Raw genomic sequence first — 57,671 nt, forward strand, 5'->3', positions numbered from 1 at the left:
TGAACACGCTGTCGCGCTCCGAAATGGATGCACGTCGCCGCGCACTCGAAGGTGCGTTGGTTCGTGATGCGGAAGATCGTGTTCGCGCAGCTGAAGAAGCTAAGCGTCGCGCCGAAGAAGATGCACGCCGTGCTAAGGAACGTGAAGAATCCGCTCGCCGTCAGGCAGAGGAAGAAGCGCGCCTGAAGAGCGAAGCAGAAGCTAAAGCACGCGCTGCAGCTGAAGCTGCAAAGCGTGCTCCACAGGCTGCGGGTCGTCCAGAACCGCGTGGCGATTCCCGCCCCCCACAGGGTGGTCGTCCGCAGCAATCTGGCCGTCCTCCGCAGGGTGGTCGTCCTGCGCAGGGCGCACGTCCGGCTTCACCTGCCATTGCAGACGTTATTCCAACGGCAAACAAGCCGCTCCCGCAGAGCCAGCAGCGCAAGCCTGGCTCCACGGGCGATGACGATGATCGTCGTGGTCCATCGACTGCGCGTCGTGGTGCACCGGCAAAGCCGGATGCTCGCGCACCGAAAGTTGTCAAGACCGAAGAAGATCGTCGTCGTGGCAAGCTGACCATCTCCAGCAATCTGGAAGATGAAGGTCGTTCGCGTTCGCTTTCGGCGATGCGTCGCCGTCAGGAAAAATTCAAGCGTTCGCAAATGCAGGAAACCCGCGAGAAGATTTCTCGTGAGGTGACGATCCCTGAAACCATCACGATTCAGGAACTCGCACAGCGTATGACCGAGCGTTCGGTCGATATCATCAAGTACCTGATGAAGCAGGGACAGATGATGAAGCCGGGCGACGTGATCGATTCCGATTTGGCACAACTGATTGCTGAGGAATTCGGTCACACTGTTAAACGCGTTGCTGAATCAGACGTTGAAGATGGTATCTTCGACATTGCTGATGATCAGGGTGCATTTGTTTCGCGTCCTCCTGTTGTCACTATCATGGGTCACGTCGATCACGGTAAGACATCGCTTCTCGATGCAATCCGTAAGGCGAATGTTGTTTCTGGCGAAGCCGGTGGCATCACCCAGCATATCGGTGCTTATCAGGTCGAACAGAACGGCCAGAAGATCACCTTCATCGATACGCCAGGCCACGCAGCCTTTACTGCAATGCGTGCGCGTGGTGCACAGGCAACTGACATTGCCATTCTGGTGGTTGCAGCGGACGACAGCGTCATGCCGCAGACCATTGAATCGATCAATCATGCCAAGGCCGCAGGCGTGCCGATCATTGTTGCAATCAACAAGATCGACAAACCAGAAGCGGATGCTCAGAAGGTTCGCACACAGCTGTTGCAGCATGACGTCTTCGTAGAATCGCTTGGCGGTGAAGTGCTTGATGTTGAAGTTTCGGCTAAGCAGAAGCTGAACCTCGACAAGCTGCTTGAAGCCGTGCTGTTGCAGGCTGAAATCCTTGATCTCAAGGCTGATCCGACACGTACTGCTGAAGGTGTTGTCATCGAGGCTCAGCTTGATCGTGGCCGTGGTCCAGTTGCAACCGTTCTGATCCAGAAGGGCACATTGCGTCCGGGCGATATTATCGCTGCCGGTAACGAATGGGGCCGTGTGCGCGCTCTGGTTAATGACCATGGCGAACACGTCAAGGAAGCAGGACCAGCAATGCCGGTTGAGGTCCTTGGTCTTCAAGGTACGCCACAGGCCGGTGATCGCTTCGCCGTGGTTGCCAATGAATCCAAGGCACGTGAAATTGCCGAATATCGCCAGCGTCTTGCTCGCGATAAGGCAGTTGCCCGTCAGACTGGTCAGCGCGGCTCGCTTGAGCAGATGATGAGCCAGTTGCAGGTCAACGGCACCAAAGAATTCCCGCTTGTCATCAAGGGTGACGTGCAGGGTTCGGTGGAAGCAATCATCACGGCTCTCGAAAAGCTCGGTACCGAAGAAGTTCGAGCACGCATCGTTCATTCGGGCGCAGGTGGTATTACGGAAAGCGACGTGGCACTTGCCGAAGCTTCCAATGCTGCAATCATCGGCTTCAACGTTCGTGCCAACAAGCAGGCGCGCGATGCATCCGATCAGCAGGGCACCGAAATTCGCTACTACAACATCATCTACGATCTGATCGAAGATGTTAAAGCTGCGATGTCGGGTCTTCTGTCACCAGAACGCCGTGAAACCTTCATTGGTAATGCTGAGATTCTTGAAGTCTTCAACATCACCAAGGTTGGTAAGGTTGCCGGTTGCCGCGTTATCGACGGTAAGGTCGAACGTGGTGCAGGTGTACGCCTCATCCGTGACAACGTGGTTATCCACGAAGGCAAGCTCAAGACACTTAAGCGCTTCAAGGACGAAGTGTCGGAAGTGCCGATGGGTCAGGAATGTGGTATGGCTTTCGAAAACTACGACGATATGCGCGCTGGCGATACGATCGAAGCGTTCCGCGTCGAACATATTACGCGTACGCTCTAATATCTTGAAACCGGGCCGCCCTTTTTGGGGCGGTCCGGCTTTTTCATTGCCCGGTTTCGAGGGTCTGACTCCCATCTGAATTGTGGTAAATTGCGTCTTTGGGCGCCTTTCAATTTTTGACGACACTGTCGGGCAGCTTGAGAGCCAGCTTGTCGATGTCTTGTCACCTATCGAGGATAAAACGATGGCACGTTCTCCAGATCCGAAAGGCTCAGGCGGTCTTTCACAGCGCCAGCTCCGTGTGGGCGAGCAGGTGCGTCACGCTTTGGCACAGGTCCTTCAGCGCGGTGAAATCCGCGACGATCTGATCGAGCGCACGGTTATTTCCGTGTCGGAAGTGCGCATGTCGCCCGATCTGAAAATCGCGACCTGCTTCGTTACACCTCTTGGTAGCACCGATGTGCAGGCGGTCATCAAGGCACTGGCATCAAATGCAAAATTCATCCGTGGTCGCGTGGCACCGAGCCTCAGCCAGATGAAATATATGCCGGAATTCCGTTTCCGGCCCGATACAAGCTATGACAATTTTTCCAAGATCGATGCCCTTCTGCGTTCACCGGAAGTGGCGCGTGATCTCGGTCCTGACACTGATGAAGACAATAATATAGCTGGTGAAGCAGATGACGCTTCCCGCAATGGAGACGCATAAAGCATGGCAAGACGGGGCAAGAAAAAAGGCCGTCCGGTTTCTGGCTGGGTTATTTTTGATAAGCCAAAAGGCATGGGATCGACAGAAGCTGTCTCGAAAATCAAGTGGCTGTTCAATGCTGAAAAAGCAGGTCACGCTGGCACACTTGATCCGCTTGCGTCCGGCATGCTGCCAATTGCGCTGGGTGAAGCCACCAAGACTGTGCCTTATGTTATGGATGGCACCAAGGTTTACCGTTTCACGGTGACCTGGGGTGAAGAACGCTCGACCGACGATCTGGAAGGCGTTGCCACAAAGAACTCCGACAACCGCCCATCGCGCGCAGATGTCGAAGCTCTGTTGCCAAACTACACAGGCGTTATCTCCCAGATTCCGCCGCAGTTTTCCGCCATCAAGATCGGCGGCGAACGCGCCTATGATCTGGCACGCGAAGGCGAAACAGTTGTCATTCCAGCGCGCGAAGTCGAAATCGACCGTCTGGAAATCATTGAGTTCCCGGATGAAAGCCGCACCGAGTTCGAAGTGGAGTGCTCCAAAGGCACCTATGTGCGCTCACTTGCGCGCGATATGGGCCGCGATCTTGGCTGCTTTGGCCATATCTCGGATCTGCGTCGCATTGAAGTCGCACCCTTCACTGATGAGGATATGGTAACGCTTGCCGCGCTTGAAGAAGCATGGCCACCGCTGCCACCGAAGAAGGAAGAAGTTGAAGAAGACGCAGAGGCTGACTTCGTCGAACAGCCAGCGCCGCGCCGTGACTTTTCAGCAATCGACGCGCTCGTAATCGATACGGGTGCGGCGCTTGATTGCCTGCCACAAGTTCAGTTGACGGATGATCAGGCGCAACGCGTGCGTCTTGGTAATCCTGTGATCATTCGTGGTCGTGATGCACCATTGGAAGCGGATGAGGCTTGCGTAACATCGCATGGCAAGTTGCTAGCAATCGGCTATATCGAACATGGTCAGTTCAAGCCAAAGCGGGTGTTTACATCGCACTAACCAATTGGGGCATATTTGACGCTGGTATTATTGCCATTTTTGCACTATATGCCCCTCTAGCGATCAAGCAAAACATGTGTGAGATCGTTTAAATGGCCCGCGCTGGACGACATCCCGGCCTGGGCGTCTCTTTTTCCTCTCATCAAGAAAGGGTGTACGATGTCGATTACTGCTGAACGCAAGCAAGCACTTATCAAGGAATTCGCTACCAAGGAAGGCGATACCGGCTCCCCTGAAGTACAGGTTGCCGTTCTTTCCGAGCGCATTTCTAACCTTACCGATCATTTCAAGGGCCACAAGAATGATAATCATTCGCGTCGCGGCCTTCTGAAGCTGGTTTCGCAGCGTCGTCGTCTTCTTGACTATGTCAAGGGCATCGACCAGTCACGTTACCAGGCGCTGATTTCCCGTCTGGGCCTGCGCCGCTAACGGAAAAAAATCGGGCGACGTCTCAAACGTCGCCCGTTTTAAATTTAGGCATTCTAAGGAAGAGCGGATAGCCGCGTTCCAAAAGAGAATGCGATTTTACAGGGCAAATGCCCATATGGCATGAAACGGCGCACCGGGTGCATTCCGTCATGCCAATCAAAGCATTTCCAGCAAAAGTGCGAAGCGGTTTTGCGTGAGGTAATGCTTAAGACAAATCGTGAGACGCGGTTCCAACGTTTCAATTTTAAGTGGAACCGCTCTAAGGGCCATAAGGCTCATGACCTGGACCAGTCATGGGGCAGGATTGCAGGTAGTTCGTGCCAGAGAATATTCGGAAATGAATGTTCTGACACGTAACGAACTTCCCGTTGTCTTGCCCGTGGCGTATCCGCAAACCCGGAGGATGCCTTCAGACGCTTTTGCGCGGCATCATCCAAACAAGGACAAGATATGTTCAATACTCATAAAGTTGAAATCGAATGGGGCGGCCGTCCGCTGACACTCGAAACCGGCAAAATCGCACGTCAGGCTGACGGTGCAGTTCTCGCAACTTACGGCGAAACCGTCGTTCTCGCGACTGTCGTTTCTGCCAAGAGCGCAAAGCCGGGCCAGGATTTCTTCCCTTTGACCGTCAACTATCAGGAAAAGACCTACGCTGCCGGTAAGATCCCAGGTGGCTTCTTCAAGCGTGAAGGTCGTCCAAGCGAAAACGAAACACTTGTTTCGCGTCTGATCGATCGTCCGATTCGTCCGCTTTTCGTTGAAGGCTACAAGAACGAAACACAGGTTGTTCTGACCGTTATCCAGCACGATCTGGAAAACAATCCAGACGTTCTGTCGATGGTAGCAGCATCGGCTGCGCTAACTATTTCGGGCGTTCCATTCATGGGCCCAATCGGTGGCGCGCGCGTTGGTTACATCAACGGCGAATACGTCCTGAACCCGAATATCGACGAAATGCCAGAATCGAAGCTCGATCTGGTTGTTGCTGGTACTTCTGAAGCCGTTTTGATGGTTGAATCGGAAGCACAGGAACTGTCTGAAGAAGTTATGCTCGGCGCCGTTGTTTTCGGCCAGAAGGGCTTCCAGCCAGTTATCGACGCGATCATCAAGCTCGCTGAAGTTGCTGCTAAGGAACCACGCGATTACCAGCCAGAAGATCTGTCGGAAATCGAAGCCAAGGTTCTTGCAGTTGTCGAAAAAGACCTGCGCGACGCTTATAAGAATACTGAAAAGCAGGCTCGCTATAACGCTGTTGACGCTGTAAAGGCCGCAGCGAAGGCGCATTTCTTCCCTGAAGGTGTTGAAGAGACAGAATTCTCGGCTGAAAAGTTTGCGACTGTTTTCAAGGAATTGCAGGCGAAGATCGTTCGCTGGAACATTCTCGACACCGGCAGCCGCATTGACGGTCGCGATCTGTCGACTGTTCGCGCAATTGTTTCGGAAGTTGGTCTTCTGCCACGTACCCACGGTTCGGCTCTGTTTACCCGTGGCGAAACACAGGCAATCGTTGTTGCGACACTCGGCACCGGCGAAGACGAGCAGATGATCGATTCTTTGACCGGTACGTACAAAGAACCGTTCATGCTGCATTACAACTTCCCGCCATACTCGGTTGGTGAAACCGGTCGTATGGGTTCGCCAGGTCGTCGTGAAGTTGGTCATGGTAAGCTCGCTTGGCGCGCAATCCACCCAATGCTGCCAGCTGCTGAACAGTTCCCTTACACGATCCGTACTGTTTCCGAGATCACCGAATCCAATGGTTCGTCGTCGATGGCAACCGTTTGCGGCACCTCGCTGGCTCTGATGGATGCGGGCGTTCCGATCATCCGTCCAGTAGCTGGTATTGCTATGGGTTTGATCAAGGAAGGCGATCGTTTCGCCGTTCTGTCCGACATTCTCGGTGATGAAGATCATCTCGGCGATATGGATTTCAAGGTTGCGGGTACTGAAAATGGTATCACAGCGCTTCAGATGGACATCAAGATCGACGGTATCACCGAAGAGATCATGAAGGTTGCTCTGGAACAGGCTAAGGGTGGTCGCGTTCATATTCTGGGCGAAATGGCGAAAGCTCTTTCGACTTCGCGTGATGAACTGGGCGAATTTGCTCCGCGCATCGAAGTGATGAACATTCCTACCGACAAGATCCGTGATGTTATCGGTTCGGGCGGCAAGGTCATCCGCGAAATCGTGGAAAAGACCGGCGCGAAGATCAACATCGAAGACGATGGTACGGTCAAGATTGCTTCGTCCAACGGCAAGGAAATCGAAGCCGCCAAGAAGTGGATTCACTCGATTGTTGCTGAGCCAGAAGTTGGCGAAATCTACGAAGGTACAGTCGTTAAGGCTGCTGACTTCGGCGCTTTCGTGAACTTCTTCGGTCCACGCGATGGTCTAGTCCACATTTCGCAGCTCGCTTCTGACCGCGTTGCCAAGACCACCGATGTGGTCAAGGAAGGCCAGAAAGTCTGGGTCAAGCTCATGGGCTTTGACGAGCGTGGCAAGGTTCGCCTGTCGATGAAGGTTGTCGATCAGGAAACCGGCAAGGAAATCGTTGCAGAAAAGAAGGCAGAAGCCGACGCTGAGTAAGCGTTGTATTCTATTGAATTCGAAAAAGCGCGCTCTTGAGGCGCGCTTTTTTGTTGCACGTGAATCAATTCAAGACCATGGATAAGCCATGATGACACCAGCACAAAAAACACTGTTTCTGCCGTTCGATCAGGGCATTCTGGACCCTCCTGCACAGGGGGAGACTTATCTCGGCTTTGGGCTTTCTGCGGATCGCTCGCTTGAGGATGAATGGAAGTCGGCACTGACTTTCTTGCAGCCTTGGCGTCCTGATTGGATTGCGCTGAAAAAGGAAGGCTTTCAGGTTGAGGCGAGGCTTGCCACTGACGCTCGTTATTCCGGCGGGCTACTTCTGCTCGGAAAACATCGCGGACGCAATGAGGCGTGGTTTTCGGAGCTTCTGGCGCGTGTTGTGCCGGGCGGATGGATCGTTGTGAGTGGCGACAAAAAGCTTGGTGTTGACAGTTTCCGCAAATGGGTCGGCAATATCGCTGCAATCAGCGACCGTCTGTCGAAAAACCATGCAGTGTCTTTCTGGCTGCAACGCCCTGCCGATCTGGATGATGACTTTATCAACGCATTGAAGCCGGTGGCGACTGATATTGACGATGTGTTCCGCACCGAAGCCGGCATGTTCTCACATGGCGCTATCGACAAGGGATCGGCGATGCTGGTTCCGCACATGGAAAAGATCGTGTTTGGGAATGTTGCCGATCTTGGTGCTGGCTGGGGCTATCTCGCGGCACAAAGCTTGAAGCATGTTGACCGTATCAAGAGCATCGATCTTTTTGAGGCTGACTTCGAAGCACTGGAGGCCGCACGCGGCAATCTGGAACGTCTGGGTGCATCCGTGCCTTTGAGCTTTAATTGGTTTGATGTCACCAGTGAAAAAATGACGGGTATCTATGATACCGTCATCATGAACCCGCCGTTTCACGAAGGTCGGGCGACTGACATGACACTGGGGCAAACATTCATCGCAGCCGCTGCTTCACGGCTCAAAATCGGCGGTCGATTGTTGATGGTGGCAAATCGGCAATTGCCATATGAAGCCACGCTTAAGAGCTTGTTCAAAAATGTGAACGTGCTTGAAGATGCCAGGGGCTTCAAAATATTTGATGCCAAGAAGTGAAACAAAAAAAGCCGCCTCGAAGGGCGGCTTTTTTAACTAGCGTATAAGGCTTATTCCCCGCGCGCGTCAGCCGAACTTTTCAGTTCGTCGAGGTTTGGCATCGAAACAATGTTGTAGCCCGAATCCACGTAATGGATTTCGCCGGTTACACCGCTCGAAAGATCAGACAGCAGGTAAACAGCCGATTTGCCAACATCATCAATGTCGACTGTGCGGCGCAGCGGCGAATTGCGGCGCTGATAGCTGAAAATAGCACGAGCATCACCAATGCCAGCGCCAGCCAGCGTGCGAACCGGACCAGCCGAGATCGCATTGACGCGGATACCCTGTGGGCCGTAATCCGCAGCCAGATAACGAACCATTGCTTCAAGGGCAGCCTTTGCAACGCCCATGACATTGTAGTTCGGGATCGTGCGCGTTGAGCCGCCATAGGTCAGCGTCAGGATTGAGCCGCCGTCCTTCATAAGCTTTTCAGCGCGTTGTGCCATTTCCGTGAAGGAGTAGGCGGAAATCACCATAGTGCGGCTAAAATTATCGCGCGTGGTGACGTCTGCGTAACGGCCCTTCAACTCTGTCTTGTCCGAGAAGCCGATGGCGTGAACGATGAAATCGAGCTTTCCCCATTTCTTCTCGATTTCAGCGAAAACGGCATCAACCGAAGCAATGTCTTCAACATCGCAAGGCAGCACCATATCCGAGCCAACCTGTTCGGCCAGAGGCTTCACGCGCTTGCCGAGCGCATCGCCCTGATAGGTAAATGCGAGTTCGGCACCCTGTGCTGCGAGCTGTTTTGAAATTCCCCATGCGAGCGAGTGATTATTCGCGACCCCCATGATGAGGCCGCGTTTTCCTTGCATCAAGCCTTCCATATTTTCCCTCTCTCTCAGCTCTGGTAACGCTGGAAAACCAGCGTTGCATTGGTTCCGCCAAATCCAAACGAATTGGAAAGCACGGTGTTGAGCTGAGCATTATCAATACGCTTGCGGACGATAGGCATGTCCGCGAAGGCAGGATCAAGTTCTTCGATATGCGCGCTTTCGCAGATGAAGTTATTCTGCATCATCAAAAGCGAGTAAATTGCTTCCTGAACGCCAGTTGCGCCGAGAGAATGGCCAGTCAATGACTTGGTGGCAGCAATTGGTGGGCAGGCATCGCCTGAGCCAAACACCTGACGGATTGCTTCGATTTCCGGAGCGTCGCCTGCTGGTGTCGAGGTTGCATGCGGATTGATGTAATCAATCTTGCCCGTAACGGTCGAGAGCGCCATTTTCATACAGCGAATGGCACCTTCACCCGATGGAGCGACCATGTCATAACCATCTGATGTTGCGCCATAGCCAACGATTTCGCCGTAAATCTTGGCACCACGCGCAAGCGCAGTTTCCATATCTTCCAGCACCAGAACGCCCGCACCACCTGCAATGACAAAGCCATCGCGGTTTTTGTCATAAGCGCGGGAAGCGGTCGAAGGTGTGTCGTTATATTTCGACGACATGGCGCCCATGGCATCGAACAGCACCGAAAGTGTCCAGTCGAGGTCTTCACAGCCACCCGCGAATACGCGGTCCTGTTTGCCATACTGGATCATTTCATAGGCATTGCCGATGCAATGATTCGATGTCGCACAAGCCGACGAGATCGAATAATTGACCCCCTTGATCTTGAAGAATGTCGCAAGCGTTGCCGAAGCCGTCGAACTCATGGCTTTTGGCACAGCAAAAGGACCAACGCGCTTTGGGCCTTTTTCGCGGGTTATATCAGCCGAATCGACAATCGTACGTGTCGAAGGACCGCCTGAACCCATGATTATGCCGGTACGATCATTGGAGACTTCCTCCTCCGAAAGACCTGCATCGGCAATTGCCTGATCCATGGCGACGTGATTCCATGCCGTACCACGGCCGTGAAAACGCATGGCGCGGCGGTCAACGAGCGCCTCGACATCAATCTTTGGAATGCCGTGAACCTGGCAACGGAAACCGAGTTCGCCGTATTCCTCAGCGCGTGTAATACCGGATTTGGCATCGCGCAGCGAGGCTGTGACCTCTTCGGTGTTATTTCCAATTGAGGATACAATCCCCATACCCGTTACGACCACACGCCGCATCGCGTTCTCCTTTACACCTGTTCCGTGCGACCAACCCGAAAAGTTGACCGTTGTTCCCGGTTACATAGGTGCGATCTTCGCATATTTTGAGCGCGGCTGCATGAAAACTCTATATTTTTTTGCAATTGCGCCCGTGAATGATGGTTGAATTAAGCGCCGTCGCCGTCCTTGGACAAGCCGACGCGAAGGTCGCTTGCTTTATAGATGGTTTCGCCATCAGCCTTGAGCCAGCCATCGGCTGTGCCAAGAACAAGGCGACCGCGCATGACGCGCTTGAAGTCGATACCGTATTGCAGAAGCTTGGTGTGCGGGCGGATCATGCCCTTGAACTTCACTTCGCCGGTTGAAAGCGCCATGCCGCGACCCGGCTCGCCGAGCCAGCCGAGGAAGAAGCCCGTCAGCTGCCACATGCCGTCGAGGCCAAGGCAGCCCGGCATGATCGGATTGCCCTGAAAATGGCATGGGAAATACCAGTCATCGGGACTGACATCGTATTCAGCACGGATATAGCCCTTGTCGAACTCACCGCCGGTTTCGGAAATCTCGGTGATGCGGTGCACCATCAGCATTGGTGGCAGGGGGAGCTGTGCATTGCCGGGACCGAACAATTCGCCGCGCGCGCAGCTTAAGAGCTCTTCATACCCGTAGCTCGATTTCTGTTCTGCCATTACGCCTCCCTTGAGGATCATTCTGATTTGACCGCTTTGAGTATCTTAAGCGGTCAGGTTGTCGTTTTTCCGGGACACCTCTAACATAGAGTGCCTCCGTCAGTAAAATAGTGTGCGTGGTTTTCCAAAAAAAGCCGGGATTACCATGCCTATTGATACTTAATTCGCAACGGCATATATCAATGTCAGTATGCAATGGGCAACAGCCCGTTTAATCTTTGACGAAATTGCTACAAGCTTGTGACGGATCCAAGGGTGAAAATGCAGAATTATCATGCCAGCCACTCGATGGTTTCAATGGAAGAGCGCCTTCGCAGCGCGGGTTTGCGCCCGACGCGCCAGCGTATTTCGCTTGCCAGCCTGATCTATGCTCAGGGTGACCGCCACCTTTCCGCTGAAGACCTTCATGAAGAAGCGGTACTCGCAGATGTGCCGGTTTCGCTTGCGACCGTCTACAACACACTGCACCAGTTTACCGAAGCTGGTATGCTACGCATCATTGCGGTTGAAGGATCGAAAACCTATTTCGATACCAATATTTCGGATCACCAGCATTTCTTCCTTGAAGGAGAAAATGTGGTTTTCGATATTCCGCACGGCGAGCGTGGTCAGCCAACGGTTTCCAACATGCCGGAAGCACCGGAAGGCATGGAAATCGTCAATGTAGACATTATCGTGCGCCTGCGCCGCAAGACGCGATAAATTTCGCATTATCGAATTTTAAAAGCGGGGCAAGCGATCACCCCGCTTTTCTTATTAGGCTTTCAGTTCCATCTGGATATTTGCGAATGGTAGATCGTTATCGTCTTTCGGACGAGAGCTGATCTGATGAAAACCAAGCTGCTTATAGAAAGCACACGCCCTGACATTATCGGCGTAAACCTCAAGTGAGAGCTTGCCTTTCATGGCCAGAGCATGGGCGATTAATTGACGTCCAATGCCATGGCCCTGATTAAGCGGGTCGACAAACAGCCCGCCGATAAAGCTATCCAATAGGCCGATAAAACCCACTGGCCTGCCATCAATGACAGCAACAAAGGTTTCGGACTTTTCCAAATAGATGTCTTCGATCAACATTTGTTGTTTGCGCAGTAAATCTTGACCCAGAAATGCATGCGCTTCAATTGATGCACGGTACCAAATAGAAGACAAAGTTGGTTTGTCCGTCGCTTCATAAGCGCGGATATCAAGGATCAGAGTTTTCATGATGTTTCCAGAGTTTTGATATGCACAAATAAACCACCCAAACAGGTAGGGTTCAAATCCGTTAAGACGGAAGCGATGAACGTCTGCGCATAAAACTCCTTCTTCGTTGTCTGACAAAACTAATGCTATCGACAGATATGCGTCAAGGTGCAATCATTTATCGATCAGTCAAACACTTCACCCGGATAGACACCCCATAGATCGGATTGTCTGATCCAGCCTCGCGTGCCCTGAACGTCCATATGGCACCAGCTTCCATTGCATTGGCGAACCGTACCGATGACGTTCGGTTCTATTTCTGCCGAAACGGCTGATGTCTCCACCGGATCGCGGTGCATGATGATCATGGAACCATCATTGTTCTTTTGCCATGGTGCCGTTACTGCGGTCCGCTTGCCCGATAGTAGTGACTGATAGACCCAGCCTTCGGTGCCATCTGCATCGCGGATGCGGCGCCAGTTGTCATATTCCTGAATGATTTCGACAGGCAGACCGGATTTCATGAAAAGCCATGAAACCGGATAATCGCGTCCTGGCCCGATGCGAAGATTAACACGTGCGGGCTTAAGGCTGACAAAGCGTGGCACAGGCAGTCCGCTAGCGCCAAGTGCGGTGCCTGATGACGCCTGAGCATTGGTGGCGTGGTAATGCGATGCACCCAGAGGTGCAATGACCATCAGCAATGCGATGCTGCAAAGCGCTGCGATAAAAAAGCGTTGCGAAAGTACTCGATACAATTGTGACCTCTCGCCGTCCTGTCATGTCGAGGCAGTTTCAGGACAGGGGGAGGAACGTCTGAAACTGTTGAATGAATAAATTGTGCGGTTTGTCCGCGTTTGATGCCGCTTTTACGATTCTGTTTTTCTTTGTCTTTGCTGCGCCGCCTTGCTAGAGATGAGCAGCCGAAGCAAAATCGCATATTGCACCTTCTTGGTTAAGGAGGTCTCAACATGTTAAAGGCAAGGCAGTGTTCCTGTGAAGTTTGTGAGCGTGCACAGGTAAAGCTGCTCAAAAAAATGGGGTGGAGATGTCGAACAAGAAAAAACCGCTGGTTGTTCTGACCCGGAAACTGCCTGACCCGGTGGAAACCCGAATGCGGGAATTGTTCGACGCCCGTCTGAATATAGACGATCACCGCATGTCGCAGCCCGAAATCATCGCGGCGATGAAAGAGGCCGATGTTCTTGTGCCTTGCATCACCGATGTGATCGACGCGGCAGCGATTGAACAGGCTGGTCCCAATCTCAAACTTATCGCCAATTTTGGCAACGGCGTTGATAATATTGACGTGGCCGCGGCTGCAAAGCGCGGCATTGCCGTCACCAACACCCCCAATGTGCTGACCGAAGATACCGCCGATATGACGCTGGCGCTTTTATTGATGGTGCCGCGCCGTCTGGTTGAAGGTGCCAATGTGTTGGGCGAACGCGATGGCGAATGGCCAGGCTGGTCGCCGACTTGGATGCTCGGACGCCGCATCTGGGGCAAGCGCTTAGGCATTGTCGGTATGGGCCGCATTGGTACGGCTGTTGCACGCCGCGCCAAGGCTTTCGGTCTTTCGATCCATTACCACAATCGCAAGCGGGTGAACGCGCAGGTCGAAGAAGAGTTGGAAGCCACCTATTGGGACAGTCTCGACCAGATGCTGGCGCGCATGGATATTATTTCGGTCAATTGTCCGTCGACACCGGCGACTTTCCATCTGCTTTCTGCACGACGGATCGCCTTGATGCAGCCGACCGCTTATCTGGTGAATACGGCGCGTGGTCAGATTATTGATGAGAACGCGCTGGTCGATCTGATCGAGCAGGGCAAGATTGCCGGTGCAGGTCTTGATGTGTTCGAGCATGAGCCTGCGGTTAATCCCCGCCTGCTCTCACTGGCCGAAAAAGGCAAGGTCGTGCTGCTGCCGCATATGGGATCGGCCACCATCGAAGGCCGTGTCGATATGGGTGACAAAGTAATCATCAATATCAGGGCATTTGTTGACGGGCATCGCCCGCCGGATCGCGTGCTGCCGAACAGAACCTGAATTATTTACTGGCGGTGAGGGGATCAGTGGCCGTATCGCCAGCAATGAACTTGAGAACCGAGCGTGCGTAAAGACGCGGGTTTTCTGCCGGAACACCATGACCCGAATCGGGCAGGATGAGCAGTTTCGCACCCGGAATATGATGCGCCATAAATTCAGTATGCTCACGCGTAATGGCCGTATCGCGATCACCGATTACGATGGCGGTTCGCACATTGATGTTCGAGAGATCCTCTGCTGAGTAATTCGGCTCATTCGCCCAGAGGGCATGAATTTCCTTGTCGATGCTTTTATAGTGGCGCAGTTCAGGAATAGGCTTTCCCTCTGCGCGCGCAAGCGCATAGCCGGTCGAGCCTTCCGGCGAGGCATTGGCAGCTTGTGCAAACAGGCTTTTCAACCGTTCGGGATAGCGCATGGCAATGTCGAGACCAATAATACCGCCATCGCTCCAGCCGACCAGATCGACCTTGTCGATGTTGAGATAATCGAGCAACGCCACATAATCATCAGCCATCAATGCATAGGTGATCGGCTCATCGGTGCGGGTTGAGCAACCCTGTCCGCGACTGTCAGCCAGAATCACCGTGTGATCGCGCCCCAGAATCGGCAATTGCGCATCCCAGACATGCTGGTCGGACAGGCCGCCATGAATAAGCAGAATCGGCGGTCCCTTGCCGACAACGCGATAATACATCTCAATGCCGTTGACGCTTGCAAAGCTCGCTGGTGCAGCGGTGATGGTCATGCGGGCGATTCTTTCAAAGGAGACGGCAGAAGGGAAAAAGGCCGTGAGGCCGAGTACCAGCCCTGCAATCCATAATGTCCCTTTGCTCTTCATCGTCTCACGCTTATGGCCTTCTGATGAGCGTCGGCAGATCATAAAGATACGCGATGCGTTTAATTGCGTCCTTCAGCGGTTCAAGCGTTACGGTCATCGTGTGGCCGCTGGCATGAAGGAGCATCTCCGGCGATTGGCAGATCGCAACATGGCCTTTCCAGAAAACGAGATCACCCCGTTTGAGATTGGAATAATCGGCATTAGGCTCGATGATGTCACCGAGCGAATTTTCCTGCATGTCCGAATCGCGCAGAACTGATCTGCCAGCAACCCACATCGACAATTGCACCAGACCAGAGCAATCGATGCCAAAGCCTGATGTGCCGCCCCAAAGATACGGCGTGTGCAGAAGTGTTTCTGCAACCGCCACAAAATCATTGGCATGTTCGCCCAATGGCGCCAGATGCTTTGCGATCAGTGCCTCTCCACTCTCAAGCAAGGCATATTCAGTGCCGCGCTTTTCCGACGAGCCAACGATTCGCACGCGGGAACCAAGTGACAGCGCCTGAGAATGCGGAAAACGAAGATCATTGCCGGGATAGACGAAAGTACGTGGAACAATCACCATATGCGTCGACTCGCCGACAGGCTTTGCCAGTGAAGCCGCCGAGACGTAGCCGGTATAGCCGTCGCGTTCTGCCTGAACCCAGCACCAGCCGTCCTGCTCTTCAAAGACGCTCACCATATCGCCGAAGATAATCTGCGTCTGCGGCCCGCTGTCGGGGCGTGGCTCGGCACGCAGATCGACCACAGAATCAGAAACCTGCATCAGTGTGCCTGCGGTAAAGCGCCCAGCGTCCACCTGACCATTCAGCCGTGCATCGGCGAGATCAGGGCGGTAGGCGTTGAGACGATGATCAAGCATGCTCACAATGGTAACTCCCGGGCGTTGGCAATCACGAGATCACCCAGTCTTTCGACATAAAGCGCACCCGTGACTGTTCTCTTTACTAGCACATTTCTGCGATCTTTTTCATCACGATGCCGGGAGACAAGATCAAGCGTTCCCATCGTATCAAGCGCACGCGTAATCACTGGCTTGGTGACGTTGAGCTTGGCTGCAAGCCCTCGCACCGTATGCGGAGGCGGCTCCAGATAAATCGTCAGAAGAATGGCGGCCTGCCGCGTGGTGAGGTCAGGCATTTCATCCTGAACCTGCGCCAGTGAAAGCGTTCTTAGCAACGTTAATGCCTGCAAAGGCTTTAGTTCAACGGGCATATTTTACGCAACGCTCAATATCGTTTCGGTTCCGTATCATTCAACGTCGTTTTTGCTTTGCAGGCAAGCGATTTCACTTTGCGGGATATTTTTGCTTAAGAAGCGCATAGATCGCACGAATGGCCTGCGCTTCGCCACCGACAGGCGAGGCGGGCTTTTCCACCGGCACCCAGCCGAAAATATCGAAATGCGCCCAGCCTTTTGCCTTTTCGACAAAGCGGCTCAGGAACAAGGCAGCGGTAACCGAACCGGCAAAACCATCGGTGGTGACATTGTTGATGTCCGCCACGCGCGACGATAGTTTCTGCACATAAGGCGCCCAGAGCGGCATGCGCCAAAGTGGATCAGCCGTCTCAATAGCCTTTTGCGCAATGGTCGCGGCAAGCGCATCATCATGCGTATAAAAAGGCGGCAGATCAGGGCCAAGCGCCACACGCGCAGCCCCCGTCAGCGTTGCCATATCGATGATGAGTTCCGGCTCTTCTTCATCCGCCAACGCTAGTGCATCGGCCAGAACCAGACGGCCTTCGGCGTCAGTATTGCCGATTTCAACGGTTAGGCCCTTGCGGCTTTGCAGCACATCGCTTGGACGAAATGCATTGCCTGCAATAGAATTCTCAACTGCGGGGATTAGCACGCGCAGGCGAACGGGCAGTTTTGCATCCATAATGATCGAGGCGAGGCCCAGCACATTGGCGGCTCCGCCCATATCTTTTTTCATGGTAAGCATGCCGCTCGCAGGTTTGATGTCGAGACCGCCGGTATCAAAACACACGCCTTTGCCAACGAGCGTAATCTTTGGGTCGCTGTCCTTGCCCCATGTGAGGTCGATGAGACGCGGCGCAATACTGCCTGCGCGACCGACCGCATGGATCATCGGGAAATTCTGTTGAAGCAGAGCATCGCCTTCAACTGTGCTGACCTTGGCACCATTTTTGCTCGCGAGATCGCGTGCGGCCTGTTCCAGCGCATCCGGTCCCATATCATTGGTCGGCGTGTTGATGAGATCGCGCGCCAATGTCACCGCATCGGCAATACGGTTGATTTCAGCCGCATCGACAGCTTCCGGCACTGCAAGACGGATGAGCTTATCGCTGCCTTTGCGATAACGCGTAAAATTATAGCCACCCATCAGAAATGCGAGGGTTACGAGTTCTGCATGATTCGGCGTGCCTTCAATATGCCAGTCGCCTTCTGGAAGACCGCGTGCAAGCTTTCCGGCGAGCAGCTGTGACTGGCCACCCTGTTCGTCTTCGCCAGTGCCAAACAATGCACCGGCAATCGCGCCGTCTTTGCCCGGCAGTACGAGAATACGCCCGGCTTCCCCGTTAAAATCATGGGCCTTGGCCCAGCTTACGGCGTCTCGTGTTAGACTTAGCTGATCGATAGCATTTTTGCTGATGAACCAGATAGGGCGGCTGTCTGCTGATTTTGCGGTAACGATCTCAACGGTCATGATAGTCCTCGGCGATTAAAATTCTGGCTCATCAATAAACAAATAGCCACCCTGCGTGAACCGGGTGGCCATTCAATTCTGCATGAAGAAAAGCAATTATTAGCGCTGGTTGATCAGATGCACTTGCGCTGCCTGATAATCGAAAGCGGAAGCAGGCTTTCCGGCAAAAAGCGCCATGCCACTGATAACGGCAATAATCGCAAGCGCACCGATGAGCGTGCATTCGATCATCGCCGCACCCGATCTGTTCCTGAAAAAGCGCGTCATCAAAGCCGGCATGTTATTTACCCTGAGCTGAAGTCTCGTTGGGGTTTCTTTTAGTGCCTGCCAATTGTGATGAGTTTAAGAAACAAGGAAAATAAATGGTTAATGTGGCTTCGGCGTAACTTCGAGCTGGTTTGGGTTAACGGATGGCAAATGCACGGCTGGGGCCTTATATGAACTGAACTGCGTTATTTACCTGGAAGATAATCTATGCCCGAATTGCCAGAGGTCGAAACAGTTCGCCGCGGTCTCGAACCTTTTATGGAGGGGTCAACCATTGAGCGGGTCGAGCAGAACCGCCCCGATCTGCGCTTTCCATTTCCTGAACGCTTTGTCGAGCGTGTTTCGGGTCAACGCATCAAAGCGCTTGGGCGCCGCGCAAAATATCTGACCATGCATCTTGATAAGGGACTGACGATCATCAGCCATCTTGGCATGTCGGGTTCGTTTCGCATTGAAGCGGATGAGGCGGAAGGCATTCCCGGTGACTTTCACCACGAGCGCTCGAAAATCGTAAAGCATGACCATGTTGTCTTTCACATGTTGCGCGAAGACGGTTCGAAGGCGCGCATCATCTATAATGACCCCCGGCGCTTTGGTTTCATGCTCTTTGCTGAAAGTGGTGCGCTCGACGAGCATCCATTCCTAAAAGGGCTGGGCATTGAACCCACCGGAAACCGGCTTTCCGGCGAATTGCTGGGCGCACTTTTTGAAGGTCGAAAGACGCCATTGAAAGCAGCGCTGCTTGATCAGAGGCTGATCGCAGGGCTTGGCAATATTTATGTTTGTGAGGCGTTGTGGCGCTCTCGCCTGTCGCCGATGCGCGCAGCCGGTTCTATTGCCAAGGACAAGCTGGTGCTGGATCGGCTGGCAGCGGATATTCGCAACGTGATTGCCGAGGCCATTGTCGCAGGCGGATCGAGCCTGAAAGACTATATTCAGGCCGATGGCGCGCTTGGCTATTTCCAGCACTCATTCTCTGTCTATGGACGCGAGGCGCAGCCCTGCCGCGCTCCCGACTGTTTTGGCGCGGTAGAGCGTGCGGTGCAGGCAGGCCGCTCCACCTTTTTCTGCGCATCCTGCCAAAACTGATATTCGGCTGATCTTGCCAAACGCAATACGTCGGTCCACCTTGGGCGCAAATTATGAATGGACGGAGGAGATGTTTTTCCATGGCTTATGAAACGATCGTTGTCGAGACGCGCGGTGGCGTCGGTCTTGTCCGTCTTAACCGGCCACAGGCGCTCAATGCGCTCAACAGCACGGTTTTGAAAGAACTGACAGAAGCCTTGGCTCACTTCGACAGCGACGGCAAGATTGGTGCGATTGTCCTCACCGGTTCGGAAAAAGCTTTTGCCGCTGGTGCCGACATTAAGGAAATGCAGCCGATCAACTTTGTCGATGCCTATTTGCAGGACATGTTCGCGGATTGGCGCAAGGTCGATCACGTGCGCAAGCCGATCATTGCGGCGGTTTCTGGTTACGCGTTGGGCGGCGGCTGTGAGCTTGCCATGATGTGCGATTTTATCATTGCAACAACCAATGCCAAATTCGGCCAGCCGGAAATCACACTGGGCGTTATGCCCGGCATGGGTGGCTCGCAGCGCCTCACCCGCTATGTCGGCAAGTCCAAGGCCATGGATATGTGCCTGACAGGCCGCATGATGGATGCTGAGGAAGCCGAACGCTGTGGCCTTGTTTCGCGGCTTGTGGCTCCCGAAGAACTGATCGAGGAAGCTCTGAAGGCTGCCGAGCGTATTGCGTCCTTCTCGCAGCCTTCCGTGCAGATGGTCAAGGAATCGGTCAATCGTTCTTATGAGACAACACTTGATGAAGGACTGCGTTTTGAACGCCGTCTGTTTCATTCGCTTTTTGCGACCGAAGACCAGAAAGAAGGCATGTCGGCTTTCATCGACAAGCGCACGCCATCTTTCAAGAATCGTTGATGCGATGATGACGAGAAAGGGCAGTTAAAGCGATCTGGCTGCTTCAAGTGTCCAAATTTAAAGCCCGAAGGCCGCATATCCGGCCTTTTGGCAAACCTGCATATCAGAATCTTCGTTGACGCGAAGGCAAAGCTGATCTATAAGCCCGCCACGGATCGGCGGCCCTAGGCATTATGGCTGCCCTAGAGGTTTTGTGCCCGACGGTAATATCCAATGGGCTGCTGACAGAAAAAGAGAGGCATTTATGGCCAATACTCCTTCGGCCAAGAAGGCAGTGCGCAAGATCGCTGCCCGCACCGAAATCAACAAGTCGCGTCGTTCGCGCGTTCGCACATTCCTCCGCAAGGTTGAAGATGCGCTCCTGAGCGGCGACAAGGAAGCAGCATCGACTGCGTTCAAGGCTGCTGAGCCTGAACTGATGCGCGCAGCTTCCAAGGGCGTTGTTCACAAGAATACCGCTGCTCGTAAGGTTTCGCGCCTTGCCGCACGCGTTAAGGCTCTGAACGCCTAATATAGCTTGAAATTAAAATCAGTTTTTAGAAACCCGGCTCATTGTTAGCCGGGTTTTCTTTTTTGGAACGTTTTTAAAGAACGTGCTGATACGCATAAGCAATTATTATCTTTTAATAATTATGCAATTAATCAGTAAAATTGCGTAGCTAAACTAAAAGGCGATAGCTCAATTTCCTCTTCTTTTTCAAAAGCTTGTAAGGTATTATCCACACTTATCCACAGCCCTGCCGAGGGACTCGGAAGAGGGTTTGAGTCAAGCAAATTATTAAAAAATATTTTCTCAGGGGAACATATCGTGGTCGTCTAAAAAATCGCTGATCGAAACGCATTGAATCCAAAGGTGTTATTTCTTTAACGCCCGATTCTCTGGTCTCGCTTGCAGGTCATGCAAGCCTTAAATGAAGAAAAAACTGCAATTCTTAGACTTGCTCTTTGCCACAAGGCTTCGTTAAAGTCAGGGCTCAAGAGGGGTGGGCCACGGCTCGGAGTTAGCATTAAAATTTGTCATATATTGGCGTGGAATGTTTTTCCGCGAATGCTTAGTTCTGTGTCTAAGGTCCTGTTCCTGTTATGTTTGTCCCTTTTGGGTATTGCTTACCATTCATTAACCGGAATGCTGTTTTAGGCGCATCTTCGTCAATTGAATGGTTGTCGCAAGACCAGTTCCGGGCAATCAGCCTTGAGCAAGAATTTTGTGAGTCGACGCGTAACTGAAAAGGAGCGTCCGGGTGTTGGTCCATGCAGGCGTTTGAAGCGTGGACTGTTTGTTTGAGTTTGTGTTTGGCCCTCTCAGTGAGGGTCTGAGTAAAGTGTGTACCTGCGAGGCGACCGGATCATAAGATTTGGCGGACCTATGCGGGAAATAACGACAAGCGCCGCAAAATGGCGCGTATGAATGTGAAGGCAGGCGAGACGATGGCAATGATGACTGGTAAGTCGACGGCAACGATGGGTGATGATGCGCATGCGAACCGTATCCTTGGATCTTCTGCTACTGGAAAAGAAAATAGCCTCGTGGTGAGCGCTGAGAACAATGCTGGCGATGAAGTTTTTGATCGCTTGACCGTAAAGCTCAAAGCCCGTGTCGGCAGTGAGATTTATTCAAGCTGGTTTGGTCGTTTGAAGCTCGAAGACATGTCTAAAAGCGTTGCCCGTCTGTCGGTTCCGACTGCCTTCCTTCGCTCATGGATTAACAATCATTATTCGGAACTGCTGACCGAACTTTGGCAGGAAGAAAATCCGCAAATTCTTAAAGTGGAGGTGGTTGTACGCGGAATGAGCCGTGTGGTTCGTGCGCAAGCGCCAGCTGAAACCAACGAAGCCATTGATGCAAAGTCGCCCGCTGCAATGCGTGAAAAAGTAGCTTTCCCAGTTGGCCAACCAAGTGCAGACCGGCGCGGCTCGACTGTGGTGGCAGAATCGGCTGCGGCTTCTGGCTCCATTCTGGGATCTCCGCTTGACCCGCGTTACACGTTTGATTCTTTTATTGATGGTGCATCCAACCGTGTGGCGCTTGCTGCCGCCCGCACCATTGCAGAAGCCGGTTCGAGTGCTGTTCGCTTCAACCCGCTGTTCATTCATGCATCGGTTGGCCTTGGTAAGACTCACCTTCTTCAGGCGATTGCAGCCGCAGCTTTGCATCGTCAGGAAAAGGCCCGCGTCGTTTATCTGACTGCTGAATATTTCATGTGGCGCTTTGCAACCGCAATTCGTGACAACAACGCGCTTTCCTTCAAAGAACAGTTACGCGACATCGACCTGCTGGTCATTGACGACATGCAGTTCCTGCAGGGCAAGTCGATCCAGCACGAGTTCTGCCATTTGCTCAACACGTTGCTCGACAGTGCCAAGCAGGTTGTTGTGGCAGCTGATCGCCCACCGTCGGAGTTGGAATCACTGGATGTTCGCGTTCGCTCGCGTCTTCAGGGTGGCGTAGCACTGGAAGTTGCAGCCCCTGATTATGAAATGCGCGTTGAAATGCTGCGCCGTCGACTGACTGCCGCACAGGTTGAAGATCCAAGCCTCAACATTCAGGATGAAATCCTCACCCATGTTGCTCGCACGGTCACCGGATCGGGTCGTGAACTAGAAGGCGCTTTCAACCAGCTTCTGTTCCGTCAGTCATTTGAGCCTAATCTTTCCATCGATCGCGTCGATGAACTGCTCGGCCATCTCACCCGCGTGGGTGAACCAAAGCGCATCCGCATTGAAGAAATTCAACGCATCGTTGCCCGTCATTACAACGTGTCGAAGCAGGACCTGCTTTCCAACCGTCGCACGCGCACCATTGTTAAGCCGCGTCAGGTTGCAATGTATCTTGCCAAGATGCTGACCCCGCGCTCGCTGCCGGAAATCGGTCGCCGTTTTGGCGGTCGCGATCATACAACCGTGCTTCATGCTGTGCGCAAGATCGAAGATCTGGTCGGTGCTGACGGCAAGCTGGCCCAGGAACTTGAGCTTCTCAAGCGCCTCATTAACGATCAGGCCGCCTGATTTCGCGGACATCCCCGCTGTTCACAGTGGTTATCAACAAAAAGCCCGCGTTATGTCGGTTTGAGACATGGCGGGCTTGCTTTTCGTCTCAAAAATCTGCCACTTTAGCAAACCTTCTGGCGCTTATGCGCCTTGTTGACGAGGCTTCTGCACATAATGCGGTTGCCCTGTCCTAGAGAGCGAGTGCATCCGAATATGCGTGTTACCCTAGAGCGATCCAATCTTCTCAAGTCACTCAACCACGTCCACCGTGTCGTGGAGCGTCGCAACACGATTCCTATCCTGTCCAATGTGCTTTTGCAGGCTGAAGGCGCAAGCCTCGCGCTCAAAGCAACGGACCTTGATCTTGAAGTCAATGAAGCGACCGCAGCCATGGTCGAGCAGGCTGGAGCCACGACGGTTCCGGCACATCTTCTTTATGACATCGTGCGCAAATTGCCCGATGGTGCGGAAGTCATGTTGTCGACCAATCCCGATGGCGGCTCCATGTCGGTGGTTTCCGGCAAGTCGTCTTTCCGCCTGCAATGCCTGCCACAGTCGGACTTCCCGGAACTGACGGCCGGTAGCTTCACACATTCTTTCCGCATCGATGCGCAGGCCTTGAAGCGCCTGATAGATCGCACGCAGTTTGCGATCTCGACGGAAGAAACGCGCTATTACCTCAACGGTATCTATTTCCACGCCATTGAAAGTGATGGAGCGCTGAAACTGCGCGCCGTTGCAACCGATGGTCATCGTCTGGCACGCGCTGAACTCGAAGCGCCTTCCGGCACCGAAGGCATGCCCGGTATCATTATTCCGCGCAAGACAGTTGCTGAACTACAGAAGCTTGTCGATGTGCCTGAAACAGTCGTCTCTGTTGAACTGTCAGATGCAAAGATCAGATTCACAGTCGGTTCGGTTGTCCTGACCTCCAAGCTGATCGACGGCACATTCCCGGATTATCAACGGGTGATTCCTTCGGGCAACGACAAGAAATTGACGATCAGCCGTCAGGATTTTGCCGCTTCTGTTGATCGCGTTTCGACCATTTCCAGCGAACGTGGCCGCGCGGTCAAGCTCTCAATCGCCGATGGTCAGCTGACACTCACGGTCAACAATCCCGATTCGGGCAGCGCGACCGATGAACTTGCCGCTGATTACGATGCAGACCCAATCGATATTGGCTTTAATTCGAAATATCTGCTCGACATTACCAGCCAGCTTTCAGGATCAGACGCAGTCTTTATGCTGGCCGATGCCGGTTCGCCAACGCTTGTGCGTGATACGGGCGATGAAGATGTTCTCTATGTTCTGATGCCGATGCGCGTCTAGGATTTGAAAATAGGCCGTGAGCATTTCTGAAACCAATGTAAGCCGCCCGGATCGAGTCTCGGTCCGGCGGCTTAAACTTTTAGACTTCCGCAATTATGCGGAGCTCACACTCCCGCTTGGCTCCGGCCATGTGGTGCTGACGGGCGAAAATGGTTCAGGCAAAACCAATCTGATTGAAGCTTTGTCGTTTTTGTCTCCGGGCAGGGGATTGCGCCGCGCATCCTATGATGATGTTGCACGCGCAAGCGGCAATGACGGTTTTGCTATTCACGCAACCCTTGATTGCATGATTTATAGCGATGTCGAAATCGGAACGGGTACTGCAGGCGGCGGCGAAGCGGGGCGCAAGGTCCGCATCAATGGCAACGCCGCGTCGGGCGACGAACTGCTCGATTATGCCCGTATTCTCTGGGTTGTCCCGTCAATGGACGGGCTTTTTACCGGTGGTGCATCGGATCGGCGCCGGTTTCTCGATCGCATGGTGCTGGCGATTGATACGGGCCACGGCAAGCGTGTTCTTGATTATGAAAAGGCCATGCGCGCGCGCAATCGACTGTTAAGCGACGGAAACACCGACAATCAGTGGCTTGATGCGATTGAAAGTCAGATGGCCGAGCTTGGCATTGCGATTGCAGCGGCGCGTGCGGAAGCAATGCGGTTGATCGCAGCCATGATTGAACGATTGCCCGCCGAAGGACCGTTTCCAAAAGCAGATTGCTTTCTGGAAGGGGTGCTTGAACAGCGGATCGGCGTGGAAGCAGCGCTCGATCTTGAGGAGGATTTTCGCCGCACGATGCGCGACGGGCGTGTGCGTGATCGTGCAGCGGGCCGCACATTGGATGGTCCGCATCGCACCGATCTTATTGTTCAGCACCGGCCCAAATCTATGCCTGCCGCTCTTTGCTCGACCGGCGAGCAGAAAGCCTTGCTGATTGGCCTCATTCTGGCCCATGCAAGATTGACAGGCGAGTTGTCTGGCATGGCTCCGATCCTGTTGCTCGATGAAATAGCCGCCCATCTCGATACAGGGCGCCGTGCGGCACTGTTCGGCATTCTCGACGATCTTGGCGGACAGGCCTTTATGACCGGCACAGATCGATCGCTTTTCGAGGCACTGGAAGGCGATGCTCAGTTTTTCAATGTGGCGGCAGGCGAACTGACGAAAATCTGAAAATAGTCGCTGACAGCGCATCTGAGCGGGCTTATGGTCTGCCATCATGAACGCATCATCAAAGCCTTTTTCATCCGAAGAATTAGAGCGCTATGCGCGCCACATCGTGCTGCCGGAAATCGGCGGACCGGGCCAACAGAAGTTGAAAGCCGCGCGCGTGTTGGTCGTTGGCGCTGGTGGTCTTGGCGCACCTGTGCTGCAATATCTGGCGGCAGCGGGTATCGGTACGCTTGGTCTTGTCGATGACGATACGGTTTCGCTGTCAAACCTGCAAAGACAGGTGATCCACGATACGGATAGTGTGGGGCGGGCGAAGGTGGAGAGTGCGAAGGTGTCTCTCACGCGTATCAATCCGCATGTGCGTGTTGAAACCCACGCATTGCGGCTGAATAGCGAAAACGCGGAAGGCTTGATCAGTGAATACGACGTGGTCGTTGACGGCTCTGACAATTTCGCCACGCGTTATGCGCTGGCTGATGCCTGCGCCATCGCGAAGCGCCCGCTGGTTTCGGGTGCAATGGGTCGCTTTGATGGTACGCTCACAGTGCTTATGCCTTATGGGACCAATGAAGATGGCATGCCCAACCCGTCTTATCGCGATCTTTTCCCCGATATGCCGCCGCCAGGCGCTGTGCCCACATGCGCCGAAGCTGGTGTTCTTGGTGTGCTGCCCGGCGTGATTGGCAGTTTGCAGGCTATGGAAGTTATCAAGCTGGTGACCGGCATAGGCGAGCCGCTGATTGGTCGGCTTCTGCTTTACAACGCGCTCAATGTGCGTTTTGAAACAATCCGCTATAAGGCACGCAAACCCAAATGACGTTGCTGCGCATTATCGCTACTGGACCCAATTTTAATCGCTGGGAGGAGCTTCTCACGCTCATCCGTGACAGTTTCGCCTATATGGACGGGATCATCGACCCGCCATCTTCCGCCCATCGCCTCACTGTGGATGCGCTGCGAGAAAAGGCCAAAGAGGAAATAGGATTTGCAGCGCTTAATGGTGATGTTCTGGTCGGATGTGTCTTCATAAAAGAGAAAGCAGATCACTTCTATCTTGGCAAACTTGCCGTTGCACCTGCCTTTGAAGGTCAAGGGATCGGTCGTAAGCTGATGGAAAAGGCCGAGGAGGAGGCTGTGGCGTGCGGCAAGCCTGTCATGGAGCTTCAGACGCGCATTGAACTGACCCGCAACCATAAGGTGTTTGAAAAGCTGGGCTATCATATAACAGCCGAAACCGCACATCCCGGCTACGACAGGACAACATCAATCACCATGCGCAAAGAAATTGCACATGGTGATTAGCTTTTCAGATTGCTAATATTGTGTCGCACGATCCACGATGTTTTCCAACGTCCCATCCCGCTCGAAAGCTTCGATCTGACGGATGATCTGCGGAACGATTGCGCTTGCTGATGAGCTTGCTGCCGCATGCGGGGTGATCGTCACCTTGGGATGCGTCCAGAGCGGGCTATCCGATGGCAAAGGTTCTTGGTTGAAGACGTCGAGCGTCACAGCCGATAGCAGGCCGCGATCAAGCGCTGCCAGAATATCGGCTTCGTTCTGCAAGCCACCACGACCGGCATTGATCAGCACAGGCGCGCCAAGCGGTCCGTCGCTTTTCAGTTGCGCAAACATGGTCATGGACAGGATACCCTTGGTGTCGGGTGTCAAAGGCAGCAGGCAGACAAAAATATCGGCAGTCTTAAGGAAGCGCGTAAAGCCGTCCTTACCGCTGAAGGTTTGAACACCGTCGATTTCCTGCGGACGCCGGCTCCAGCCGGTCACATTAAAGCCGAGGGTTTTCAGCTTCTCCGCGGCATCGCGGCCCAGAACGCCAAGCCCCATAATACCGACAGTGACTTCGTGAGCGGCTGGCTGGCGCGGGTCTTCATGCCAGACATGGTTTTTCTGCTGTTTGCGATAGCTTGCACCGAGACGATGATGGTCAAGCACCTGCCAGACCACATATTCGGTCATACGCATGGTGAGATCATCGGAAATGACCCGCACCAGCGGTACATCGGGAATATGGGGATCGTGGAAAACATGATCTACGCCAGCGCCGAGCGAAAAGATGACCTTGAGATTGGGAAGATTGGCCAGCGAGCCGGGCTTCTGCTTCCAGACAAGCGCATATTCTATGGAGGGATCGGTCTCAGTGCGTTCTGTCACAACGCTGCGTTCAGGCGCATGCGCCTTGAAACTCTCCGTCCAGATTGCCGGGTCCCAATTGGTAATCGACAGCAGGATTTTACCGGTGCTACTCATTGTCTTACTCCTCCCAAGTGGAGTGAACTTGACGTTTGCTTCCTGCCTGACACATTCACTTCTCCAAACGTTAAATTCGAAAACTCCACTTAATTCTTAAAGTTTCTAGTGGCCTTTTTATTCCGTCATTTGCTCTGTGACTGGAATGTACCGAGGCAAATGCCAGAATAAGACCACTAGAGCGTTTCCATATGAAAAGCGGCCGCCATCAACGCTTTGGTGTAGTCGGTTTTTGGATTGGCAAAGACGTCCTTTGACGTTCCATATTCGACTACCTTGCCATTGCGCATCACCAGCACATCATTGGCCAATGCCCGCACCACTTTCAGATCGTGGCTGATAAAAAGATAAGCGAGATCATGCTTCTTCTGCAATGCCCGCAAAAGATCGACCACCTGCGCCTGCACGCTCATATCGAGCGCTGAAGTCGGCTCGTCCAGCATCACGAATTTCGGATTGAGCACCATGGCGCGTGCAATGGCGATGCGCTGGCGCTGACCGCCTGAAAATTCGTGCGGATAGCGAAAGCGTGTTTCAGGGTCGAGGTTTACCTCTTTAAGTGCTGCCACGACACGTTCATCGCGCTCATCCGCAGAAAGCTTCGGTTCATGCACCAGAAGCCCTTCGGCAATAATGTCGGCAATGGTCATGCGTGGGCTCAAAGAGCCAAACGGATCCTGAAAAACGATCTGCATTTCGCGGCGCAGCGGGCGCATATCGCTGAAGCTGAATTTTGCAATGTCGCGTCCATCAAAGCGGATTTCGCCTTTCGATGAAATCATGCGGGAAAGTGCAAGACCAAGCGTTGTTTTGCCGGAACCTGATTCGCCCACCACACCCAGCGTCTGACCAGCACGCAGCGTCACATCGATACCATCGACGGCTTTCACATGATCGACCGTCTTGCGCAAGAACCCCTTCTTGATCGGGAACCAGACGCGGACATCCTTGCCTTCCATCACCGTTTTGGCGCTCAGATCGGCCAACGGCGGTTCGCCCTTTGGTTCGGCTGCAAGCAGGTGCTTGGTATATTCATGCTGCGGATTATCAAAGATCTCGCTGGTAGGACCAGCTTCGACAATTTTGCCTTTGCTCATCACGCAAACCCGGTCGGCAATCTTGCGTACAATGCCAAGATCATGGGTGATGAAGAGCATCGACATGCCCTGCGCTGTTTTAAGATCAGCCAGAAGCTGCAAAATCTGCGCCTGTACGGTCACATCAAGCGCTGTTGTCGGCTCATCGGCAATCAGCAGTTTTGGCTTATTGGCGAGCGCCATGGCGATCATCACGCGCTGGCGTTGACCACCGGAAAGCTGGTGTGGAAAAGCGTTGAGCCGCTTCTCCGGCTCGCGAATACCAACCTCGTGCAGAAGTTCCAGCGTACGCGCGCGCGCCGCCTGATCGCTCATGCCCTGATGCATTTTCAGGATTTCGGCAATCTGCCGTTCCACTGTATGCAACGGATTGAGCGAGGTCATCGGCTCCTGAAAGATCATGGTGACGTCATTGCCGCGCACACGCCGCAATTCCGGCTCCGATGCGCTCATCAGATCCTTGCCATTAAGCAGGATTTGACCCGATGGGTGGCTCGCTGCCGGATAGGGCAGAAGCTTGAGAATGGACAGAGCCGAGACAGACTTGCCGGACCCTGATTCTCCCACAAGCGCTACGGTTTCGCCTTCGGCTATATCGAAGGAAACGCGATCGACAGAAATGCGCTCTTCGCCATTTTGGCGGAAGGCGACGGAAAGGTCGCGGACGGAAAGCAGAGGCGATTTTATTAACCCACTCATAGAAATGCCTTTCGCGGATCGAAGGCATCTCGGGTTGCTTCACCGATGAAGATCAGCAGTGACAGCATGATCGAGATAACCGCAAAGCCTGTAATACCAAGCCATGGCGCCTGAAGATTGTTTTTACCCTGTGCGAGCAATTCGCCGAGTGAGGCGGAACCGGGTGGCAAGCCAAAGCCAAGAAAATCAAGCGCTGTGAGCGTTGTGATGGAGCCATTGAGGATGAATGGCAGGAAGGTCAGTGTTGCGACCATGGCATTTGGCAAAAGGTGCCGCCACATGATGGTGCCATTCTTTACGCCAAGTGCGCGGGCAGCATTCACATATTCAAAGTTTCGGGCGCGCAGAAACTCGGCGCGAACAACGCCGACAAAAGCCACCCATGAAAACAACAGCATTATGCCCAATAGCACCCAGAATCCCGGCGGTAATATCGCGGCTATTATAAGCAAAAGATAAAGCACGGGGATCGAGGACCAGATTTCAATCACGCGCTGGAAGATAAGATCGACCCAGCCGCCGAAATAGCCCTGCACAGCACCGGCAGTCACGCCAATAACGGCGGAGAAAAAGGTCAGGATCAGACCGAACAGCACAGAAATGCGAAAACCGTAAAGCGCACGCGCAAAGACGTCACGCGCCTGATCGTCGGTTCCAAGCCAGTTGAAATTTCCAACAATGCAATTTGGATCATTCACGCCAAGTGGATAACGCTGGCAGCGCTGCTCTTCCGTATAAAGCCAGAATGGCTTGGAGGGCGCAGCTTCAGGAATGTCGCTATTGACGGTGTTGTAGGAATAGCGGACCGGCGGCCAGAGCGCCCAGCCATTGGCATTGATTTCTTCCTGAATAATCGGATCGCGATAATCGGTAACGGCATAAAAGCCGCCGAATTTCTCTTCCGGGTAATCGACAAAAACCGGTGTCAGCAATTCGCCTTTGTAGGACACAAGAATAGGGCGATCATTGGCGATAAATTCGGAGCAAAGCGCTGCGACCAGCAGAAACAGAAAAATCCATAGCGACCAGTAACCGCGCCTGTTGGCTTTGAAATTCTGCCAGCGACGACGGTTAAGTGGCGAAAGAAACGGACGCTTCACAGGCATTGCCGCGGGGGTGAGGGTGGTATCACTCATCACACATCCCTCCGGTCAAAATCGATACGTGGATCGATCCATGTGTACATCAGATCGGACAGAAGACCGACGAGCAGGCCAATCAGTGAGAAAATAAACAATGTCGCAAACACCACCGGATAATCGCGATTGATGATCGACTGGTAGCCAAGCAGGCCCAGGCCATCGAGCGAGAAGATGGTTTCGATCAATAGTGAGCCAGTGAAGAAGGCCGATATGAATGCGCCCGGGAAACCGGCGATGACGATCAGCATGGCATTGCGGAACACATGGCCATAAAGCACCTGATTCTCGGTCAGTCCTTTGGCTCGGGCTGTCGTCACATACTGCTTGCGGATTTCTTCCAGAAACGAATTCTTGGTCAGAAGCGTTGTAGTGGCAAAAGCTGAAAGCACCAGCGCTGTAACGGGCAAAATCATATGCCACAGATAATCGCCGATCTTTCCCCAGAATGACATCTGCGCAAAATCAGGCGATGTGAGGCCGCGCAACGGGAACCAGTCGAAGAACGAACCACCTGCAAAAAGCACAATCAGCAGAATGGCAAAAAGGAAGCTCGGAATGGCATAGCCAACGATAATGATCGCGCTGGTCCAGGTATCAAAGCGTGTGCCTTCTTTGATCGCTTTGCGAATGCCGAGTGGGATTGAAATCAGATAGGACAGGAATGTCAGCCACAGACCGAGAGATATTGAAACGGGCATTTTTTCAAGAATAAGATCGATTACGCTGATGTCGCGGAAATAGCTGCGCCCAAAATCAAAGCGCATATAATTCCACAGCATCTGGCCGAAGCGTTCGAGCGGCGGCTTGTCGAAGCCGAACTGCTTTTCAAGATCAGCGATAAATTGCGGATCAAGCCCCTGCGCACCGCGATATTTGGAACTGGACGAGCCGCTATCAATATTGTTCTGACCAAAATCGCTGCCACCGCCGGAAAGACGGTCGAGTGCGTCGCCACCCTGACCGGAAAGCTGTGCGATCACCCGTTCGACCGGGCCACCGGGAGCGAACTGAACCACGGCAAAAGATATGGCCATAATGCCGAGGATGGTCGGAATCATCAGAAGCAGGCGGCGTAAAATATATGCGCCCATCAGCTCTCGATGCCCCGAATATTCAATTTGCTCTTATGGCTTGCCAACAGCTTTTGCCTTTTGTTTTTTATGAACATGATCTTATCCAAAAACTGCCTATCACTTTTCGGGATCATGCTTTAATCCACCAAAGCGTCTCGACCGGAAAGCCATAATCGGGCTTTGGCTCCTTGAAACCAAAACGATCCCAATAGGCTACCAGGTGATTCGCTACTGTCCAATTTGGAATCCACTCGAGCCGGATACGCAAGTACCGATCAAGCACCCTTATGGTTGCAACCAGCTCTTCGCGTGTGGAAACATTGCCGACATCGTCGATCAATGCGTCGATAATAGGGTCTGACGTGCCGGGAAGATTATAGCTGCCCGGTGTTTTGGAAGCTTCCGATCCGAACATGGAAGCGAGCGATTCTTTGGTGGGTGTTGCACCAAACTGCATGGCAATGCCGACCAGATCGAAATCGAAATCCTGCATTCGGGCCTGATATTGGGTGGGGTCCACGAGCCGCAAACTGGCATCAATGCCAATGGCGCGCATCTTCTGCACAAAGGGATTGTAGATGCGCGAAAAACTTTCCGAATTGCTCAGAATTTCAAGCGACAGTTTTTCGCCGTTTTCACTGTGGAACTGGCCGTTTTTGCGCTTAAAACCTGCTTCTTCGAGCAATGCGATGGCGCGCGAAAATTGCTTGCGGTCGCGACCTGAACCATCTGAAATCGGCATAAGCGGCACTTCACCAAACGCCGCGTCGGGAATTTTACCACGATAGCGTTCAAGCACTTTCAGTTCATCAACGGTCGGCAGTCCTACTGCCTGAAAATCCGAACCATTGAAATTAGACTGCGAGCGTTCATAGGTGGCGTAAAACAGGTTCGCATTGGTCCATTCAAAGTCGAAGCAGAGATTAATTGCTTCGCGCACACGCGGATCGCGAAAACGCTCACGGCGCTGGTTGAGCGCCCACGCCTGCATCAGCGGACGTTTTTCCTTCGGGAATGTACGCTTGATGATCTTGTTTTGCTGAATGGCCGGGAAGTCATATCCCGTTGCCCAGTTCTTTGAAACATTCTCCTGCCGGAAGTCGATATTGCCCTTTTTGAAGGCCTCAAATTCCGGCTGGCGGTCGCGATAGAACTCAATGCGGATACGATCAAAATTGCTCAAGCCACGCACAACCGGCAAATCCTTCGCCCAATAATCCTCGACCCGATCATATTCGATAAGCTGTCCTGCCGCGACACGACCAACGTGATAAGCGCCTGATCCAAGTGTTGCTTCCATGCTGGCCGTATCGAAATCACGGTTCCTAAACCACTCTTTCGAAAGGACCGGCAGACCAACGGCCTCAAGAATGGCATTGGGACCACGCTCGGCAGAAAACTGCATTTCCACTTCATGGCTGCTGATTTCCCTAACAGCATCAAGTGCAGCAAGGGTTTGCCGGATCAGTGGATGACCTTTTTCCTTAAGAGTCTCATAGGTGAAAACGACGTCTTTGGCTTCAATCGGCGAGCCATCGTGAAAGCGCGCCTCTTTGCGAAGCTTGAACAGACATTTCGTGCGATCTTGCGAAAGCGTAACGCTCTCGGCAATCAGGCCATAAACCGAGTCCGGCTCGTCAAGCGCGGACGCCATCAAGCTGTCAAAGGTCAGCTCCATACGTGGCGGGGAATCGCCCTTAAATGTCAGTGTGTTGAGCGTGTTGAAGGTTTGTATGTTCTGGTTCCAGTACCACGTATTGGGGGCGAGTGTAAAAGTGCCCCCTTTGGGTGCCTCGGGGTTTACATAATCGAAATGCTTAAAATCGGGCGGATATTTCAGATCGCCAAAGGCAGACAGGCCATGCAGAGGTGTGCCTGTCGCAAGCTTTGCAAACGCTTTTTCCGGCAAGCAGGCCACGATTGCGGCACTGCCTGAAAGCTCAAGAAAATGACGGCGATTGAGCTGGAAGCCCGACATGGCAAGTCCTTAATTCGTACCGCTTTTAAGTTTTGCTTCCTTTGCAGGGTCTACCCACCACGAGAAAGGGTCAATCCCGAGATAATCGGGCTGGCTTTCAGGCATTCCGAATTTGTTCCAGTAAGCAACATTGATGTGATCGGAATACCATTGCGGAATAACGTAATAATTCCACAACAGTGCACGGTCGAGCGCGTGGCTGGCGGCCACAAGCTCATCACGGTCTTTGGCATAAATGATGCGGTCGATCAGCTTGTCGATTGCCGGGTTTTTGATGCCAGCATAATTGCGGCTGCCTTTGAAGTCCGCAGCTTTCGAGCCCCACATATCGCGCTGCTCGTTGCCGGGAGAACTGGTCTGTGCCATGACCGAGGTTATAACATCATAATCGAAATCATTGACGCGGGCCTGATATTGCGCCGCGTCGACGATACGAACTGTGGCGCTGATGCCGATTTTGCGTAGGCTTGCGGCAAACGGATTGTAAATGCGCTCGTCGGTCGGGTCCCTGCCCAGAAATTCGATTGTAAACTGCGTGCCTTTCGCATCGACAAGCTTGTTGCCCTGCAATTTCCAGCCTGCTTCACCGAAAAGTTGAAGCGCCTTGCGCAGATTTTCGCGTGTCGCCTGCGGCGTATCATAGACAGGCAGTTTGAATTCCTTGGTCAGTGCATCGGCAGGCAGTGCATCCTGAACGCTCTGGAGAATGGCTTGCTCTTCCGGTGTTGGAACACCGCTCAGATGCAGCTCATTACCGGCAAAATAGCTGTCGATCCGCGTATATTGATTGAAGAACAACAGGCGGTTCATCGATTCAAAATCAAATGCGTAGGTCAGCGCTTCGCGGACTTTTACATCCTGAAACTTGTCGAGGCGTGTGTTGAGGAAATAGCCCTGCATGCGGCCAACCGCATTATAGGGAAATGACTTCTGGATGACATCGCCACGCGTGACAGCTGGGAAATTATACTGTTCTGCCCAGCGCTGCGCACGGTTTTCCAACCGATAATCATATTGGCCGCCTTTTTTGAAGGCTTCCCATGTCGCGTCTTCGTTCAGATAATATTCGTAACGAACTTCATTGAAATTATTGCGTCCGACATTGACCGGCAGGTCCTTGCCCCAATATTCATCAGCGCGCTCCCAGATAATCGAACGTCCCGGAACAACGGTCTTGATTTTATAGGCACTGGAGCCGAGTGGAATTTCGAGTGTCGGGCGGGTCACATCGCGCTGCCTACCCTGTGCATCCTTGGCCGTCCACCAATGCTTGGGAAGGATGGCAAGCTGGCCCATAATCTGGGGCAGTTCGCGATTGCCGGTCTGAGAAAAAGTAAATTTTACCTCGTGGTCGCCGGTCTTTTCGGCCTTTTCAACGTCGCCATAGTATTTGTTATAGAGCGGCGACTGCTTTTTCAGTACCTCGAATGACCATATAACATCATCGACCGTAATCGGCTGGCCATCGTGCCATTTGGCATCGGGGTTAAGCTTGAATTTGACCCATGAGAAGTCATCAGGATATTGAAGCGCTTCCGCAATCAACGGATATTGCGTTGATCCCTGATCAAGCGAATCGCTCATCAAAGTGTCGTAGAGCATGCCGCCGCCAAACTCTGACAGACCGGCTGCAGCAACACCCTGAATGACATAGGCATTGAGACTGTCGAATGTGCCGACCGCCACCAGATTGAGTGCCCCACCTTTTGGTGCATCGGGGTTTACATAGTCATAATGCTTGAAATCAGCAGGATATTTGGGTTCTCCAAGCAGGCTGGACGAATATCGCCATTGCGGTTGCGCATCATCGGCATAGGAGCCGGAAACCGTTCCGGTCAATATCATCCCCGTGAGCATCGTGATTGCAAACGCGCCCGCCCAAAAAGCTTTCATCCAGCATCTCCGTTGTTGTTTCGGATATTCTGGGAGCAAGTTTTATGGCTTTTTGCGGAGGAAGAAAGGCACAAGTTGGAAAAAAGATCTGAGCAATAAAAAAGCCGGGTTGAAACCCGGCTTTTTGCTATATTTTAATCAGCTTAGTTGGCTGGTGCAGGCTGTGCCGGAGCAGGTGCCGCACCACCTTCGGCAGGAGCAGCTTCCGCTGGCTTCTCACCCTCAGTAGGCGCTGCTTCCGCAGGTGCTGCATCAGCGGTTGGAAGCGGAGCCGGATTGTCTGATAGCGAACGCAGGAAGGCAATCAGATCGGCGCGCTCATTGTCCTTCTTGTCGCCCGCAAAGCCCATGGCCGTGCCTTTGATGTAGCCCTTTGGCGAGGTCAGGAACTTGTTGAGATGCTCATAGTCCCACTTGTTGCCAGCTGCACCGAATTCCTTCATTGCAGCCGAATAGCCAAAGCCTTCGACAGAGGCAGCTGGACGGTCAAGCACGTCCCAAAGATGCGGTCCAACCTTGTTGGCTCCGCCCTTTTCAGCCGTGTGACATGCGGCACAACGCTTAAAGACGTTTGCACCTTTTTCAGCATCAGCGGATTGCATCAGAACGGCAATCGACACTTCTTCCTTGGCAGGCGCTGCTTCACCGCCAGTCGAAGCCTCTGCTGCTTCGATTATAAAACCTGGCTTTTCAGGGGCTGGCGAATAAAATAGCGTATCCGACAGAATGCTCGTGGTCATGACAACGAAAACTGCTGCCAGAAAAGCCATTATAAACTTATTAGTTCGGGTTGAATTCATCGCCGGTCAGCGCTCCCTCTACTCAACGCCCTCCAAAGCCGGCATGCAGAACCTGTGTTGAAAGGCTGGCAAGACTCTCCCCGGCATCGGGCGGAAACTAGGTCTTTTAAGGGGGGGATGCAACACCTATAAGGGGTTCTGGACCCGTGACTTTTTGACACTTTTGCTGCATTTACTGTGCAGATAAAGATCGCCAGAAGGTCTTTGCGACCATATGAAACAGCAAGAGTCGATCATGCCTGAGAAGATGAAAACCCTGACACTTATACCGGCGCGGCTCGGATCCACACGCCTGCCGAACAAGCCGCTCGCCGATATTTGCGGCAAGCCGATGATCGTGCATGTGGCAGACAGGGCTGCGGCAGCTGCGCTTGGCCGCACAGTTGTTGCAACGGACAGTGACGAGATATTTGCCGCAGTCATCGCGCATGGTCATGAGGCAATTATGACGCGCAGTGATCATGAGTCGGGCTCTGACCGCATCTATGAAGCGCTTCAAAAGGTCGATCCGGCCAATGAGATGGAAGCCATCATCAATGTGCAGGGTGATTTGCCCACCATTGATCCTGAAACGATTCGCCGTGCTCTGCGCCCGTTGCAGGACGGTCCCGCAGACATTGCGACCCTTGGTGTTGAAATCACGCTGGATGAAGAAAAGATCAATCCGAATGTTGTGAAGATCGTCGGCTCGCCGATGAATAATGGCGAGCGTTTGCGTGCGCTTTATTTCACGCGCGCGACTGCCCCTTATGGCGATGGCCCACTCTATCATCACATCGGTCTTTATGCCTATCGCCGTGCGGCCCTTGAGCGCTTCGTAAAGATCGGTCCTTCGGCGCTTGAAAAGCGTGAGAAGCTGGAGCAGCTTCGTGCGTTGGAAGACGGAATGCGCATTGAAGCGGAGATCGTTAAAACGGTGCCGCTGGGTGTCGATACGCAAGCTGATCTTGACCGGGCGCGTGAAATTATCGCAAAGGGTTTATGAGACAAAGAAGCTCCGCAAATTGTGGGCTGTTTGAGAAAGTACGAACACGATGAAGACCAACCGGATTTCCTTTCAGGGCGAAGCGGGCGCCAATTCCGATACGGCTTGCCGCAACATGTTTCCCGATATGGAGCCTTTGCCGTGTCCGACTTTTGAAGACGCCTTCAACGCGGTCGAAAGCGGTGCGGCTGATCTGGCGATGATTCCGATTGAGAATACGCTTGCAGGCCGTGTTGCCGATATTCACTATCTGCTGCCGCTGGCTGATATTCATATTGTTGGCGAATATTTTCTGCCGATACATTTTCAGCTCATGGTGCTACCGGGCGTCAAGCGCGAAGAGATCAAGACCGTCCACAGCCATGTTCATGCGCTCGGCCAATGCCGCAAGGTCATTCGTCAAAATGGCTGGAAGCCGGTAATTGCAGGCGATACGGCAGGGGCGGCGCGTTTTGTGGCTGACGAGCAGGATCGCTCCATGGCAGCGCTTGCGCCGCGTCTCGCATCCGAGCTTTATGGTCTCGATATTCTCGAAGAGAATGTTGAGGATTCAGAGGACAACGTGACCCGGTTTGTTGTTTTGTCGAAGACCAAAAATTGGGAACCTCGTCCCGAAAAAGACGAGCGCATTATCACGACCTTCGTGTTCCGCGTGCGCAACGTTCCAGCCGCGCTTTACAAAGCAATGGGTGGCTTTGCGACCAATGGCGTCAACATGACTAAGCTGGAAAGCTATCAGGTCGGCGGACGTTTCATTGCCACGCAGTTTTATGCGGATATTGAAGGCCACCCGGAAGACCGTAACGTGCAGCTTGCTTTGGAAGAACTGGCGTTTTTCTCAAAGGAAGTGCGGATTCTTGGCGTCTATAAGGGCAGCGATATTCGCGGCACGCAATTGCTGGCGGCGGAATAACAAGAATTTCCAGTGAAGGTGGGAACCAGTTTCGCGTAGGAAATACGCGAAAATAATTAGAGCGGCATAGCCACTCTAGCTTTCGGTCCAAGCTCTGATCAGATGGGTTGCGATGGCGCCGCTTGCCGGTACACGCAGCCCATTTGGATGTGTACCTGCAAGCATGGCACGCACTTCCGCCTTATCGAACCAGCGACCATCTTCCAGTTCAGAACGATCAATGGTGAAGTCGTCAGATACCACTTCCGCATGACAGCCGATCATCAGTGAATAGGGGAAAGGCCAAGGCTGGCTCGCATGATAGCCAACGCGACCAATCGACAGCCCCATTTCCTCAAAGCTTTCACGGCGAACGGCGGCTTCAATCGTCTCGCCATGCTCGATAAAGCCAGCAAGGCAGGAATAAGAACCTGTTGTAAAATGTGGACTGCGTGCCAGAATGCATTTTTCGCCGCGAACGGGCAGCATGATAGCCACGGGATCAGTGCGCGGAAAATGCTCGGCATGACAATTCGTGCAGACGCGCTTGGCACCTCCGGCCCGCATTTCGCTTTCGGTGCCGCAGCGTCCGCAAAAGCGATGATTGCTTTGCCATGCGGTGAGTGCTGCTGCTTGCGCCAGCGCACCGACAATATCCGACGGAACCAGTCCTTCCATATAAATGCTGCGATAATCTTGCGCGCGATAAGGCTGCTCGATTGCATCCGGGTCAAGCGGTGCCATCAATGCCACAATCGGCGCGCCATCCTGCAAACCGAGCAGAATAGGTTCATGCAAATCCGGCGAGAAAACCTGCACTTCAGTGAGCGAGAACAAGGCGCGGGGTGCACTTTCCTGCGTGTAATCAAGCAGAAGCTTATTGCCGCCCAGAACCATCACGCGGGTTTCTGGCAATTCTAGCGCTGTAAAAGCGGAATCGTCCTGTCGTTTTTCGGATAGGCGGTCGATGCGGTTGCCTGCAAAGCCGACGAGGCGGCTCGGCTCAATTTCCGGTAGGTCGTAAAGGCGAAAAGCCATGATATTCTCGGGAAATGTTTTGTAGGGGATCAGAGTGCAGCGCGAATGTCTTCAATCAGCTTTTGCGCTTCAGCATCGCTATAAGGCTCGCGTGTGCCATGCCCCCAGACAGGTCCGGGCCAGCCAGCGTCGCCTTCATTGCGCGCAATCACATGCAGGTGCAACTGGCGCACGATATTCCCCAAAGCGCCCGTATTAACCTTGTCGCAACGGGTGACACTCTTCAAGGCCTGCGAAACGATTGCCGCTTCAAAGGTCAGCATGGTCTGATCAAGCGGCGTCATATCGTGGATTTCGCTCAAACCAGCCCGGCGCGGCACCAGAATAAGCCATGGCCAGCGCTTGTCATTCATCAGCCGCAACTCGCAAAGGCCGAGCGGAGCTACTGAAAAAGTATCGGCATTGAGCCTTTTATCGAGTTCAAACTGTTCCATAGAATAATTCTTATCAGTTTTTTCGTCTCAGCGCTTGCTTTTTGCGCGTCGATTGACGATATGCAGCGTGGGAGGTTGGTGGTGGACGAGCCACTCGCCAACCGGGTCAGGTCCGGAAGGAAGCAGCCCCAACGAGCACGGCACGGGTCATCGTGCCAGCCTCCCACCTTTCTAAAACGATCATGGCTGTTGATGGTTGATAAGCCATCGCCAAAGCCACTTTCGTCTCTGGTCCAAACTGTTTAGAGTTTGTTGATCGGAACAAGCGAACAGAGAACGGAAGGGTCGCAATGGACACAAAATCCGAAACTGGCGCTTATCGCGTTCTCGCCCGCAAATATCGTCCTCAGGATTTCAATGATCTGATCGGCCAGGAGCCGATGGTCCGCACGCTGAAAAATGCGTTCGAGACTGGCCGCATCGCGCAGGCATGGATGCTGACTGGTGTTCGCGGTGTGGGCAAGACCACAACGGCGCGTATTCTGGCGCGTGCGCTCAATTACAAGACTGACACCGTCGATCAGCCGTCGATTGATCTCTCCATTATGGGTGAGCATTGTCAGGCGATCATGGAAGGCCGCCATGTCGATGTGATCGAAATGGATGCGGCCTCACATACGGGTATCGATGACATTCGCGAAATCATCGAGCAGGTGCGCTATCGCCCTGTGTCGGCGCGTTACAAAGTCTATATCATCGACGAAGTGCACATGCTGTCCAATCAGGCCTTCAACGGTCTGTTAAAGACGCTTGAAGAGCCGCCGCCGCATGTGAAATTCATTTTTGCCACCACCGAAATCCGCAAAGTGCCAATCACGGTTCTGTCGCGCTGTCAGCGTTTTGACCTGCGCCGCATTGAATCCGGCACTTTGGCAGCACATTTGCGCCGGATCGCAGAAGCAGAACAAATCGAAGTCGATGATACATCGCTTGCCATGATTGCACGTGCTGGCGAAGGCTCTGCACGCGATTCGCTCTCGATCTTCGATCAGGCGATAGCGCATGGCGCGGGCCATGTCTCGGCGGAAGCCGTGCGCTCCATGCTGGGACTTGCTGACCGTGCGCGCATTATCGATCTGTTTGAAATGCTGATGCGTGGCGATGTTGCTGGCGCTCTCACAGAGTTTCGTGCGCAATATGATGTCGGTGCTGACCCATCGGTCGTGCTGACTGATCTTGCAGATTTCAATCATCTGGTGACGCGCCTGCGCTTCACGCCGGATGTGGCCAATGATGTGACCCTTTCCGAAGATGAGCGCGTGCGTGGCCGCGATTTTGCACAAAAGCTCTCGGTGCGCGTGCTGTCGCGCACATGGCAGATGCTGCTTAAGGGTATTGCGGAAGTCGATACAGCAGCGCGGCCTGTTCAGGCGGCAGAGATGCTGCTGATTCGTCTGGCCCATGCTGCGGATTTGCCGACGCTTGATGAAGCGTTGAAAGGACTGGAAAGCGGTTCTGTGTCAATGCCGCGTCCGCAGCCTTCAGGCAATGCACGGCCAAATGGCGGTTCTCAGCCAGAGGCGCGCGTAAGCGTTGATGCAGTTGGTGCTTCGTCTATGATGCATGCATCAGGTGGTCCCGCAACCGCCATGCGCCTTGTCGAATCACAGCAGCAGCCACATCAACCGCCAGCGCCGCAGCAGTTTGTTGATAACACACCCCAGCCTTCGGTTCCGATTAACAGCCTTGCCGATATTGTACTCCTGGCTGACAAATATCGCGACATGCAGTTTAAGATTTTGGTCAAGAACTGCGTTCGCCTGTCCTCCATTGCAGCTGGAAGGCTCGAAATCGGCCTGACGGATGATGCGCCAAAATCATTGGTAGGCGATATTTCGCAGCGTCTTATGAACTGGACGGGCATTCGCTGGGTGGTGACTGTTGCACGTGATGTTTCGGGGCAAACTGTTGCAGAAGCGGAAACCGAGCGTCGCGATAATCTTGTGACGGATGCACGTGCCGACCCGGATGTTGCCGCTATTCTTGCAGCTTTTCCCGGCGCAAAGATCACAGATGTTCGCATTGCCGTTGCAGAACTAAGCGACGATGACGATATAGACCTTGATACGATTGAAGACGTGCCCGGCGCGCCTTCTGACGATGACTGAACTTTGACAGACGATGGAGTGAACCCATGCGTGACATGATGGGCATGATGAAACAGGCGAAGGAATTGCAGGCCAAGATGAAGGCCATGCAGGACGAGATCGCTGATCTTGAAGCAACCGCTTCTTCGGGTGGTGGTCTTGTTACGGTCACGCTTTCGGGCAAGGGCACCCTGTCTTCGCTTAAGATCGATCCCTCGATGATGAAGGAAGAGGATACTGAAATCCTCGAAGACCTGATCATCGCAGCTCATAATGATGCCAAGGCAAAGCTCGAAGCTGAAATGGCTGAAAAAACCCAATCGCTGACCGCTGGTCTGCCAATTCCTCCGGGCTTCAAGCTGCCATTCTAGAAGATGAGAGGGCAATTATGCTCCCATTTCGTTTTTCTTACTTCCTCATTCTTTAAGCAGTCCAACTTTTAAAACAGCATGTCCAAACGTATCGCCGGCCCCGAAATTGAACGTCTGATCCAGCTTCTGGCGCGAGTGCCGGGACTAGGACCGCGTTCTGCGCGTCGTGCGGCGTTGTACCTCATTAAGAAGAAAGAGGCACTTCTGGTGCCGCTTGGCGGTGCAATGCAAGAAGCGGCCGAAAAGGTTCGTATCTGCTCATGCTGCGGCAATGTCGATACATCCGATCCCTGCACGATCTGCACGGATGATCGCCGCGATCCCGCAATTCTGATTGTCGTGGAAGACGTGTCCGATCTCTGGGCGCTCGAACGCGCTGGCACTATGAATGTGCGTTATCATGTGCTGGGAGGGCGCTTGTCGCCATTGGATGGCATCGGGCCTGATGATCTTAATATCAAAGGTCTGGTCGAGCGTGTCGCCTCTGGCGAGGTCAAAGAAGTGATTCTTGCAGTCAATGCGACTGTCGAAGGACAGACCACCGCGCATTACATCACCGATCAGCTGACGAATTTTGAAGTTCGTGTCACGCGGCTTGCGCATGGCGTGCCAGTGGGTGGCGAGCTTGATTATCTCGATGAAGGAACGCTTGCGGCGGCTCTGCGGGCACGAACTGCACTCTGACATGCAACTTGGGAGAGGTTTATGAAGGCTGCATTCTGGAAGCGAGGCCTGACAACGGTTCTTTGTCTCACTGCATCTCTGTTCGTAACATCTTCCTTTGCCGCTCCATCCAAAGCGCAGATTGAAAGCCAGTATCGCAACTGGATTGAAAAAGATCTCTGGCCAGAGGCAAAAGCAGCCGGTGTTTCGCACCCTGTGTTTGAACAGGCTTTTTCCGGCGTTAGTATTAACTGGAAACTGCCGGATCTGGTTATCCCGGGCGAAAAGCCAACGGGACCAAAAGAGCAGAAGCAGGCCGAGTTCGGCGCTCCGGGCAAATATTTCAATCCTAAAACTGTGGGTGGCGTCACCAGCGGCGGCAAGGCGCGGCTTGGTCAGAATGCAAGCCTGCTCAAAAGTATTGAGCAGCAATATGGCGTGCCGGGCCGCATCGTTGTGGCCATATGGGGTCGCGAGTCGGGCTTTGGCACGGTCAAAATTCCGTACAACGCCTTTGAAGTGCTCGGCACTAAGGCCTTCATGGCAACACGCAAGGATATGTTTCGTCAGGAACTGATTGCAGCGCTCCAGATCACATCGCGCGGTTACATCGCCAATGGCGCGATGAAAAGCTCTTGGGCGGGTGCGCTCGGACAGCCGCAATTCATGCCAACCTCCTATCTCAAACATGCCGTTGATTTTGATGGTGACGGCAAGAGAGACATCTGGAATTCAGTGCCTGATACGCTTGGCTCCATCGCCAATTATCTCAAAATTCATGGCTGGCAGGCGGGACGTGACTGGGGCTATGAAGTCAATGTGCCTCAGAATATTTCCTGTTCTCTGGAAGGGCCAGACCAGGGCAAGACATTTGCCGAATGGGCAAAGCTTGGTATCGCCCGCACCAATGGCAAGGCGTTTCCGGCCAATGAAATGCGCGGCGAGGGCTTTTTGCTCATGCCCGCTGGTCGTTATGGACCGGCCTTTATCGTGACGCCGAATTTCTACGTCATCAAAGATTACAATATGAGCGATCTCTATGCTCTGTTCATCGGCCATATCGGAGATCGCATTGCTTATGGTGCTGGTGATTTTGGGACACCTTGGAGTAATGTCGGCACGATGTATCGCTCCGATATTCTGGCCATGCAAAAGCGCATGCAGGCGCAAGGTTATGATATTGGCAAGGCCGATGGTCTTCCGGGTTTCAAAACACGTCGTTCGATTGGTCTGTGGCAATCAAAAAATGGCATGGCGCCAACCTGTTTTACCCAGCCCGAATTGGTTAAATCAATTCGCTAAAGTGGATTGCCGGGAGCTAAAACTCCCGGCATCGATATTTTAAGCAGCCTTTGTCAGCATGCCATGTGGGTCGAGCACGAATTTTTTTGCAACCCCATGATCGAAGCTTTCATAGCCTTGTGGTGCTTCTTCCAGCGAAATCACCTGCGCATTGACGATCTCGGCAATGTTGAGACGTCCATGCAGAATAGCCTGCATGAGCTGGCGGTTATATTTGACGACGGGCGTCTGACCGGTGTGGAAAGACTGTGCCTTTGCCCAGCCAAGGCCAAAGCGTAAGGAAAGATTTCCTTGCTTGGCAGCACTATCAACCGCACCCGGATCATCGGTCACGTAAAGACCGGGGATGCCGATGGAACCCGCAGGGCGGGTGATCTCCATCATCTGGTTGAGCACGATTGCCGGTTGTTCTCCGCCGCTGTGACCACGTGCTTCAAAGCCCACAGCATCAATGGCGCTATCGACTTCGTTGCTGCCAGTCACTTCGGCAATCATATCGCCGAGACGATCGCTTGCCGACAGATCAATCGGCTCAAAGCCGACCTTGCGCGCATGTTCAAGACGCTCCTTGTTGAAGTCTCCTACCATGACCACTGCGGCACCTAAGATGCGGGCGGAAGCTGCCGCCGCAAGCCCAACCGGGCCAGCACCGGCAACATAGACGATGGAACCCACGCCGACACCCGCCTTAACCGCCCCGTGAAAGCCGGTGGGAAGAATGTCGGAAAGCATGGTCAGATCGCGGATTTTCTCAATGGCCTGCTCGCGATCCGGGAATTTTAACAGATTGAAATCGGCGTAGGGCACCATGACGTAGCGTGCCTGTCCACCGATCCAACCGCCCATATCGACATAACCATAAGCGCCGCCGGCACGTGATGGATTGACGGTAAGGCAAACGCCGGTGTCCTGCGATTTGCAGCATCTGCAGCGTCCGCAGGCTACGTTGAATGGCACGGAAACGATGTCGCCCACTTCGAGCATTTCGACATCACTGCCTTTTTCGATTACTTCGCCGGTGATTTCATGGCCAAGAACCAGCCCCGGCATCGCAGTGGTACGACCGCGCACCATGTGCTGGTCGGAGCCGCAAATATTGGTCGTGATGACTTTCAGAATGACAGCGTGGTCGAGCTTGCGTCCGTCGGGAGCGCTCAACACCGGATCATCAATGTCACGAACTTCAACTTTACCCGGGCGCATATATACAACGCCTCTATTCCTGCTCATGTCTACCTCCTCCAGATCGACGTGCGGATCGTTCCCGATCCGCACATATTGGGCCGGGATGCGCGGGGATATACCCGTGAGCAAAGCCTACAGTGCTTATCAGGCGGGAAGTTGTTCTGTGCGCGACATATGCGGTTCTTTCATCAGCATGTCTGAGAAAGATTTGAGCGCTTTGGTCTGATAGCGATCATTATGCGAAAGCATTAGAAACTGGCGCTGTGGTAGAGAAAAATCGGCTTTAACGAGCGTTCCTGCTGCAAGATGCGGTGCTGCCACCAGTTCCGAAATCGCGGTGACGTAATTGCCGGAAAGCACGGCGGAACAGATTGCTTCATTGGAAGGCAATTCAAGGGCAAGCGCGAGACGCGCTGGATTATAACCCGCGGCGCGCATCGCATCTTCGAACACGCTGCGTGTGCCAGAGCCATGTTCGCGCAAAATCCACTGGCCGCTGAACAAGGTGTCCCATGTGAGCTTCTCAGTTTTATGCCAAATATGATCGGGCTTTGTAACGACGATTAGCTTGTCAGTGCCAACCTTGCGCAGCGAAAGCGTCGATGCCTGCACAGCACCTTCCACAAGCCCGATATCCGCAAGTCCTGCCTCCGTGGCTGCTCTCACGCTTTCAGTGTTGCCAAGTGTCAGCCTCACATCAATCAGCGGATAGGTGGCGTGAAATTGAGCGAGATAAGGCGGAAGCCAATAGCTTGCAATGGTCTGGCTGGCATGAATTGCCAAGAGGCCGCGTTTGCCACCGCCAAGCTCGGACAGCATCCGTTCAGCTGATTGCGCACGAGCCAGTGTTGCGCGGGCTTCTTCGAGGAACAGTTGTCCGTCGCCGGTCAACTCAATCCGCCGACCAATTCGGTTGAAAAGCATCGCGCCATAGCGTTCCTCCAGTATACGAATGGCCGAACTCACTGCCGATGGCGTGAGATGAAGCGCTTCCGATGCCCGCGTCAGGTGCTCGCGTTCAGCAACCTCAATGAAAATGCGTAATTGTTCCAGTGTCATAGCTTCAATCGTTCGATTTTACCGAATGAATTGTGCCATATTATGCGATGGAATGAACAGAAGAAATAATGCATTTGATTGGAAAATATTTCTCAATAACTGAATGCCAATCACATGACCGCCGTAACCACAAACAAATTCCAGAACATTATCCCAGGGCTTGCACTCAGCCTCGCTGTGTCCGCTGTGGCGGTCGGTCTGGAAAAGGTGGAAGAGCATTATACCGGCAAGGCGTGGCTGGAAGCTTTGGTATTGGCAATCCTGCTCGGAACTGCAGTCAGAACGATTTTCCGCCCCGGCAAACAATTTGCCAAAGGCATAAGCTTTTCAGCAAAACTGCTGCTGGAAATTGCGGTCGTGCTTCTTGGTGCATCCATTAGTGCTGGTGCTGTGATAGATGCTGGACCGGGCCTTATCCTTGGGATTGCCTGTGTTGTAGCAATGGCAATTACGTTCAGCTACGGCATTGGGCGCTTGTTAAAGCTGCCGCATCGCATGGCAATTCTCGTTGCTTGCGGCAATTCCATTTGCGGCAACTCGGCAATTGCCGCCACCGCACCGGTCATCGGCGCAGACAGTGAAGATGTAGCCGCCTCCATCGCATTCACGGCCATTCTGGGGGTTGTTGTGGTGCTGCTTCTGCCGCTGCTGGTGCCATTGCTGGGGTTGTCTTTTACACAATATGGCGTTCTTGCCGGACTGACGGTCTATGCCGTGCCGCAAGTCCTGGCAGCAACCGCTCCCGTTGCTGCTATCAGCGTTCAGCTTGGAACATTGGTCAAGCTCGTTCGTGTTCTGATGCTGGGGCCCGTTATTCTTGCGCTTTCCGTAGTGGCTGGTAACAAGGATACGGATGTAAAGCCCGGCTTTCTGCAACTCGTGCCATGGTTCATCATCGGTTTTTTGGCCATGATGGCACTGCGGTCGCTACACCTAATCCCGGAAACTGTTCTTCCCGGTATCCAGTTTGCGTCCGCTGCACTGACAATCATTTCGATGGCGGCTCTTGGACTGGGTGTTGATATACGCTCGGTAGCGTCCGCCGGCGGACGCGTCACGCTGGCAGCAATCCTATCATTGCTTGTTTTGGGCACCATAAGCCTCGGACTGATCCATTTGATCGGGATCGTGTGAGTATGCTTAAGGTTTTATGTTTTGGCTTTGAGGAGCGGCCAGGTTAAACGGCCACTCCTCCAGATAGCCATTCGCTAGAAGCTTAGAACTTGTAGGCGACACCAATGCGAACATCATTGGTGGAGAGCTTGCGACTGAAATTCGTTGAATTATTCAGATTGTAGTTTTGCTTACCAAAGTCCGTATAGCGGTATTCAAGACGCAGAACCACATTATCGGTTGCGGCATAGTCGATACCGCCGCCAACTGTCCAGCCTGCACGCGTTTTGTCGCTTTTAAAGCCGGAGTCATCTGTCTTCAGCGTGTCTTTAATGCCAGCAAATGCCACGCCGCCTGCAACGTAAGGAAGGAAGCGATCCATCGCATACCCAACACGTGCACGCGCTGCACCTGCCCAGCGGGTCTTGGTTGTGGCATATGTGGAATAGCCAGACATGTCCTTTGCATTTCCTTTGCCAAAATTGCTCGTGGCGTCAAGTTCAGTGCCTAAAATAACGTTGTTTCCGACGTTGAAATTATAGCCGGTGTAAATTCCGCCAACGAAACCCTTGCTCGTGGCTTTAGTTTCGGGAGTGTTTGCGTAGGAATATTTACCCTTCAACATCGAATAGTCGATCTGTCCGCCGATATATGCGCCGCTCCAGCTAAAAGCAGGTGCGACATAAACCGGAATCGGATCCTGAATTGCAACAGCATCAGCTGCAAAAGCGCCTGATGCAAGGGTTGTAAGCAAAATTGAAGAGCTAACTATAAAAAAATGTCTCATGCAAAAACTCCATGTAGCACGCTAGTATATTTTTTAGACGCAATGAATTCGCACAGGTAAATTTATTCATCAACGGCAATTCTGTGCCTGCTAATTTAGGGGTTAGGCAAATAGAAAAAGCCCGCCAATGGCGGGCTTTCTCATGTTTTTGTAAAGGTCTTAACCGAGTTAGTTGGTTTCCGACTTCTTCATTGCTGCCGCAAGAATGTCGCCGAGCGAAGCGCCGGAGTCGGTCGATCCGTACTGAGCGACTGCTTCTTTTTCTTCAGCGATTTCGAGCGCCTTGATCGAGACCTGCAGCTTGCGGGTCTTCTTGTCGAAAGCGATGACGCGAGCGTCAACCTTCTGACCAACCGAGAAGCGTTCTGTACGCTGTTCGTCACGATCACGCGACAGATCCGAACGCTTGATGAAGCTATCGAGATCATGGTCAATGAGACGGACTTCAAGGCCACCATCGGTAACAGCTGTGACTTCACAGGTTACAACGGCGTTCTTGCGCAGTTCACCCGAAGCTGCTGCTTCGCCGACCTTGTCGCCGGAAAGCTGCTTGATGCCGAGCGAGATACGTTCCTTTTCGATGTCAACGTCGAGAACAACGGCTTTAACAACTTCGCCCTTGTTGTACTCTTCGATGACCTGTTCGCCTGGGCGGTTCCAGTCGAGATCGGAAAGGTGAACCATGCCGTCAACGTCGCCGTCGAGACCAATGAACAGGCCGAATTCGGTCTTGTTCTTGACTTCGCCTTCAACGATTGTGCCCTGTGGGTACTTGTCAGCAAAAGTCGTCCATGGGTTGTCGAGGGTCTGCTTGAGACCGAGGGAGATGCGGCGCTTAACCGGATCAACTTCGAGCACAACGACTTCGACTTCCTGAGTGGTCGACAGGATTTTGCCTGGATGTACGTTCTTCTTGGTCCACGACATTTCTGAAACGTGGATCAGACCTTCGATGCCTGGCTCGATTTCGACAAATGCGCCGTAATCGGTGATGTTGGTTACAGTACCCGTGATCTTTTTGCCGATCGGGTACTTCGCACCAATGCCATCCCAAGGATCGTTCTCAAGCTGCTTCATGCCGAGCGAGATACGATGCGTTTCCTGGTTGATACGGATGATCTGCACCTTGACCGACTGGCCGATGGTGAGGATTTCCGAAGGATGGTTGACGCGGCGCCATGCCATGTCGGTCACGTGCAGGAGGCCGTCGATGCCGCCGAGATCAACGAACGCACCGTAATCGGTGATGTTCTTGACAACGCCGTCAACAACCTGACCTTCTTCAAGGTTCTGAACGATTTCCGAACGCTGTTCCGCACGGCTTTCTTCAAGAACGGTACGACGCGAGACAACGATGTTGCCGCGACGCTTGTCCATCTTGAGGATTTCGAAAGGCTGTGGGACGTGCATAAGTGGGGTAACGTCGCGGATTGGACGAATGTCCACCTGCGAACGTGGAAGGAACGCAACTGCGCCGTCCAGATCGACGGTGAAACCACCCTTGACCTGGTTGAAGATGACGCCGTCGACGCGTTCGCTGTTTGCGAACTTCTGCTCGAGCTTGCCCCAGCTTTCTTCACGACGTGCTTTTTCGCGCGACAGAACAGCTTCGCCGAGTGCGTTTTCGATGCGCTCAACGTAAACTTCAACTTCGTCGCCCGGCTTCATTGAGCCGTCTTTGCCCTTCGCGCCGAATTCCTTCAGCGGTACGCGACCTTCGACCTTCAGGCCGGCATCGATGATTGCCATGTCTTTTTCGATGGCAACGATGCGACCCTTTACAACATAACCTTCTGCAAGGTCATTGTTGGCAAAGGATTCAGCCAGCAGCGATTCGAAGTCTGCGAGGGAGGGATTGAATTCAGACATAAATACTCCTGATGCATCCGGTATAAATCAACATCGGATGCGGCGCCGGGGGTTAGAGTTGCGTTAGGCCTGTCCTTCGGCTCCGTCCTTTTGGGACAACCGGCGCGTGGAACGCGAAGTCAGGTTATAAAGATGAGTAAGCCCCATATAGGAACAAACTCAGAATTCTCCAGCATTTCTGGGCGTATCATATCAGAAAACCGTGCGGTTTTCTCAATATTATGCCTGATGCTGCGCTAAAGCGTGATCGATCAGCTTTTTCGCTGCCAGAAATGCCGCTTCTATACTCATTTTACTCGTATCTAGCAAGTGCGCGTCTTCCGCTGGTCTGAGCGGCGAATCCGTGCGGTTCGTATCACGGTCGTCTCGCTTTTTAAGATCAGCCAGAATTTCATCGAAATCGGATGCTCCGCCCCTCGAAATGATTTCGTCAAAACGGCGTTGTGCACGCACCTCCGGCGATGCAGTCACGAAAAGCTTGATCTGAGCACCCGGGCAGACAACGGTTCCAATATCGCGACCATCCAGCACGCTTGAAGGCAAGGCATTGGCAAAACCGCGTTGCGCTTCAACGAGTGCGCGGCGCACGGCGGGCATCACTGCCACTTTGGATGCAGCATCACCAATGGTGTGGGCCGAAAGTACGGCCTTATCCATGTCATGCAGATTGAGATGAAGCGCCACATCAGCTGCAACTGCTTCATCATCAAGCGGCAACCCCTGATCAAGCAGCGCTTTGGCAACCGCACGATAGGTCAGGCCGGTATCGAGATGCGGCATGCCGTAATGAATGGCAATGCGCCGGGCTAGGGTTCCCTTGCCCGAGGCTGCTGGTCCGTCGATGGCTACGACGAAACTTGTCATTGCGGCTCGCTGACTTCGATTTTCGCACCAAGGCCCGGCATCATGGTCATGAATTCGGGGAACGAGGTCGCAATCATCGTGCTGTCGTCAACGGTAACCGGCTTTTCTGCGGCCAGCCCCATGACAAGGAAGCTCATTGCAATGCGGTGATCAAGATGCGTTGCAACCGTGCCGCCACCCAAGCCTTTGCCGTCGGGACGACCGCGAACCGTGAGCGACATCTCGCCTTCGGTGCAATCAACGCCATTGGCTTCTAGGCCACGCGCAACTGCTGCAAGACGATCTGATTCTTTCACGCGCAACTCATCGAGACCGTCCATGACGGTTTCCCCTTCGGCAAAGGATGCAGCAATCGCCAGAACCGGATACTCGTCAATCATCGACGGAGCGCGTTCCGGTGGAACCACGACGCCCTTGAGCTTTGATGATTTTACGCGCAGATCAGCCACATCTTCACCACCAGCAAGGCGCGGATTGATGATTTCAATGTCGGCGCCCATTTCCTGCAATGTCAGGATAAGCCCGGTGCGGGTCGGGTTCATCAGAACATTGAGAATTGTTACGTCCGAGCCTTCGACCAGCAGAGCCGCAACAAGCGGGAAGGCGGTTGAGGACGGATCGCCTGGCACATCAATGGTCTGGCCGGTCAGCTTGCCCTGTCCGACGATACGGATATGGCGCACGCCGTCCTTGTCTGTCTCAACTGTGAGATCAGCACCAAAGCCCTGCAACATTTTTTCCGTGTGATCGCGGGTCATGACCGGTTCGATGACGGTCGTAACGCCCGGCGTATTCAGACCCGCAAGCAGAACAGCGGATTTAACCTGCGCAGACGCCATTGGCACGCGATAGCTGATTGGGTTTGCAGTTTTTGGACCGGTCAGCGTTAGCGGCAGGCGGTCACCTTCGGCAGCCTTTACCTGAACGCCCATCTCGCGCAGCGGATTGAGCACACGGCCCATCGGACGCGAGGTCAGCGATGCGTCGCCAATAAAGGTTGTTGTCATGTCGTAAGTTCCGACAAGTCCCATGGTCAGGCGAGCGCCGGTTCCGGCATTGCCGAAATCGAGTGGTGATTCTGGTTGCAACAGGCAACCATTGCCGACACCATTGATGATCCAGACATCGCCGTCTTTGCGAATCTTGGCACCCATGGCCTGCATGGCACGGCCAGTGTTGATGACATCTTCGCCTTCAAGCAGGCCGGTGATGCGGGTTTCACCTGATGCGAGACCACCGAACATAAAAGAGCGATGGGATATGGATTTGTCGCCCGGAATGCGGATTTCACCCTTGAGTGCCTCTGAACGGCGGGCGATTGCTGGTTTCGGGGATGCAGAATGGGACATAGAGTCTTCACTGTCTCATTTGGGCGTTATTCACGCGGGATTGATCAAAGCGGCAGCTTCCTAGCACAGGAACTGGGCCGGGTCATCCGCCAATGCGCGTTTTGATTGCTTCTAAGCGGTTAGAATGAGTCTTTCGCTTTGACAAAAGCTGTAAATTGCGTTTATGCACCAAACAACACGGTAAGGTGCGCCTTACGCATGTATTGGCCTCTTGTGCGGCAGGCAGATTGCCCGCAAAATGCCAAAGCAGATAAGCTGGCGTTCGCTGACACTATGTTGGCGTGATGAGAGCATAGCAGGCGCGGTTTTCTGAATGAATTTGTGCCCCCGTATAAATTGACGAGGCTAGACGTGGCAAAAACTGAACTTGGTACCAAGCGCATTGACCCTGAAACGGGCAAAAAGTTTTACGATCTCAATCGCGATCCGATTGTTTCGCCGTATAGTGGCATTTCTTATCCGCGGTCGTATTTTGAAGCGACCATAGCGGAAAGCCGTGCGGCCGAAGCGGAAGAAGAAGAAACCGAAGAGCTCGATACAGCACTCGAAAAGCCGGAATTCGTTTCCCTCGAGGATGCGGATGACGAAGCCAAGGGTGGCGAAGACCTGCCGGATCTCGACGACGATGTCGATCTGGGCGATGACGATGAAGACACCTTCCTCGAAGAAGAAGAAGATGAAGACGACGACGTTTCCGGTATTCTGGGCGGCGGCGTTGGCGGTGACGACGAAGAAGTTTAACCCCCTTCATTGATGAATTTAATCAAGGCGGCCCTCAAGCCGCCTTGTTGCGTTTGAGGCAAACGCGTTGAGCGATTTGATAATCGGCAAATTATTTTTGGCAGATGTGAAAAGAGTTGCCATTTAGCTCTTGATCTTCTGTAACTTGCCCTTTAATAACCCGCGTCAACGGGCAGCAAATTCTGTCTGATGGGGCCATAGCTCAGCTGGGAGAGCGCTTGCATGGCATGCAAGAGGTCAGCGGTTCGATCCCGCTTGGCTCCACCAAATTTCCTCATAATACTCTATAAGAAGCCCATTAAGATTTAGCCTATCCGTTTCACATTCGGGAGAAGTTTCTCTCGACTTTTATTTCAATGTTGCTAGTGAAGCTTCATCGAAATAATTGTTAGTGATTGGTTGGGTGAAAAGACTTCCTGATTTCGATGGTCTGCGGTTTCTACTGTGTCTCGGGATTGCAGCATTCCATTATTCTTTTCGCATCCCTGTGAAAAACGCCCCACTGCAAGATATTATATTACAGTTTGCTTATTTTACCGATGTGTTTTTTATTGTGTCAGGTCTGTTTCTTGCGAGAAGGCAGAATTACGTCTGGCATAGACGGCAATATCTTGGTTTTATTGGCAAGCGTCTGGCACGGATTTATCCGCTGCACGCCATAACCTTTGCCTGCTTTGCCCTTTTGTCAGTCTTGACCGCAGCTGGTATTCTTCACCCTTCCTCTGAACCCAATATGAGTGTGTCAGACGGGCTCACACAATTGCTGCTCATTCATGATTGGGGGCTTGGAAAGACACTCTCTTATAATTATGTCAGCTGGTCTTTGAGCGCACTTTTCTTGATGTATCTCTGCTTTCCCTTGTTCGATTTTCTTTGCCGCAGGCTTGGGAATTCTGTTCTCGTAATTGTCATCCTTGCTGTGACGATTGGAGAGTATCTGGCACAGAGGCTGGGTACACCTTCGCTTACCCGCATTCAATTGGCTGATGTGGGTGCGCTGCGGGCGCTTCCTTCTTTCCTTTTCGGCATGTGGCTTGCGCGCCGTGCGCATCCGATAATGCCTGTCCTTGCGATCAAGCTGGGCCTCGCCGTTTGTGTGATCATTTTTCTATTTTACCATCTGCCAGCTATGGTAGGCGAACTCAGCACGCTCGAAGGACCGTTGCGGCTGGCTTTCCTTTATTGTGGCGTTTACGTGCTCTATATCGCATCTACTCAGGATGTTTACACACCACTGCAACTGCCTGTTCTGGTGCGGCTTGCGCCTTACAGCTTTGGTATTTTCATTCTTCATCCATTGGTAGGGTTGGTTTTCTTCAACGCTCTTCCGCAACATTGGGGAGAAACGACCATAGGTGCTGTGCTGCTAATTGCGGGTGGCGTCGCAGCCAGCGTCATTATAGCTTTTATAGCCTGGCATATTTTCGAAAATCCTATCAATCGCTGGCTGGTCATTCGGATAAACCGATGGGTCAACCGGGATACCGACAAGGAAAAGCTTCTTGGTTCAGGATAATCAGCGCGATAGTGTTTGGAAAAGTCATGGACGGACGCTCAAGTCTCTTCTAGAAATTCGTTGCGGAGCTGATCGGGGGAAGGATTTCAGCTTGGAATGATTCTGGGAGGAATGATGAATAAGCAGACCGTTTCCGTAAATATTCATCCACTGTGGCAACCCGATGCCACGCGCATTGCAGCAAGCACGCTTGAGCGTTTTCGCTTGCTGGCAGAGGAAAGAGCAGCGCGGAAGCTTCCCGATTATCACGCGCTTCATCGCTGGTCGATTGAGGATCGAGCGGCCTTCTGGACACTGATCTGGGATTTCTGTGATGTCATTGGTGAGCGTGGTGAAACGGCGCTTTTTGATAATGGCCAAATGCGCGAAGCCAAATTCTTTCCCGATGCAAAGCTCAATTTTGCTGAAAACCTTCTGCGTCATCAGGGCGAGGGCGAAGCGATCATCTTTCGTGGCGAAGACAAGGTCGAGCGCCGGCTCACATGGAACGATCTTCATGCGCTGGTTTCAAAACTCCAACAATTCATGCTGGCGGAAGGCATAAAACCTGGCGACCGTATTGCGGGCATGATGCCCAATATGCCCGAAGCTGTGGCCTTGATGCTGGCGGCGTCCTCTATTGGTGCTGTCTGGTCTTCCTGTTCGCCCGATTTTGGCGCGCAGGGTGTGCTGGATCGCTTTGGTCAGATCGAGCCGAAATTGTTTTTCGCCTGTGACGGCTATTGGTATAATGGCAAGCGCATTGACGTGAGCGAGAAGATCATCGAAGTGACGGCTAAACTTCCCAGCAGCAAGCGCTCGGTTATCGTCACTTATTTGGGGGAGGCGGAAGCGGTTGCCGATACAGCTAAAAACGGCATTACGCTTGATGCAGCACTCGCACCTTTTGCGGCAAAAGCGCTCGAGTTCACGCGCCTGTCTTTCGATCATCCGCTTTATATTTTGTTCTCATCGGGCACGACCGGCATTCCGAAATGCATCGTGCATCGTGCCGGCGGCGTTTTATTGCAGCACCTCAAGGAACATCGCCTGCACGCGGATATTCGTGAAGGCGATCGCTTCTTCTATTTCACCACCTGCGGATGGATGATGTGGAACTGGCTGGCATCAGGCATCGCGTCGGGTGCAACGCTGGTGCTCTATGATGGCTCGCCGTTCTATCCCGATGGCAATGTGTTGTTTGACTATGCGGCGGCGGAAAAAATGACCTATTTCGGCACATCTGCAAAATTCATCGATGCGGTGCTGAAAGTAGGGCTGAATCCGCGCAAAACCCATGATCTGTCTGCTTTGCGTACCGTTTCATCGACTGGCTCGCCGCTATCGCCGGAAGGCTTTGCCTTTGTGTATGAACAGATCAAAAGCGATGTGCATTTGGCTTCGATTTCAGGCGGTACGGATATTGTTTCCTGCTTCGTGCTGGGCATTCCGACCGAACCCGTCTGGCAGGGTGAAATTCAGGGGGCGGGACTTGGCATGGCGGTTGATGTCTGGGACGATGATGGCAGGCCGGTGCGTGAGCAAAAAGGCGAACTGGTCTGCACCCGCGCTTTCCCCTGTATGCCGCTGCAATTCTGGAACGACCCGGGTAATGCCAAATATCATGCCGCTTACTTTGAGCGCTTTGACAATATCTGGTGTCATGGTGATTTTGCCGAATGGACGGAGCATAATGGTATTGTGATCCATGGTCGTTCGGATGCGACGCTTAATCCGGGTGGCGTGCGCATCGGCACAGCCGAGATTTACAATCAGGTCGAGCAAATGCCGGAAGTGGCCGAGGCTTTGTGCATTGGGCAAGACTGGGATCACGATGTGCGGGTGGTGCTGTTTGTGCGTCTGACTGAGGGCGTAGCTCTCGATGATGATCTGAAAGCGCGTATCAAAACGAAAATCCGCATTGGTGCCACGCCGCGGCACGTACCCGCGAAGATCGTTGCCGTAACCGATATTCCACGTACGAAATCCGGCAAAATCGTTGAGCTCGCCGTGCGCGACATTGTGCATGGGCGCGAGGTCAAGAACCGCGAGGCTTTGGCGAACCCTGAGGCGCTTAATCTTTATCGGGATATTGCCGAGTTGCAGCAAGATTAAGCATGATCCCGAAAAGTGGAAACCGGTTTTTGGATAAGATTGTGCTGAAAATAGTGCGAAAGAAAATTTCGTTAATCGGCAATAAATAGCCACAGAACGCCGCGCAAAGCCATTGCCTATTCAGCCTCCACAAGACACTCTGTTCGAACTACCGGGCAGAACTTGTGGAGGACGAGTATGTTTGCTTTGGGCCCAAATTGGGGGGGCATGAATTTCGGTCTTGGCGAGGAGATCGAAGCCCTGCGTGATACGGTGCGTCGCATTGCGCAAAGCCGCATTGCGCCGATTGCCGCCGAGACCGATCGTAACAACGCATTTCCCAATCATCTGTGGCGCGAAATGGGTGAGCTTGGCTTGCTGGGCGTTACGGCCCCTGAAGAGCACGGCGGTGCCGGATTGGGCTATCTGGCGCATTGCATTGCCATGGAAGAAATTAGCCGTTCCTCTGCTTCCATCGGTCTGAGTTATGGCGCGCATTCCAATCTTTGCGTCAATCAGATCACGCGCAATGGCTCTCCCGAACAACGCGCAAACTATCTTCCCAAACTCATTTCCGGCGAACATGTTGGTGCGCTTGCTATGTCCGAACCCGGTGCTGGTTCCGATGTCGTCTCAATGAAGCTTCATGCTGAAAAGCGTGGCGATAGATATGTCCTCAACGGCAACAAAATGTGGATCACCAATGGTCCTGATGCCGATGTGCTGGTGGTCTATGCCAAGACCGACCCGGCTGCTGGTTCGCGTGGCATCAGCGCCTTCATCGTAGAAAAGACGTTCAAAGGTTTTTCCACGGCGCAAAAACTCGACAAGCTCGGCATGCGCGGCTCTAACACTTGCGAACTGGTGTTTGAAGATTGTGAAGTGCCAGCCGAAAACCTGCTTGGTGAGGCAGGCAAGGGCGTCAATGTGCTGATGTCCGGCCTTGATTATGAGCGTGTGGTGC

General features: G+C 53.2%; 52 protein-coding genes, 1 tRNA gene and 1 other RNA gene (2 of these 54 running past the window's edge). 29 read left to right on the top strand and 25 right to left on the bottom strand.

The genetic code is table 11. The features are described from left to right. From infB to CEV31_RS05550, 6 genes are all read left to right on the top strand, one after another. A protein-coding gene (gene infB, locus CEV31_RS05525) for a translation initiation factor IF-2 (protein WP_094505979.1) crosses the window boundary here: on the top strand, positions 1 to 2,423 show its 3' portion. 559 nt of this gene lie to the left of the window's left edge; 2,423 of the gene's 2,982 nt are visible here — the last part of the coding sequence; its start codon lies off the left edge, out of view; its stop codon occupies positions 2,421 to 2,423. 184 nt (positions 2,424 to 2,607) lie between these two features. Then, positions 2,608 to 3,072, top strand: a complete 465-nt coding sequence (rbfA, locus tag CEV31_RS05530) for a 30S ribosome-binding factor RbfA (protein WP_094506522.1) — start codon at positions 2,608 to 2,610, stop codon at positions 3,070 to 3,072. Between the two features lie 3 nt (positions 3,073 to 3,075). Further along, positions 3,076 to 4,071 carry a tRNA pseudouridine(55) synthase TruB gene (gene truB, locus CEV31_RS05535; RefSeq protein WP_094505981.1) on the top strand — a complete coding sequence of 332 codons (996 nt, stop codon included), beginning with the start codon at positions 3,076 to 3,078 and terminating at the stop codon, positions 4,069 to 4,071. Positions 4,072 to 4,230: 159 nt separating this feature from the next. Further along, positions 4,231 to 4,500, top strand: coding sequence for a 30S ribosomal protein S15 (rpsO, locus tag CEV31_RS05540; protein ID WP_094505983.1), 270 nt, complete (start codon positions 4,231 to 4,233; stop codon positions 4,498 to 4,500). A 450-nt stretch (positions 4,501 to 4,950) separates the two neighbouring features. Then, positions 4,951 to 7,092: a polyribonucleotide nucleotidyltransferase gene (pnp, locus tag CEV31_RS05545; protein WP_094505984.1), complete on the top strand. Its 2,142-nt coding sequence runs from the start codon at positions 4,951 to 4,953 to the stop codon at positions 7,090 to 7,092. Positions 7,093 to 7,180: 88 nt separating this feature from the next. Then, a complete protein-coding gene (locus tag CEV31_RS05550; RefSeq protein WP_094505986.1) occupies positions 7,181 to 8,203 on the top strand; it encodes a class I SAM-dependent methyltransferase in 1,023 nt (340 codons plus the stop codon). A gap of 50 nt (positions 8,204 to 8,253) precedes the next feature. Here the strand turns inward: CEV31_RS05550 and fabI are convergent, their stop codons facing one another. The 3 genes from fabI to fabA all read right to left on the bottom strand — a co-directional run bounded on the left by fabI (position 8,254) and on the right by fabA (position 10,978). Beyond that, entirely contained in the window at positions 8,254 to 9,072 is an 819-nt protein-coding gene (gene fabI, locus CEV31_RS05555; protein ID WP_094505988.1) for an enoyl-ACP reductase FabI, read from the bottom strand. Between the two features lie 14 nt (positions 9,073 to 9,086). Continuing rightward, positions 9,087 to 10,310, bottom strand: coding sequence for a beta-ketoacyl-ACP synthase I (gene fabB / locus CEV31_RS05560; RefSeq protein WP_094505990.1), 1,224 nt, complete (start codon positions 10,308 to 10,310; stop codon positions 9,087 to 9,089). A gap of 149 nt (positions 10,311 to 10,459) precedes the next feature. Continuing rightward, positions 10,460 to 10,978 carry a 3-hydroxyacyl-[acyl-carrier-protein] dehydratase FabA gene (fabA, locus tag CEV31_RS05565; RefSeq protein WP_094505992.1) on the bottom strand — a complete coding sequence of 173 codons (519 nt, stop codon included), beginning with the start codon at positions 10,976 to 10,978 and terminating at the stop codon, positions 10,460 to 10,462. 261 nt (positions 10,979 to 11,239) lie between these two features. Here fabA and irrA point away from each other — a divergent pair, with 261 nt between their 5' ends. Then, positions 11,240 to 11,680: an iron response transcriptional regulator IrrA gene (irrA, locus tag CEV31_RS05570; protein WP_094505994.1), complete on the top strand. Its 441-nt coding sequence runs from the start codon at positions 11,240 to 11,242 to the stop codon at positions 11,678 to 11,680. 54 nt (positions 11,681 to 11,734) lie between these two features. Here the strand turns inward: irrA and CEV31_RS05575 are convergent, their stop codons facing one another. Further along, entirely contained in the window at positions 11,735 to 12,184 is a 450-nt protein-coding gene (locus CEV31_RS05575; RefSeq protein WP_094505997.1) for a GNAT family N-acetyltransferase, read from the bottom strand. A gap of 164 nt (positions 12,185 to 12,348) precedes the next feature. Further along, positions 12,349 to 12,921 carry an SH3 domain-containing protein gene (locus tag CEV31_RS05580; protein WP_094505999.1) on the bottom strand — a complete coding sequence of 191 codons (573 nt, stop codon included), beginning with the start codon at positions 12,919 to 12,921 and terminating at the stop codon, positions 12,349 to 12,351. Between the two features lie 290 nt (positions 12,922 to 13,211). Here CEV31_RS05580 and CEV31_RS05585 point away from each other — a divergent pair, with 290 nt between their 5' ends. Beyond that, positions 13,212 to 14,216 carry a 2-hydroxyacid dehydrogenase gene (locus tag CEV31_RS05585; RefSeq protein WP_094506001.1) on the top strand — a complete coding sequence of 335 codons (1,005 nt, stop codon included), beginning with the start codon at positions 13,212 to 13,214 and terminating at the stop codon, positions 14,214 to 14,216. Between the two features lies 1 nt (position 14,217). On the opposite strand, the gene CEV31_RS05590 is transcribed toward CEV31_RS05585, so the two are convergent. The 5 genes from CEV31_RS05590 to CEV31_RS05610 form a co-directional block, all read right to left on the bottom strand. Continuing rightward, complete coding sequence (locus tag CEV31_RS05590; protein ID WP_094506523.1) at positions 14,218 to 15,054, bottom strand: alpha/beta fold hydrolase; 837 nt, start codon at positions 15,052 to 15,054, stop codon at positions 14,218 to 14,220. 10 nt (positions 15,055 to 15,064) lie between these two features. Further along, positions 15,065 to 15,919, bottom strand: coding sequence for a C40 family peptidase (locus CEV31_RS05595; RefSeq protein WP_210190899.1), 855 nt, complete (start codon positions 15,917 to 15,919; stop codon positions 15,065 to 15,067). A gap of 2 nt (positions 15,920 to 15,921) precedes the next feature. Continuing rightward, positions 15,922 to 16,272 (bottom strand): MarR family transcriptional regulator, encoded by a 351-nt coding sequence (locus CEV31_RS05600; protein WP_094506005.1) that lies wholly within the window; start codon positions 16,270 to 16,272, stop codon positions 15,922 to 15,924. A 73-nt stretch (positions 16,273 to 16,345) separates the two neighbouring features. Then, positions 16,346 to 17,728 carry a leucyl aminopeptidase family protein gene (locus CEV31_RS05605; protein WP_094506007.1) on the bottom strand — a complete coding sequence of 461 codons (1,383 nt, stop codon included), beginning with the start codon at positions 17,726 to 17,728 and terminating at the stop codon, positions 16,346 to 16,348. Positions 17,729 to 17,827: 99 nt separating this feature from the next. Then, positions 17,828 to 18,007 (bottom strand): Flp family type IVb pilin, encoded by a 180-nt coding sequence (locus tag CEV31_RS05610; protein ID WP_094506009.1) that lies wholly within the window; start codon positions 18,005 to 18,007, stop codon positions 17,828 to 17,830. A 195-nt stretch (positions 18,008 to 18,202) separates the two neighbouring features. Here CEV31_RS05610 and mutM point away from each other — a divergent pair, with 195 nt between their 5' ends. From mutM to CEV31_RS05650, 8 genes are all read left to right on the top strand, one after another. Next, the gene (gene mutM, locus CEV31_RS05615) at positions 18,203 to 19,084 is read left to right on the top strand and encodes a bifunctional DNA-formamidopyrimidine glycosylase/DNA-(apurinic or apyrimidinic site) lyase (RefSeq protein WP_094506010.1); all 882 of its coding nucleotides are present in this window, start codon (positions 18,203 to 18,205) and stop codon (positions 19,082 to 19,084) included. A gap of 80 nt (positions 19,085 to 19,164) precedes the next feature. Then, positions 19,165 to 19,938: an enoyl-CoA hydratase gene (locus CEV31_RS05620; protein ID WP_094506012.1), complete on the top strand. Its 774-nt coding sequence runs from the start codon at positions 19,165 to 19,167 to the stop codon at positions 19,936 to 19,938. 244 nt (positions 19,939 to 20,182) lie between these two features. Continuing rightward, positions 20,183 to 20,449, top strand: a complete 267-nt coding sequence (rpsT, locus tag CEV31_RS05625) for a 30S ribosomal protein S20 (protein ID WP_094506014.1) — start codon at positions 20,183 to 20,185, stop codon at positions 20,447 to 20,449. 884 nt (positions 20,450 to 21,333) lie between these two features. Next, positions 21,334 to 22,944 (top strand): chromosomal replication initiator protein DnaA, encoded by a 1,611-nt coding sequence (dnaA, locus tag CEV31_RS05630; RefSeq protein ID WP_235818039.1) that lies wholly within the window; start codon positions 21,334 to 21,336, stop codon positions 22,942 to 22,944. A gap of 195 nt (positions 22,945 to 23,139) precedes the next feature. Beyond that, positions 23,140 to 24,258 (top strand): DNA polymerase III subunit beta, encoded by a 1,119-nt coding sequence (gene dnaN / locus CEV31_RS05635; RefSeq protein ID WP_094506015.1) that lies wholly within the window; start codon positions 23,140 to 23,142, stop codon positions 24,256 to 24,258. A 16-nt stretch (positions 24,259 to 24,274) separates the two neighbouring features. Beyond that, the gene (recF, locus tag CEV31_RS05640; protein WP_094506017.1) at positions 24,275 to 25,429 is read left to right on the top strand and encodes a DNA replication/repair protein RecF; all 1,155 of its coding nucleotides are present in this window, start codon (positions 24,275 to 24,277) and stop codon (positions 25,427 to 25,429) included. Positions 25,430 to 25,475: 46 nt separating this feature from the next. Beyond that, positions 25,476 to 26,246: a molybdopterin-synthase adenylyltransferase MoeB gene (locus CEV31_RS05645; RefSeq protein WP_094506019.1), complete on the top strand. Its 771-nt coding sequence runs from the start codon at positions 25,476 to 25,478 to the stop codon at positions 26,244 to 26,246. After that, positions 26,243 to 26,731, top strand: a complete 489-nt coding sequence (locus CEV31_RS05650; protein WP_094506020.1) for a GNAT family N-acetyltransferase — start codon at positions 26,243 to 26,245, stop codon at positions 26,729 to 26,731. Before CEV31_RS05645 ends, CEV31_RS05650 begins: the two co-directional genes overlap by 4 nt. A 12-nt stretch (positions 26,732 to 26,743) precedes the next feature. Here the strand turns inward: CEV31_RS05650 and CEV31_RS05655 are convergent, their stop codons facing one another. From CEV31_RS05655 to CEV31_RS05685, 7 genes are all read right to left on the bottom strand, one after another. Next, the gene (locus CEV31_RS05655) at positions 26,744 to 27,697 is read right to left on the bottom strand and encodes a 2-hydroxyacid dehydrogenase (RefSeq protein WP_094506022.1); all 954 of its coding nucleotides are present in this window, start codon (positions 27,695 to 27,697) and stop codon (positions 26,744 to 26,746) included. Between the two features lie 176 nt (positions 27,698 to 27,873). Next, on the bottom strand, positions 27,874 to 29,481 hold the full coding sequence (locus CEV31_RS05660) for an ABC transporter ATP-binding protein (protein ID WP_094506525.1): 1,608 nt from the start codon (positions 29,479 to 29,481) through the stop codon (positions 27,874 to 27,876). Positions 29,482 to 29,489: 8 nt separating this feature from the next. Next, positions 29,490 to 30,629 (bottom strand): ABC transporter permease, encoded by a 1,140-nt coding sequence (locus CEV31_RS05665; protein ID WP_094506024.1) that lies wholly within the window; start codon positions 30,627 to 30,629, stop codon positions 29,490 to 29,492. Then, positions 30,629 to 31,726 (bottom strand): microcin C ABC transporter permease YejB, encoded by a 1,098-nt coding sequence (locus CEV31_RS05670; protein ID WP_094506025.1) that lies wholly within the window; start codon positions 31,724 to 31,726, stop codon positions 30,629 to 30,631. Before CEV31_RS05670 ends, CEV31_RS05665 begins: the two co-directional genes overlap by 1 nt. A gap of 112 nt (positions 31,727 to 31,838) precedes the next feature. Next, positions 31,839 to 33,686, bottom strand: a complete 1,848-nt coding sequence (locus CEV31_RS05675) for an extracellular solute-binding protein (protein WP_094506027.1) — start codon at positions 33,684 to 33,686, stop codon at positions 31,839 to 31,841. A 9-nt stretch (positions 33,687 to 33,695) separates the two neighbouring features. Then, positions 33,696 to 35,579, bottom strand: a complete 1,884-nt coding sequence (locus CEV31_RS05680; RefSeq protein WP_094506028.1) for an extracellular solute-binding protein — start codon at positions 35,577 to 35,579, stop codon at positions 33,696 to 33,698. Positions 35,580 to 35,722: 143 nt separating this feature from the next. Continuing rightward, positions 35,723 to 36,379 (bottom strand): c-type cytochrome, encoded by a 657-nt coding sequence (locus CEV31_RS05685; protein WP_094506030.1) that lies wholly within the window; start codon positions 36,377 to 36,379, stop codon positions 35,723 to 35,725. Between the two features lie 235 nt (positions 36,380 to 36,614). Here CEV31_RS05685 and CEV31_RS05690 point away from each other — a divergent pair, with 235 nt between their 5' ends. Both CEV31_RS05690 and CEV31_RS05695 read left to right on the top strand, forming a co-directional pair. Then, positions 36,615 to 37,364 (top strand): 3-deoxy-manno-octulosonate cytidylyltransferase, encoded by a 750-nt coding sequence (locus CEV31_RS05690; protein ID WP_094506526.1) that lies wholly within the window; start codon positions 36,615 to 36,617, stop codon positions 37,362 to 37,364. Positions 37,365 to 37,413: 49 nt separating this feature from the next. Continuing rightward, positions 37,414 to 38,277, top strand: a complete 864-nt coding sequence (locus tag CEV31_RS05695) for a prephenate dehydratase (protein WP_094506032.1) — start codon at positions 37,414 to 37,416, stop codon at positions 38,275 to 38,277. Between the two features lie 75 nt (positions 38,278 to 38,352). Here the strand turns inward: CEV31_RS05695 and nudC are convergent, their stop codons facing one another. Both nudC and CEV31_RS05705 read right to left on the bottom strand, forming a co-directional pair. Then, positions 38,353 to 39,294 (bottom strand): NAD(+) diphosphatase, encoded by a 942-nt coding sequence (gene nudC, locus CEV31_RS05700; RefSeq protein ID WP_094506033.1) that lies wholly within the window; start codon positions 39,292 to 39,294, stop codon positions 38,353 to 38,355. A 29-nt stretch (positions 39,295 to 39,323) separates the two neighbouring features. Then, positions 39,324 to 39,728, bottom strand: a complete 405-nt coding sequence (locus CEV31_RS05705; RefSeq protein ID WP_094506035.1) for an HIT domain-containing protein — start codon at positions 39,726 to 39,728, stop codon at positions 39,324 to 39,326. Between the two features lie 70 nt (positions 39,729 to 39,798). Between CEV31_RS05705 and ffs the strand changes: the two genes are divergently transcribed. The 5 genes from ffs to CEV31_RS05730 all read left to right on the top strand — a co-directional run bounded on the left by ffs (position 39,799) and on the right by CEV31_RS05730 (position 44,151). Further along, positions 39,799 to 39,895, top strand: an RNA gene (ffs, locus tag CEV31_RS05710) — signal recognition particle sRNA small type. A 39-nt stretch (positions 39,896 to 39,934) separates the two neighbouring features. Beyond that, positions 39,935 to 41,836 carry a DNA polymerase III subunit gamma/tau gene (locus tag CEV31_RS05715; RefSeq protein ID WP_094506037.1) on the top strand — a complete coding sequence of 634 codons (1,902 nt, stop codon included), beginning with the start codon at positions 39,935 to 39,937 and terminating at the stop codon, positions 41,834 to 41,836. 26 nt (positions 41,837 to 41,862) lie between these two features. Next, positions 41,863 to 42,186, top strand: coding sequence for a YbaB/EbfC family nucleoid-associated protein (locus tag CEV31_RS05720; protein ID WP_094506038.1), 324 nt, complete (start codon positions 41,863 to 41,865; stop codon positions 42,184 to 42,186). Positions 42,187 to 42,264: 78 nt separating this feature from the next. Beyond that, on the top strand, positions 42,265 to 42,870 hold the full coding sequence (gene recR / locus CEV31_RS05725) for a recombination mediator RecR (RefSeq protein ID WP_094506039.1): 606 nt from the start codon (positions 42,265 to 42,267) through the stop codon (positions 42,868 to 42,870). A 21-nt stretch (positions 42,871 to 42,891) separates the two neighbouring features. Beyond that, positions 42,892 to 44,151: a lytic murein transglycosylase gene (locus CEV31_RS05730; RefSeq protein WP_094506041.1), complete on the top strand. Its 1,260-nt coding sequence runs from the start codon at positions 42,892 to 42,894 to the stop codon at positions 44,149 to 44,151. Between the two features lie 39 nt (positions 44,152 to 44,190). Here CEV31_RS05730 and fdhA read toward each other — a convergent pair whose 3' ends face one another. Both fdhA and CEV31_RS05740 read right to left on the bottom strand, forming a co-directional pair. Continuing rightward, the gene (fdhA, locus tag CEV31_RS05735) at positions 44,191 to 45,381 is read right to left on the bottom strand and encodes a formaldehyde dehydrogenase, glutathione-independent (protein WP_094506042.1); all 1,191 of its coding nucleotides are present in this window, start codon (positions 45,379 to 45,381) and stop codon (positions 44,191 to 44,193) included. A gap of 99 nt (positions 45,382 to 45,480) precedes the next feature. Then, positions 45,481 to 46,395, bottom strand: a complete 915-nt coding sequence (locus CEV31_RS05740; protein WP_094506044.1) for a LysR substrate-binding domain-containing protein — start codon at positions 46,393 to 46,395, stop codon at positions 45,481 to 45,483. A gap of 114 nt (positions 46,396 to 46,509) precedes the next feature. Here CEV31_RS05740 and CEV31_RS05745 point away from each other — a divergent pair, with 114 nt between their 5' ends. Beyond that, on the top strand, positions 46,510 to 47,529 hold the full coding sequence (locus CEV31_RS05745; protein WP_094506045.1) for a YeiH family protein: 1,020 nt from the start codon (positions 46,510 to 46,512) through the stop codon (positions 47,527 to 47,529). An 82-nt stretch (positions 47,530 to 47,611) separates the two neighbouring features. On the opposite strand, the gene CEV31_RS05750 is transcribed toward CEV31_RS05745, so the two are convergent. From CEV31_RS05750 to aroA, 4 genes are all read right to left on the bottom strand, one after another. After that, complete coding sequence (locus tag CEV31_RS05750) at positions 47,612 to 48,295, bottom strand: outer membrane protein (protein ID WP_094506047.1); 684 nt, start codon at positions 48,293 to 48,295, stop codon at positions 47,612 to 47,614. 168 nt (positions 48,296 to 48,463) lie between these two features. After that, a complete protein-coding gene (gene rpsA / locus CEV31_RS05755) occupies positions 48,464 to 50,164 on the bottom strand; it encodes a 30S ribosomal protein S1 (protein WP_094506048.1) in 1,701 nt (566 codons plus the stop codon). A 219-nt stretch (positions 50,165 to 50,383) separates the two neighbouring features. Then, positions 50,384 to 51,028, bottom strand: coding sequence for a (d)CMP kinase (gene cmk / locus CEV31_RS05760; RefSeq protein ID WP_094506049.1), 645 nt, complete (start codon positions 51,026 to 51,028; stop codon positions 50,384 to 50,386). Next, positions 51,025 to 52,377: a 3-phosphoshikimate 1-carboxyvinyltransferase gene (aroA, locus tag CEV31_RS05765; RefSeq protein WP_094506051.1), complete on the bottom strand. Its 1,353-nt coding sequence runs from the start codon at positions 52,375 to 52,377 to the stop codon at positions 51,025 to 51,027. Before aroA ends, cmk begins: the two co-directional genes overlap by 4 nt. A gap of 351 nt (positions 52,378 to 52,728) precedes the next feature. On the opposite strand from aroA, the gene CEV31_RS05770 reads away from it, so the two are divergent. The 5 genes from CEV31_RS05770 to CEV31_RS05790 all read left to right on the top strand — a co-directional run. Continuing rightward, positions 52,729 to 53,118, top strand: a complete 390-nt coding sequence (locus CEV31_RS05770) for a TIGR02300 family protein (RefSeq protein ID WP_094506052.1) — start codon at positions 52,729 to 52,731, stop codon at positions 53,116 to 53,118. Between the two features lie 191 nt (positions 53,119 to 53,309). Beyond that, a tRNA-Ala gene (locus tag CEV31_RS05775) sits at positions 53,310 to 53,385 on the top strand. A 136-nt stretch (positions 53,386 to 53,521) separates the two neighbouring features. Beyond that, positions 53,522 to 54,634, top strand: a complete 1,113-nt coding sequence (locus CEV31_RS05780; protein ID WP_094506527.1) for an acyltransferase family protein — start codon at positions 53,522 to 53,524, stop codon at positions 54,632 to 54,634. A 111-nt stretch (positions 54,635 to 54,745) separates the two neighbouring features. Then, positions 54,746 to 56,728: an acetoacetate--CoA ligase gene (locus CEV31_RS05785; RefSeq protein WP_374846867.1), complete on the top strand. Its 1,983-nt coding sequence runs from the start codon at positions 54,746 to 54,748 to the stop codon at positions 56,726 to 56,728. 177 nt (positions 56,729 to 56,905) lie between these two features. After that, positions 56,906 to 57,671 carry the 5' portion of an isovaleryl-CoA dehydrogenase gene (locus tag CEV31_RS05790; protein ID WP_094506053.1) on the top strand. 413 nt of this gene lie beyond the right edge of the window, so only the first 766 of its 1,179 coding nucleotides appear in the window; the start codon lies at positions 56,906 to 56,908; its stop codon lies off the right edge, out of view.

This window comes from Brucella thiophenivorans (assembly GCF_002252445.1).
Classification (GTDB): Bacteria; Pseudomonadota; Alphaproteobacteria; order Rhizobiales; family Rhizobiaceae; genus Brucella; species Brucella thiophenivorans.

Bases quoted from the DNA above. Each gene is read 5' to 3' on its own strand.
- rbfA (WP_094506522.1), top strand. From the start codon at position 2,608: ATGGCACGTTCTCCAGATCCGAAAGGCTCAGGCGGTCTTTCACAGCGC.
- truB (WP_094505981.1), top strand. From the start codon at position 3,076: ATGGCAAGACGGGGCAAGAAAAAAGGCCGTCCGGTTTCTGGCTGGGTT.
- rpsO (WP_094505983.1), top strand. From the start codon at position 4,231: ATGTCGATTACTGCTGAACGCAAGCAAGCACTTATCAAGGAATTCGCT.
- pnp (WP_094505984.1), top strand. From the start codon at position 4,951: ATGTTCAATACTCATAAAGTTGAAATCGAATGGGGCGGCCGTCCGCTG.
- CEV31_RS05550 (WP_094505986.1), top strand. From the start codon at position 7,181: ATGATGACACCAGCACAAAAAACACTGTTTCTGCCGTTCGATCAGGGC.
- fabI (WP_094505988.1), bottom strand. From the start codon at position 9,072: ATGGAAGGCTTGATGCAAGGAAAACGCGGCCTCATCATGGGGGTCGCG.
- fabB (WP_094505990.1), bottom strand. From the start codon at position 10,310: ATGCGGCGTGTGGTCGTAACGGGTATGGGGATTGTATCCTCAATTGGA.
- fabA (WP_094505992.1), bottom strand. From the start codon at position 10,978: ATGGCAGAACAGAAATCGAGCTACGGGTATGAAGAGCTCTTAAGCTGC.
- irrA (WP_094505994.1), top strand. From the start codon at position 11,240: ATGCAGAATTATCATGCCAGCCACTCGATGGTTTCAATGGAAGAGCGC.
- CEV31_RS05575 (WP_094505997.1), bottom strand. From the start codon at position 12,184: ATGAAAACTCTGATCCTTGATATCCGCGCTTATGAAGCGACGGACAAA.
- CEV31_RS05585 (WP_094506001.1), top strand. From the start codon at position 13,212: ATGTCGAACAAGAAAAAACCGCTGGTTGTTCTGACCCGGAAACTGCCT.
- CEV31_RS05590 (WP_094506523.1), bottom strand. From the start codon at position 15,054: ATGAAGAGCAAAGGGACATTATGGATTGCAGGGCTGGTACTCGGCCTC.
- CEV31_RS05595 (WP_210190899.1), bottom strand. From the start codon at position 15,919: ATGCTTGATCATCGTCTCAACGCCTACCGCCCTGATCTCGCCGATGCA.
- CEV31_RS05600 (WP_094506005.1), bottom strand. From the start codon at position 16,272: ATGCCCGTTGAACTAAAGCCTTTGCAGGCATTAACGTTGCTAAGAACG.
- CEV31_RS05605 (WP_094506007.1), bottom strand. From the start codon at position 17,728: ATGACCGTTGAGATCGTTACCGCAAAATCAGCAGACAGCCGCCCTATC.
- CEV31_RS05610 (WP_094506009.1), bottom strand. From the start codon at position 18,007: ATGCCGGCTTTGATGACGCGCTTTTTCAGGAACAGATCGGGTGCGGCG.
- mutM (WP_094506010.1), top strand. From the start codon at position 18,203: ATGCCCGAATTGCCAGAGGTCGAAACAGTTCGCCGCGGTCTCGAACCT.
- CEV31_RS05620 (WP_094506012.1), top strand. From the start codon at position 19,165: ATGGCTTATGAAACGATCGTTGTCGAGACGCGCGGTGGCGTCGGTCTT.
- rpsT (WP_094506014.1), top strand. From the start codon at position 20,183: ATGGCCAATACTCCTTCGGCCAAGAAGGCAGTGCGCAAGATCGCTGCC.
- dnaA (WP_235818039.1), top strand. From the start codon at position 21,334: ATGGCGCGTATGAATGTGAAGGCAGGCGAGACGATGGCAATGATGACT.
- dnaN (WP_094506015.1), top strand. From the start codon at position 23,140: ATGCGTGTTACCCTAGAGCGATCCAATCTTCTCAAGTCACTCAACCAC.
- CEV31_RS05645 (WP_094506019.1), top strand. From the start codon at position 25,476: ATGAACGCATCATCAAAGCCTTTTTCATCCGAAGAATTAGAGCGCTAT.
- CEV31_RS05650 (WP_094506020.1), top strand. From the start codon at position 26,243: ATGACGTTGCTGCGCATTATCGCTACTGGACCCAATTTTAATCGCTGG.
- CEV31_RS05655 (WP_094506022.1), bottom strand. From the start codon at position 27,697: ATGAGTAGCACCGGTAAAATCCTGCTGTCGATTACCAATTGGGACCCG.
- CEV31_RS05665 (WP_094506024.1), bottom strand. From the start codon at position 30,629: ATGAGTGATACCACCCTCACCCCCGCGGCAATGCCTGTGAAGCGTCCG.
- CEV31_RS05670 (WP_094506025.1), bottom strand. From the start codon at position 31,726: ATGGGCGCATATATTTTACGCCGCCTGCTTCTGATGATTCCGACCATC.
- CEV31_RS05675 (WP_094506027.1), bottom strand. From the start codon at position 33,686: ATGTCGGGCTTCCAGCTCAATCGCCGTCATTTTCTTGAGCTTTCAGGC.
- CEV31_RS05680 (WP_094506028.1), bottom strand. From the start codon at position 35,579: ATGAAAGCTTTTTGGGCGGGCGCGTTTGCAATCACGATGCTCACGGGG.
- CEV31_RS05685 (WP_094506030.1), bottom strand. From the start codon at position 36,379: ATGAATTCAACCCGAACTAATAAGTTTATAATGGCTTTTCTGGCAGCA.
- CEV31_RS05690 (WP_094506526.1), top strand. From the start codon at position 36,615: ATGCCTGAGAAGATGAAAACCCTGACACTTATACCGGCGCGGCTCGGA.
- CEV31_RS05695 (WP_094506032.1), top strand. From the start codon at position 37,414: ATGAAGACCAACCGGATTTCCTTTCAGGGCGAAGCGGGCGCCAATTCC.
- nudC (WP_094506033.1), bottom strand. From the start codon at position 39,294: ATGGCTTTTCGCCTTTACGACCTACCGGAAATTGAGCCGAGCCGCCTC.
- CEV31_RS05705 (WP_094506035.1), bottom strand. From the start codon at position 39,728: ATGGAACAGTTTGAACTCGATAAAAGGCTCAATGCCGATACTTTTTCA.
- CEV31_RS05720 (WP_094506038.1), top strand. From the start codon at position 41,863: ATGCGTGACATGATGGGCATGATGAAACAGGCGAAGGAATTGCAGGCC.
- recR (WP_094506039.1), top strand. From the start codon at position 42,265: ATGTCCAAACGTATCGCCGGCCCCGAAATTGAACGTCTGATCCAGCTT.
- CEV31_RS05730 (WP_094506041.1), top strand. From the start codon at position 42,892: ATGAAGGCTGCATTCTGGAAGCGAGGCCTGACAACGGTTCTTTGTCTC.
- fdhA (WP_094506042.1), bottom strand. From the start codon at position 45,381: ATGAGCAGGAATAGAGGCGTTGTATATATGCGCCCGGGTAAAGTTGAA.
- CEV31_RS05740 (WP_094506044.1), bottom strand. From the start codon at position 46,395: ATGACACTGGAACAATTACGCATTTTCATTGAGGTTGCTGAACGCGAG.
- CEV31_RS05745 (WP_094506045.1), top strand. From the start codon at position 46,510: ATGACCGCCGTAACCACAAACAAATTCCAGAACATTATCCCAGGGCTT.
- CEV31_RS05750 (WP_094506047.1), bottom strand. From the start codon at position 48,295: ATGAGACATTTTTTTATAGTTAGCTCTTCAATTTTGCTTACAACCCTT.
- rpsA (WP_094506048.1), bottom strand. From the start codon at position 50,164: ATGTCTGAATTCAATCCCTCCCTCGCAGACTTCGAATCGCTGCTGGCT.
- cmk (WP_094506049.1), bottom strand. From the start codon at position 51,028: ATGACAAGTTTCGTCGTAGCCATCGACGGACCAGCAGCCTCGGGCAAG.
- aroA (WP_094506051.1), bottom strand. From the start codon at position 52,377: ATGTCCCATTCTGCATCCCCGAAACCAGCAATCGCCCGCCGTTCAGAG.
- CEV31_RS05785 (WP_374846867.1), top strand. From the start codon at position 54,746: ATGATGAATAAGCAGACCGTTTCCGTAAATATTCATCCACTGTGGCAA.